Origin of the sequence: Streptomyces sp. NPDC005017 (assembly GCF_042873115.1) — a bacterium.
Lineage (GTDB): Bacteria > Actinomycetota > Actinomycetes > Streptomycetales > Streptomycetaceae > Streptomyces.
The window spans coordinates 1-56,934 of the sequence record NZ_JBIALD010000012.1 but is presented as its reverse complement, the minus strand read 5'-3'; the positions used below and the strand labels follow the sequence as shown (position 1 = coordinate 56,934).

Sequence of the window (56,934 nt, the reverse complement as noted above, 5' to 3'; positions counted from 1 at the left end):
TAGCTCGACGGGAGGAGAGAGCTGGACTCGTTTTCCCAGGATGTCGGACCGTGTGAGAGGGGTGGCCGAAGGATCGGGGCGCGGTTCTCGGGGCCCTGCTCCCGCCCGCCCTACCGTGGAGACATGTCCCGTGACCCCGAAGCCGCCGCTCCCTCCGACCCGGCCACGGCACCCTCCGGTCCGACCACGCCATCGGCTCTCCCGCTCCCCGGTCTCGGAGCCCTCCGGGATCTCGCTGCCCTGGACCGGCGCATCGCGGACTGCCGGGCCTGTCCGAGGCTCGTGGAGTGGCGGGAGGAGGTGGCACGGGAGAAGCGGGCGGCGTTCGCGGACCGGACCTACTGGGGGCGCCCGGTGCCGGGGTTCGGGCCGGATGACGCGGCGCTGCTGCTGGTGGGGCTGGCTCCGGCGGCGCACGGGGGCAACCGCACCGGGCGGATGTTCACGGGGGACCGGTCGGGGGACGTGCTGTACCGGGCGTTGTACGACGTGGGACTGGCGTCCCAGCCGACCTCGGTCGCGGTCGGGGACGGGCTGGAGCTCCACGGGGTACGGGTGACGGCGCCGGTGCACTGCGCGCCGCCCGCCAACCGGCCCACGCCGGGGGAGCGGGACATGTGCCGGGCGTGGCTGGTGCGGGAGCTCCGGCTGCTCCGGCCGACGCTGCGGGCCGTGGCCGTGCTGGGGGCGTTCGGCTGGCAGGCGGCGCTGCCGGCGCTGGCGGAGGCGGGCTGGACGGTGCCGAGGCCGCGGCCGGCGTTCGGGCACGGAGCGCGGGTGAGCCTCCGGGACGGCGAGGGCGGTGACGACCTCACGGTCTTCGGCTGCTTCCATGTCAGCCAGCGCAACACGTTCACCGGCCGGCTGACCCCGGCGATGCTGCGGCAGGTGCTGAGGGCGGCTGCCGGGGCGGCGGGCCTGACGACGGTCGGCGACGGGCCGGGTGAGCGGCCCTGAGCTGCACGGCGTGAGGAGGGCGGGACCCACCTTCGCGCGGGGCATCCCGGACTCGGTGCCTGCCCTGCTCTGCCCCGGGTCGGGTGCCTCAGGGCCGCCACTCGTACCGTACGTCCGGCTCCCGCTCCTCGTTGCCGCTGCCGTCGGTGTGCTCGACGGCGCGGAAGCCGTGGCGTTCGTAGAAGCGGTGGGCGGGCTGGTTGACCTGGAAGGTCCACAGGCCGAGGCCTCGCGGGCTGCGTTCCTTGGCGAGGGCGAGGAGCCGGTCACCGATGCCGCGGCCGCGCCAGTCGGGGTCTAGATAGAGCTGCGAGACCGTCTCGCCGTCGAGCACCATCATGCCGACGACCGTGCCCCGAGCCTCCGCGACCCAGGTCTCCCGCCGGGGCACCACGACATCGCGTATGTAGGCGCGGACCTCGTCGTCGGTGTGGGGGCGTACGACGGTCGGCAGGGCGGTGTCGAAGGACCGGAGGTAGACCTCGGCCACGGCCTCCGCGTCGGCGCCGCCCGCCCGCCGCAGGGTGACGGCCTCCGCCTCGGGGACGACGGCCGTGGCCGTGATCTCCACCAACTGCCCGGTGTAGCCGAGGCAGGCCACACCGATCAGCGTCGACGAGTGGGGCCCCGTGCTCAGCCCGGACGCCTCGACGACGTCCCAGACGGCGTGCAGCGCCGAGGGTTCACCGGCCACGACGTACACCTCGGTCGACACGACATGGGCGAAGTCGCTGCCCACGGAACGCAGTTGCTCACCGAGGTTGGCGAGCACCTGCTCCGCCTGCCGCACCGGGTCTCCCGGCCCGACCAGCTTGCCTTCGGCGTCCAGGGGCACCGAACCCGCGAGAAAGGCCAGCTTCGTGCCGGCCTCGACCACGGACGCGTGGGAGTAGACGGGCGGCGGAAAGAGGGTGGGGACGGTGACACGCCGGATCATACGGAGAGGCTCCTCGACGACGTTGGAAGGGGAGGGCCGGCCGCCCGTCGGGGGCGGCGCGGACCGGGGCGCCCCCAGATCATCCGGCTCGCGCCCGCTCCCCGCACCCGCTTTACGGCGCGACGGTCGAGCACCGCAGCCGACCGAGCCCCAGTCCGCTCCCGACCGGCACGGCATCCGCGCCGCCCTCGCCCGACGGACCGGGCCCTCTCCCGGCCGGCGCGGAATCCGTGTCGCCCCCGCCGGGCCGATCCGCATACGCTGCCGACGCCCCGCAGGACGCCCCGGACCCGCCCAGGAGCCGCCGTGCAACCCCACACCTCCGACCGCGGTTTCCTCGACACCACCGCCGACCGGCTGACCGCGCTCCCCACCGTCCAAGCCGTCGCCCTGGGCGGGTCCCGTGCTCAGGGCACCCACGGTCCCGACAGCGACTGGGACCTCGCCGTCTACTACCGCGGCGCCTTCGACCCGGCCGACCTGCGGGCCCTCGGCTGGCAGGGCGAGGTGTCCGAGGTCGGCGGCTGGGGCGGCGGGGTGTTCAACGGGGGAGCCTGGCTGACGATCGAGGACCGGCGGGTGGATGTGCACTACCGGGATCTCGACGTGGTCGAGCGTGAACTCGCGGAGGCGGAGCGGGGCCGGTTCCATGTGGAGCCGCTGATGTTCCACCTGGCGGGCATCCCGAGCTACCTGGTCGTGGCGGAACTCGCGATCAACCAGGTGCTCCGGGGCGACCTGCCGCGCCCGGTCGCGTACCCGGCGGAACTGCGCCGGACCGCGCCCGGCCGCTGGTACGGCGTGGCCACCGCCACCCTCGCGTACGCCAAGGCCGGCCATGCCCCCAAGGGCGCACTCACCCAGGTCGCCGGCACGATCGCCCTCGCCGCCACCCAGACCGCCCACGCCGTACTGGCGGCCCGAGGGGAGTGGGTCACCAACGACAAGCACCTCCTCACCCGCGCCGGCCTGCACGAGGTCGACCGGCTGCTGACCGGGCTCACCCCCGAACCGGCCGCCCTGGTCCGGGCGATCACCGACGCCGAGGCACTCTTCGCCCGGGCGGTCGAGGGGAGCCTTGGCGTGCCCCGCCGGTAGCAGCGCCCACCCCGCCGCAGGGGCTACGGAGTCGTGACCGGATACGCGGCAGGCGTACGTTGGCGTGACGATCGACGTACCGGCGGTGGCGGCGGAGTTGGCGGCCAGGCCCCCGCCCTCGTCGACCGCGGCCACGGCGCGTATGGGCTGGACGGTGCCCTGGTACCCGTCCTGCGACTCCGACTTCAACCAGGATTTCGACGTCACCCTGGAAGAGGACGGGGAGCTCGCCGAGCGCTCGGGGATCAGCTGGTTCCTGCGCGACCTCGACCGGGTGTCCACCTACTCGGTCTTCGGGCGCGGTCTGGACGGCCTCGGCTCGACCACCGGCCTCCTCGACCTCACCGCGCTGGGCCGACGGGAGGAGTGGGAGCAACCCGAGGGGCGCGCGGCGGCGTTCGGGGCGCCTGTGGGCGGCGGGGCGTTCCGCCATCACGAGGAGTGCGAGGGTTGACACACACGGTAGTCAATGCGGTGAACCGGTGGAGACGCGGCTCACACAGGGCGGTGGACGAGTGTCAACTACGTCTCAGTACCGTCACCGAGCGAGGTCTTTCCCCCTCGGCGGGCGTTAACTCGTACCAGGACGACGCTTTGTGGAGGTGCTGGATGGTGAACGGGCGAAGGGTGCTCGAACGCTTTCCCGCAGGCGGGCCGCGCGGATCGTGGCCCGCGGAGGAGTTCGCGCAGGCGCGTCGCATGGAAGGGCTGCCCGCCGAGGTGGTCATGGACCTCGCGACGGACACGTTCCTCGTGATCGTCCGCGGCGACAGCACGGAGTGAGACCGTCGGCCCGCCCTGGTGCGGGCCGTCGTACCGGGACGGTGTCGCGGGGGTGGGCCGATGAGGTCGACGCGGCCGTGAGCCCGACGACGGGGGCCCGGCGGGCCGGTGTCCGGAGGTCGCGTCCTACGCGCTGATCGGGCTCGACCAGGTCGGCGTGGCGCCCGTGAGGCGGCACAGGACGAGGTAGAGGGGGATCGGCGGGGTGTACGGGAGTCCGCCCTCGGGCCGGTGGATCAGACGCGGGGCACCCGGGGCCAGCGCGCCGCGGGCGTAGTGGGCGGGCCCGGGCCAGTCGAGGGCGTGGTCCGAGTCGGACGGGACCAGCCACCACCAGTGCGCGTCGTCGGAGTAGACACAGCCGACGCGCGGGAGGCGCGGTGTGAGCAGCGGCCCCAGCCGGGCGGGAATCGCCACCGCGTCGCAGCCCAGCGGGGCGATCATGCCGGCCGGGACGGGCAGGGGGCGGGGCGAATGCGAGAGACGTGTGCTGCGGCCCAGCCGGACCAGCGTGTCCATGCTGAGCACCCGGTCGAGGTCCCGGGAGGGGCTCACCCGTGCCTCCGGCGCGATCCGGGGTGGCGGACCTCGCCGAAGTCCTGGGGGGTGTGGTGATGTCCCTCGCCGAAGTGCGCGGGAGCGGGGCGGTGGCCTTCGCCGGGCTGTGGCGACCCGTGACGGGCCTCGCCGACGTGGTGGGCCTCGCCCGTGCGGTGCCCCTGGTGAGGGTGGGCGTCACCGGAGTGCGGGGCCGGGTGACGGTGGGCGTCGCCCGGATGGTGGCCCGGGTGGTGATGGGGCTCGCCGGTGCCGGGTCCGCCTCGCGCGGGGGAGTGGTGGCCCGTGCTCTCGTCGCCGCGGGAGCCGCCCTGGCCCGGACAGTGGCGGGACTCGGTCTCGCCGTCCTCCTCCGAGCCCTCCTGGGAGGACCCAGGCTTGGGGCGGGCGACCCAGCCCAGGTCGTCGCGCGGCTCGTCGGCCCCGCGGGTGAGCTCCGCCCAGACCAGCAGCCCGGTGCCGTTCTCCATGGCACCCCAGGAGCGGCACAGCGCCTGGACGAGAAGCAGCCCCCTCCCCTGCTCCTCCTCCGTCCGCTGCGAGCAGGGATGGGGCTCGGTGGGCGCGCAGCCCTCGTCGCGCACGGCTATGCGCACGGTGTCGTCGCCGTCCTGGAGCTCACAGGCGACGACCGTGCTCGCGGTGTGCACGATCGCGTTGGTGACCAGCTCGGATATGACCAGAGCCGCCGTGTCGACGGTGTCCTCGCACACCGCCCATCCGGTCAGCCGTGCCCGCGCCAGCCGTCTGGCCTGGGCGGGGGAACCCGGATGAGCGGCCAGTTCGAAACGGAACCGGCGCTCGAGCCCGGCCCCGTGGGGACCGGTGGCGGCGCCGAGGCCGAGAGGACCTGCGGCGGCGTCTGTTCCTAAGGGCGCGGACGGAATCACGCTTGCCACTATCTCCCCGCCGTGAACACTTGGCAAGTGTCACTCTGAAAAATGCAGAGTGCCGTGTGACGCGGTGGACGGCCGTGGCACACTGCTCGCAACAGCACGTCGAGCGGCGCCACTTGGGATCGCCGAGACCTCGCCGGACATGTCCGGCACGGCCTGATACGCACGGAAGCTGTCCGGATCAGGCTGTATGACGGACTTCTAGGACGTCACCAAGGTTTCGAACGGGTCTTCGGATGGCGCCGCAGGGCTGTCGGCATTCTTCTGGTTTCGGTCGGTGGAGGTGGAGCGTGAGCGAACCGCGGTCCGCGCCGACGGTGGGGCAGGTCGTCCTCGGTCGGCGCCTGCTGGACCTGCGGGAACGCGCGGGACTCAAGCGCGAGGAGGCGGCCCGCGTCCTGCGTGTCGCCCCGGCCACCGTCCGTCGCATGGAGATGGCCGAGGTCGCCCTCAAGATCCCGTACCTCCAGCTGCTGCTGAAGGCCTACGGGGTCCCCGACGACGAGGCGGAATCCTTCGTGCGGCTGGCCGAGGAGGCCAATCGGCCCGGCTGGTGGCAGCGGTTCCACGACATCCTGCCGGGCTGGTTCTCCATGCACGTCAGCCTGGAGGGGGCCGCCAGTCTCATCCGCAGCTACGAACCGCACTTCGTCCCCGGCCTGCTCCAGACCGAGGACTACGCGCGCGGGGTCCTGCTCTCCGGTGCCGTCGGCCAGACCCGGCCGGACGACATCGAGCGGTACGTCGCCCTGCGCGTGCAACGCCAGGACCTCCTCACCCGTGAGGGCGCGCCCCGGTTCTGGGCCGTGATGGACGAGACCGTGCTGCGCCGCCAGGTCGGCGGGCCGGAGGTGATGCGCGCCCAGATCGACAGGCTGCTCGAGGCCACGAAGCTGCCGAATGTGACGTTGCAGGTCGTCCCGTTCGCCACGGGGCCGCATCCCGGCACGTACGGGCCCTTCGTGCTGTTCCGATTCGCCGTGCCCGAACTGCCGGACATGGTCTACAGCGAGTACCTGACCGGCGCGGTCTACCTGGACGCGCGATCCGAGGTGGCGACCCACCTGGAGGTCATGGACCGCATGGCGGCGCAGGCCGCTACGGCACATCGCACGAAGGAGATCCTCCGGGACCTCCGCAAGGAGCTGTGAATGGATCGCATCGACGCCCAGCCCAAAGCACCCCGTGTCCGCGGCCCGCGGATCTACAACGGCATGCCTGCCCGCGAGCTGGGCAGCGAGGGCTGGCACAAGCCGTGGAGCGGCGGCAACGGCGGAAACTGCCTGGAGGCCATGAAACTCGCCGACGGCCGTATCGCCGTGCGGCAGTCCACCGATCCCGACGGGCCCGCGCTGATCTGCACCTCCGCCGAGATGACGGCGTTCATCGAGGGCGCCAAGGCGGGGGTGGCCGACTTCCTCCTGACCTGAACGACCTTGTGCCAGATGCTTTTACGCCAGTTCCACAGCCGGCCTCTCCAGCCGGACGATCTCGAACGTGCGCACCACGCGCTGAACACATTGCGCACCACATGCTGAACGCACATGACGAATCCGTTGCGCGGCCACCCGGTGAGGGCGACCGCGCAACGGTGTGCCGGGGCCAGGCCATCGCAGTTCAGGGACTCGTCAGGGAGTCCTGCGGGTCGGCCGGAGGTCCTACAGGTACGACATGATCCGGCGCGGGGCGTCGATCAGGCGGCTGACCGCCTCCACGGCGACGGGAGGCTGCTCGGCCTCGTCCTTGTTCAGGGTCAGCCCGTACCAGATCTGCTCGACCGACGGCGGTCCGACCGAGAGGTTGCGCTTCACGGCGGTCGCCGGGGAGGCCTCGCCGGTCTGCACCAGGTAGGCGGCCGCCATCGCGCCCGTACGGCCCACACCGGCGCCGCAGTGGACGTAGACCTTGCCGGACGTCGAGGACACGATGTCCAGGAACTCCTTCACCTCGGCCTGCGTCGGCGTCTGACCGTCACGGATCGGCATCCGCACGAGCTCCAGACCGGCCTTCTCGGGGGAGGCCAGCTGGGCCGCGCTCAGGTCCTCGGCGCGCAGGTCCACGACGGTGGTGACACCGATCTCGGCGAGATTGCGGTAGCCCTCGGGGGACGGCGCGGCGCCGCGCCACAGATGACCGTCGGAGTCGACCGGCCGGAAGTTGTTCACGCCCTGGACCACGGGGGTGCCCGCGGGGACCGGGATGTCCGACTGTGCCCACTTCGACGCGGCCAGGATGCCGAGCGAGGCGACCGCCCACAGGATGACGTAGCCGACGATCGTGAAGACCAGTGCCCGCAGGACGCGGCGCTTGACGCTGCGCTTCGGGCGGACGGGAGCGGGGGTGGCGGCGGGGGCGAAGGTGGGGGAGGGGGCGGTCTCAGCGGTGACAGTCATGGGAGCCCGGGGGCTAGGGGACGGGGACGCGGTTCCGGCATCGTATCCCGGTCCGACATGCCCGATAAGTCGGATATGAGGCATCTCTCATGGGGTGGACTTCGTCGGGTTTCATGCGTTATGGGACGCGTGCGGTCACCCACCACGAGTACCGCGCCACGGCCGTCCTACGCCCTGCGCGGCCCCGTCACTGTTCGTAGGCCTCGGCGTCGTCCATCCCCACCACCGTCAGATGCACTCGCTCCAGGCTCGCGTCCTCCAGGCAGCCGCGCAGCCGGAGCCGGTCGTTCTCGGTGAGCGCGGGTCGTACGACACCGGCGTAGAAGCCGTCGCCGAGGTTGCCGAAGGTCGCCTTGTGCAGGGCGATGTAGGTGGAGCCCCGGCAGCCCTCCCACATCTGCCGTGCGGCGAGCGACCGCCGCTCCGCCGTCATGTTCTGGTCCCGCACGTCCAGCCGCACCAGCACCGAGGTCGCCTCGGAGGGGTCGTGGGGCTCCGCGCGCGTCTGGGTCAGATCGGCGAGGCCGACGATCAGCGCGGCCAGCAGCGCGGAGCCGACCACCCCGGTGACCGTCAGCCGTGCGGTCCGCCCCTTCGACCGTGCGCCGCCCGGCGGCGGTACGTCGTCCAGGTCGCTCCCCGTCGCCGGGTCCGGCGCGGCGAGCACGGCCAGCCGCCCGGCCGCCCGCCGCTCGGCCGGGCGGGCCGCGCGCGTCGCGATCCGCTGCACCAGCCAGGCGATGCCGGACAGCAGCACCCCGGTGACCATCAGGACCGGCACGAAGACGTACGTCCGCTCGGCGGGCTCGTCCAGCCAGCGGAACCTGCCGCCCGTCGCCTCCTGCTCCCGCGTCCCCTGCCGCAGCCGCGCGAGCACGTCCTCCTGCCGGTCGACGGCCTCCCGCTGCCGCCGGTCTGTGTCCCGGACCCGCTCCTCGATCCGCGCCAGCCGTCCCATCAGCATCAGACCGAGCAGCAGCACCTCCACCACCAGCAGCAACACGCCGCACAGCACGGCCCGCTGCCACTGCCAGCGGTACAGGTACACGACGAAGTACACCGCCGCCCCTGCCGCGGCCAGCCCGGCGAAGGCGAACATCAGGCGCTTCACGGTAGGCCTCCGGGGGGTGCGTCGGAGGGCCGGGCAGGGGAGGGCGGCTCGGGGGGCGGGGTGGGGGAGAGTTTCCCGGGCCGGGCGGCCTGGGTGGGTGAGGGGTGCGCGGGTCGGGCGGCGGAGGGGTTGGAGGCCTGGGTGGGTGAGGGGTTCCCGGGCCGGGCGGCTGAAGGGTTCGCGGTCTGGGTGACTGCGGAGTGCGGGGCCCGGGCGGACGCCGGGTGTACCTCGCCGGTGCGGCCGTCGAGCGTGAGGCGGGTGCCGGGCGGGAAGCTGCGTACGGCGTCGGCCGCGCCGACCACCGCGGGCAGCCCGTACTCGCGGGCCAGGACGGCCAGGTGCGACAGCGGACTGCCGGTCTGGGCGACGAGCCCCGTCAGCCGGGGCAGCAGCGGGGCGAGCGCGGGGTCGAGGGTGCGGACGACGAGCACCGCGTCGGCCGGGCCGGCCCCGGTGCCGTCCCAGGCAGTGCCGAGGGCACGCCCGCCGGACACGCCCCGGCCCACGGACGTGCCGTCGGCCCCGCGCCGCCTGGTCCCGCGCCCCTGCTCGGCGACGACCGAGCCGTCCGGGGCGATCCGGAACGCGTCCGGCAGCGGGGCGGACAACGGCCTCGGCACCCGTTCGCGCACATCACCCGGCAGCGGGCCGCCCTCCAGGGCCGTGATCAGCTCGGCCCACCGCAGCAGGCCGGCCCGCGCGGGGTCGTCCAGCAGCCCGCGTGCCGCCAGCCGGTGCGCGCCCTCCCGCACGAGCCGCACCTGGAGCTCCTGCACCCAGCGGATCCGCAACCGCAGCGTCTCCCGAGGAGGCAGGGCCGGGGGCCGCGCGGAGGTCACCGGGTACGCCTCGGCGAGGCCTTGCCGGGGCCGCACCAGACCGACGCCCCTGGCGACCCCCGGCACCGGCGTGCCGTTCAGGGGCTGGTGCGCAGGGCGGTCCTGCCGCGGTGCGGCGGGCAGTCGCGGTCTGCCGCGCAGACTCGGCGGGGTCAGGGCCAGGACCAGCGGTTCGGCGCCGACCAGCTGGTCGTCGGGTATGTGCCGGGCACGGGCGTCGGCGAGCGCGGCCAGGGCGGCACCCGCGGCGGTGCTGCCGGGGGCGTCGTCCAGCAGCGCACCGGCGAGGCTCTCCTGCGCGTGCAGGGAGACCAGGGCGTTGCGCGTCCAGCGCAGCGTGGAGACCAGGGCGGGGCCGGGCAGCTCGGTGGGGCGGGGGACCTCCGCGAGCCGGCGGTCGATGTCGGCGACGAGGTCCGTGGTGAGGCCGGGCAGCGCCCCCGTCAGGCGCCCCACCCGCCAGGCGGCGGCCAGCCGGCGGGCGCCGGGAGCCGGGTTGAGCAGTGCGAGCCAGGGGTGCGCAGCACGGGCCGCGCCCAAAAGGCGCAGGTCGGCTGCCGCCCGCCCGCCGACGGAGGACACCACCGGCACCGTCCGCAGCAGCCGTCGCGGCGCGGTGCCCCCGATGTCGAGCGCGGCGGCGAGCCCGCGTGCCATCGGCGCCACCCACAGGTCCTCCTCCAGCGGCGCCAGCTGCTCCGGCAGCGTCTCCGCGACGGGGCCGGGGCCCAGCAGTCGTGCGCCGCGTTCCGGCCGGGGCGCCATGGCCGTGACCGGACGGCTCTGGAACAGCCACAGCCGTCCGTCCTCGTCGAAGCCGAACTCGATGTCCTGCGGCCCCCCGAACACCCGCCGGGCCCGCCGGGCGAGCCGGGCGAGGCGCCGGAGCCGGGTGTGGGTGAGGAGGGGGGTGTCTTCGGCCGGGGTGTCTGCGGCGGGGCTGCTCTTGGTGCTGGTGCTGGTGCTGATGTCGTCGGCGGGGGTGGTGCTGTCGGCCGGTCGGCCGGGGGTGGAGGCGGGGCCGGTGGGGTCCGTGCTCGTGCCCTGGTCCGTCGCCCGCCGGATGGTGGTCGACGCGTCCTCCCCGGTCGCGCCCCCCTCTCCAGCACCTTCGCCCTCTCCGGCACCTCCACCCTCCACGTGTATCAGCCGGCCCCACCGGCCGAGCCAGTGGTCCGTCCCCGCCCGTACCCCGCTGACCAGGGCGTCCGGTCCGCCCGGGACCGCGCTGACCAGGAGTCGGTCGGTGCGCCCGGCGACCGGGTCCACGCCGAACACCACTCCGCCCACCTGGGCCGTCAGCATCGGCTGCACCAGCACCGCCATCGGCGCGACGGTCCCGTCGGGCAGGTGTGCCGAGGCCCGCACGGCCCGCACCGCGGCGCGGAAGTCCCGCGAGCCGCGTACATCGAGCACCGAGTCGAAGCGGCCCGCCTGGGAGGACTCGGCGGTGTCCTCCAGCGAGGAGGAGGAACGGACGACGAGCGGCCGCGTGCCGCCCTCGGAGAGTTCCCGCCAGGCGTCACGCAACGCGGGGGCGTCGTCGCGGGTGGAGGCGGGGACGACGAATCCGGGCAGCACCGGAAGGCCTGCGTCGGCCGCCCGGGCGAGGCTGGCGGCCTTGGAGCCGGTCAGGACGGGGTCGGTCGCGGCCGGGTCGTCCAGCGCGACGGTCTGCGGGACGGCCTCGCGGCCGTGCCCCAGCGACGACGCGCCCGGTCCACACGGGTGCAGGGTCCCTTTCCCGTCGTGCCCACCGTCTTCGTGCCCACCGTCTTCGTGTACTTCGTCGAGAGTCGTCATCAGGCGCACCCTCCAGGACCGGCCGCCAACAGGGGGGACGCGCGGGGTTCGGGGCCTCGCGCCTGACGGCGGAACGAAGGATGGGGCGACCGCAGCCGGGCCGGTCTCACGACACCGGCGACGAAACACCTCCTGGGACCAAATGATCCCACTTCCTACCGTTCAACACTCCGACTTTATGCCGCATTCCGTACAATCCGGACCGGCGTGGAGTTCAGCCGTACTCAGGGGACAGCCCCTCGGTGGGCAGGGGCCGGAAGCCCGTTCTCGAGTCCGCGGCGACGGGTCCCGGCGCTCAGGGGGCGAGGCCCCGGCGGCGGCCCGGGTCTCCGACCGGCGGCTCGGCCCCCGGCAGCACCCCGCACAACACGTCCACCGCCGCCTCGTACGCGTGCTCGGGCGGCGTCGCGTACCCCACGACCAGGCCCTCCATCTCCTCCATGCCCGTCTCCGGATGCCGGAACTCCGACAGTCCGTCCAGCGCGAGCCCCTGCCACACGGCCCCCTTCAGCGTCGTCGGCTCGGTCCCCGGCGGCAGGCGCAGTACCGCGTGCAGCCCGGCCGCCACCCCCGTGACCTCGATGTGCGGCGCCTGCGCGGCCAGGGCCGCCACCAGCCGGTCCCGCCGACCGCGGTAGCGCTGCCGCATCCGCCGTACATGACGGTCGTACGACCCGCTGGTCAGGAAGTCCGCGAGCGCGAGCTGGTCCAGCACGCTCGCCCACGCCTCCCGCTCGCCCTTCACCGCGAGCACCTGCTCCACCAGGCGCCCCGGCAGCACCATCCACCCCAGCCGCAACGCCGGCGACAGACTCTTGCTCACCGAGCCGATGTACACGACCCGCTCCGGATCGAGCCCCTGCACGGCGCCGACGGGCTTGCGGTCGTAGCGGAACTCCCCGTCGTAGTCGTCCTCCAGCACCACCCCGCCCCGTGCCCGGGCCCAGTCGATCACCGCCGCACGGCGCGCGGCGTGCAGCGGACCGCCCGTCGGGAACTGGTGCGCCGGCGTGAGCAGCACCGCCCGCTCCCGCTCCAGCAGCTCCACCCGCGCCCCGTTCTCGTCCAGCGGCAGCGGAACCGTCCGCACCCCCGCCCCCGCCAGCAGCTCCCGGTGGAAACCCAGCCCGTACGCCTCCACTCCCAGCGGCCCGCGCAGGACCCCGCCCCCGAACAGCAGCCGCAGCGCGTGTGCGAACCCCGAGCAGATCACGATCCGCCCCGGCTCCGTCCGCACCCCGCGCGCCCGTGCCAGATACTCGGCCAGGGCCTCGCGCAGCTCGATCCGCCCGGCCGGGTCGCCCGGCCCGAACACCTCGTTCGGCGCCTGCTGGAGCGCCCGCCGGTAAGAGGCCTGCCAGGCTGTGCGAGGGAACGCGGACGCGTCCGGCGTCCCCTGCCGCAGGTCGTGCCGTGGCCCCTTCGTGCGGGCCCGTGCCCTCCGGGTCGCCCGCCCGGCATGCGGCACCGGCTCGGCCCGATCGGCCACCCGCGTTCCCGAACCCTGCCGGGCCGTCAGCCATCCCTCGGCGACCAGCTCTGCATACGCGTCGGCCACCGTGTTGCGAGCGACCCCGAGGTCGGCCGCCAGCGACCGGTACGGCGGCAACCGCGTCCCCGGCGCCAGCCGTCCCCCGCGCACGGCCTCCCGCAACGCCGTGATCAACGCCGCCCGCCGCCCGCCCGGCCCCGACAGTTCCAGATGCAGATCGGCACCGATGCGCTCCGCCGCATTGACCCACGAATCCGTCATGCCCATGGACGATACCGAGGGTCGATCACGATGATCGCCGAGTTCCTCGCACAGCCGGACGGCCCCCGCGCAGCCGGCTCGCCGAGTTCCTCACACCGCCCGACGGCACCCGCGCGGCCGGGTCTGCCTCACACCGACATCGGACGGTCGAACGGCGACACAGGCGACGGCAGCCGTGAACTCCCGGTCAGACGGCGGTCGACCGCCGCCGCCACCGCCCTGCCCTCCGCGATCGCCCAGACGATCAGCGACTGTCCCCGTGCCGCGTCCCCGGCCGCGAAGACGCCCGGCACGTTCGTCGCGAAGTCCGCGTCCCGGGTGATCGTCCCGCGCGGCTCCAGCGCGATGCCGAGCTGGTCGACGAGCCCGTCCTCACGGTCGGGCCCGGAGAAGCCGAGTGCCAGCAGCACCAGGTCGGCGGGCAGCTCGCGCGCGGTCCCCGGCAGCGGCCGGCGCCGCTCGTCGACCTCCACCAGGTGCAGAGCCCGCACCTGTCCCTCCACGTCCCCGGTGAAACGCAGGGTCGACGCCGCGAACAGCCGCGCGTCGGCGTCCGCCGCCGGAGCCGTCCGCAGATCCCGCGCCTCCTCGTGCGCGGCGGACAGCCGGTAGAGCTTCGGGTACACCGGCCACGGCTCGGCGTCCTCGTCGCGGGTCTCGCCCGGCTGCGCGTAGATGTCCAGCTGCGTCACCGACGCCGCTCCCTCGCGGATCGCCGTCCCCAGGCAGTCGGCCCCGGTGTCGCCGCCGCCCACGATCACCACGTGCCGGCCGTGCGCCGACATCGGCGATCGCTCCAGATCGCCCTCGCACACCCGGTTGGCCAGCGGCAGGTACTCCATCGCCTGATGGATGCCGGCCAACTCCCTGCCGGGAACGTGCAGTTCCCGCCAGGCGGTGGCGCCGGTCGCGAGGACGACCGCGTCATGGCGCGCCCGCAGGTCGGCGGCGCCGACGTCCCGCCCGACCGCCGTCGAGGCACGGAACCGCGTTCCCTCCTCCCTCATCTGCGCCAGCCGTCGCTCCAGATGGCGCTTCTCCATCTTGAACTCGGGGATGCCGTACCGCATCAGCCCCCCGATCCGGTCGTCCTTCTCGTACACCACGACCGTGTGCCCGGCCCGGGTCAGCTGCTGTGCCGCGGCGAGCCCCGTGGGCCCCGACCCGATCACCGCCACCGTCTTCCCGGACAGCCGGTCCGGCGGCCGAGGAGGCGCGTACCCCTCCTCCCAGGCCCGGTCGGCTATCGCGCACTCCACGTTCTTGATCGTGACCGCCGGCTGGTTGATCGCCAGCACACACCCCGCCTCGCACGGCGCGGGGCACAACCTCCCCGTGAACTCAGGGAAGTTGTTCGTCGCGTGCAGCCGGTCCGCGGCCGCCCGCCAGTCGTCGCGCGCGACCAGGTCGTTCCACTCGGGGATCAGATTCCCCAGCGGACACGCCTCGTGGCAGAAGGGGATCCCGCAGTCCATGCACCGGTCCGCCTGCCCGCTGACGATCGGCAGTAGCGCCCCGGGGACGTACACCTCGTCCCAGTCCCGGACGCGCTCCTCCACCGGCCGCCGGGGCCACTCCCGGCGAGGTGTCGTCATGAACCCCTTGGGATCTGCCATGGCCGTCATCCTTGCTTGCGCGTACGACCGGCCGTGCCCCGTTCGACGGCACTCCTTGGGCCACGATACGTCCCATTCGTCCGGTCCGCAGAGGGGTGGACGGAGCCTGCGGGAGCGTCTGTGACAGCGCTTTCCGGGCGGGCGGAGCGGTCAGGATATGCCGAGGACGAACAGCACCGCGGCCGCCGAGGAGGCGACCAGCCGCACGTGGTTCCACAGCGTCCACTCGCGCACGTACACCGGCCAGTACGCGTCCGCCTCAGGGGTGCCCGGTTCCAGTCGCAGCAAGGTGTCGTTGCGCGGCACGTTCGCCGCGACGGTCACCCCGAACGACCCGAACAGATACAGCGCGCACCCCGCCAGCAACTCGACCCTCCCCTCCCGCGGCCACTCCACGAACGTCGTCACCGCCACCACCGCACAGAGCACGGCCGACCCGACGAACACGCTCATGAACGCCGGTCTGGGCGCCGCCCTGTTGATCGCGTTCATCGCCGCCACCCCCTGCGCCGGCGGAAGCCCGGCCAGGCCCCGCATCACGAACGTCGAGAAGGCGCAGAACGCCCCCGCCACGAGCCCCGTCCCCAGGACACCCAGCACCGTCAGCCAGAAGTACACGCCCTCGATCATCACCGCACCCCGTTCCCGTCCGTGTCCCCGGTGAGCACCGGGCCGTCGTGCCTGCCGTCACCCTCAGTCAATGCCGTGAAGGCCCCGCGAGCCATGGGCGAGGGACGCGACGGCATACGCGAGCGTCCAGCGGCGCTCTTCGTCCGGGCTCGACACCCTCTCTCGCCCTCGTCCGCCCGGGCGAGCGACGACCGAGCCCGCCCGTATGGACCGGGCCTCTCCTTCTCACACCGCGTCGTCGATGCCCGCCTCCTGCCACCGGCGCAACACCGTCGCCACGGCCGGCGTGATCCGCCGGCGTGCCTCGTGCCGCGGCACGCCGTTCATCAGCAACTGGTCGTACGGTGTGTCCACATGCCGCACCGAGGCCACGACCGCCGAGGTCACCGCGCTCTCGGTCAACGCCCGCCCGGCGGCACTGCGTCCCACGCGCCCGCTGCCACGCACCGAGGCATGCCCGGCGATCTCGCGGGCGCGCTCCTCGGGGCAGCCCGGGAAGAGCCGCGATATCGCCCTGGCGAACGCCTCCGCGAAGCGCGCGTCCTCGGCCGCCCTCCGGCGCGCCTCCCTCGCCCTGCGCCGACGCCGTGCCTCCGCGTCCTCGAGGCACCTGGCCTCGGCCCGTGCGAGCGCCTCCTCCTCGACCATGACGCCCTGCCGCTCGTACCGGCTCCGGCGCCGGTTGAACCGCACCACCACCGCGGACAGCCCGCTCTCCTCCCGCGCCCTGCGCGTCAGCGCGGTGTCGCCCCGAGGCAGGAACACCAGGTGCCCGAGGTCGCAGCAGTCGAGACAGCGGGGCGCCCCCTGCTCCAGCACGAGCAGGGACAGCGGCCCACCACGGCACACCGAGCAGCGCTTCCTCTTCGGGGACTGGACGACGAGAAGTCCGGCCCCGCGCGCGTGAGTTGTGGGAACGCCCATACCCGCTTCATGCCCCTCGACCCCCTTCGATCCACTCCATGGTCAGGACCTTCCCCGTGAGGCGCCCCCACCCGTTCCCCGGCCGGTCCGGGCGCGCGGCATCATGGCCGTGTGCGACTCGAAGCGATCACCTGGGAGCGGCTAGCCGACGCCCTCGCCGACCGTCTGCTCGGCCTCGAACCGGCCGACGGCAGCCCCTGGCCGCGCGTCGCCTTCGACGGCGCCCCCGCCGCGCGGCCCGGAGACCTGGCCGAGCGCGTGTCGGACGCCCTGCGCCTGCGCGGTCGCCCCTCGCTCCTCGTGGGCGCTGAGGGCTTCCTGCGCCCCGCGTCTGTCCGGCTGGAGTACGGCCACCAGGACCTGGAGGCCTATTACGGCGGCTGGCTCGACACCAGTGCCCTCTGGCGCGAGGTGTTCGGCCCCCTCGAACCGGGCGGTGACGGGCGCGTCCTGCCCGACCTGTGGGACCCGGTCACCGACCGCGCGACCCGCACGCCCTACGTCCGACTCCCGCAGGGCGCGGCGCTGCTGCTCCACGGACCCCTCCTTCTGAAGAACTGGTTCCCCTTCGATCTGACCGTCCACGTCCTCCTCTCCTCCGGCGCCCTGGACCGCCGCACCCCCGACGTCGACCGCTGGACGCTCCCCGCCTTCGAGCGCTACACCCACGAGACCGACCCGGCCGGCGTCGCGGACGTCGTAGTGCGGGCCGACGACCCACGCCGTCCGGCGTGGAACGGCTGACGGCGCGCGACGGCGGCTCACGCCGACCGCGTCCGGTCGATCAAGGCTGCCTACACCCGCCGCCAGCGGCGCCGCTGTACTGCCGCCGCCGGAGCCATAGCCGGTGTCCAGGCCGGTTCCGGTGCTGGTCCCGGCCCTGGCGGGGCGGGGCGCCACAGGCTCCGGGTGCGGGCGTCCGACGGCGCGGAGAGAATGAAGGGCGCCGGGACTAGCGGCGCGTCCGGCGCCGCTCCGGCCGTCCGGCCCCGGGAGGTACGTTCATGACCACCGCCGGAGACATCATGCACCGCGGTGCACAGTGGATCCCCGCTCACGAGACCCTCGACCGCGCCGCGCAGCTGATGCGCGAGCTCAACGTCGGAGCCCTGCCCATCGGCGACCAGAACGACCGGCTCTGCGGCATCCTCACCGACCGCGACATCGTCGTCGGCTGTGTCGCCATGGGGCGTGACCCGGCGAAGGTGACCGCCGGTGAGATGGCCCACGGCACGCCCCGCTGGATCGACGCGGGTGCCGACCTCGGCGACGTGATCCGGGAGATGCAGGACCACCAGATCCGCAGGCTCCCCGTCATCGAGAACAAGCGTCTCGTCGGCATGATCAGCGAAGCCGACCTCGCCCGGCATCTGTCGGACGACCAGATCGCGACCTGGGTGGAACGGGTCTACGCCCAGGCCTGACCGGCCGCCCGCACCCGACTCGCACCACCCCGCCCCGTCCGGTCCTTCGTACCGGGCGGGGCGACCTTGCGCGTGGCTCCGCGCCGGAGCGCGGTCGCCGCGCTCAGAGCCAGCCGTTGCGCCGGAAGCCGCGGTAGAGCGCCGTACAGGCCACGGCTATGACGCCGAGGACCATGCCGTAGCCGTAGCGCCAGTGGAGCTCCGGCATGTGGTCGAAGTTCATGCCGTACACCCCGCAGACCATCGTCGGTACGGCGACGATGGCCGCCCACGCCGTGATCTTGCGCATGTCCTCGTTCTGCGCGACCGTCACCTGCGCGAGATGCGCCTGGAGGATCGAGTTGAGCAGTTCGTCGAACGCCGCGATCTGCTCCGTCGCCCGTATGAGGTGGTCGGAGACGTCCCGGAAGTAGGCCTGTATCTCCGGGTCGACCGCTCGCATCGGCCGGTCGGCGAGGTCCAGCAGCGGACGGCCCAGGGGGACCACGGCCCGCTTCAGCTCGAGCAGTTCCCGCTTGAGCTGGTAGATGCGGCCGGGGTCGGCACGCGCGCCGTTCTCCGCGAAGACGTCCGTCTCCACCTGGTCGATGTCCAGTTGCACCGCCTCGATGACGTTGAGGTATTCGTCGACCACATGGTCCGCCACCGCGTGCAGTACGGCGGACGGGCCCTTGGCCAGTTGGGAGGGGCTGGACTCCAGCTCCTCGCGCAGCGGTCCGAGCGAGCCGTGCCGGCCGTGCCGCACCGTGACGACGAAGTCGGAGCCGACGAAGACCATGATCTCGCCGGTGTCGACCACCTCGCTCGTGGCGGTCAACTCCTCGTGCTCCACGTAGCAGACCGTCTTGAACACGGCGAACAGTGTGTCGCCGTACCGCTCGACCTTCGGCCGCTGATGCGCCTCGATCGCGTCCTCGACGGCCAGCGGATGCAGGTCGAACAGCTCTGCCACGCCCGCGAACTCATGGTCCGTCGGCTCGTGCAGCCCCAGCCACACGAAGCCGTCGCTGCTCTTGCGCAGGCGTTTCACGATGTCGGCCAGGTCGCCTTCGAGGGTGACCCGGGTGCCGTTGTCGTAGGCGATGCAGTTGACCACGGAGGAGCCCAGGGGCGACCGTGCGGGATGGCTCAGGTCGACCCGGCGCCGCCGTCGGGCCAGACGCGCCACTCTGCGGAGACCGTCGACCGTGCCGAGGCTCGTGACCTTCCGCAGATTCCCTGCCATGGACATCGGGGCTCCTTGCGTGGTTCTTCCTGCGCCGCCTTCCCGCGCCTTGTCGCGCCAGTTTGCCAGGAAGCAACCGGGAGCGGGTGAGGCTGTGGGTAGCACGGATTCCGCTTGGTTCCCACCTGTGGACGACGGGTGAGGAGGGGAAGGGGCCGGTGGGGGAGGGGCAACGGGCGTGTACCCCGCATGGTCCTGTTCGTGCCGGACGCATCGCTGCCGGAGGCCGGCATGCGGACGCGGTGGTGGACATCCGGCCCTCCCCGAGCGTCGCCACAGTCCGACAACCCGGACAACTGGGATGATCGTGGCATGACGCAAACCGATGGACATCTGCTCGACGGCCTCGGTCATCGCGACCACCGCCCACAACCCGCCCCCCAGCCCGAGCAGCCGGCCGAACTTCTCGGTCACCTCGCCCCGCGCGACTCCCAGGAGCCGCGTGCGACCGACCCCGACCCCCGGCGGGACGAGCTCGCGCGCCGACGGGCCGAGGTGGCGGAGTGGCGCGCGGCCTTCGCCGCTCTGTTCGACCCCGTGACGTTCCGGCACTTCGAAGGGTTCGGCGTCGGTCCCGGCTGGCGCTGCTGGGAGAGCGGCGCGTCCGGCCCGAGCGTCGTCTCGTGGCTCGCCAAGAAGGTCGGCCCCACCGGCAAGGTCATGGCGACCGCCACCGACCTCTCCTGGTCCGACTCCCCGGCCCGGCCGCCGGTCGAGCTGCGGGTGCACGACGTGGCCGCGCAGGAGCCGCCGGGGGAGAGGTTCGACCTGATCCACGCCCGGCTCGTGCTCGGCCGGGTGCCCGATCGGGAACGTGCGTTGCGTTCCATGGTCGAAGCGCTGCGGCCCGGCGGACGCCTGCTGGTGGAGGACACCGACGCCACCCTGCAACCGCTGCTGTGCCCCGACGAGTCCGGCCCGGAGCAGCAGTTGGCGAACCGGCTGCGGCAGGGCGTGCGTTCCCTGCTGGCCCACCACGGGGTCGACCTCGCCCACGGCCGCACCCTGCCGCGTCTGCTGCGCGAGGCCGGCCTGCGCCAGGTGGAGGCCGACGCCAGTTTCCCCGTCACCTCGCCGGCCTGCGCGGCACTCGAATCGGCGACGATCCGTCAGGTCCGCGGCCGGCTCGTGGCCCTGAACCTCGCCACCGACGCCGACATCGACCGCCATCTGTCCCACATCTCCACCGGCGAGATGGATCTGGCCGCACCCACGCTCATCTCGGCCTGGGGCCGCAAGGCATAGCCGACCCGGCAGACCCGCTCCCCCACCCTCGGCGGGCGGACCGTGGCGGCGGCGCACACTACGGCGACCACGTACCCGCGCCCCATCCGCGCACGGCGGGCCCGCCCGCACCCCGACCGACGCCGACCACCACACCTCCGTGCCGGTCCGGTCTGCCTGACACACCGGACCCACGCCGGGCACCGCACGGCCCGGCCCCGGAGCCGGCCCGGCCTACTCCCGCCCCTCGGTCCCCGTACGCCCGGGCGGCCGGCCCCCTATCCGCTCTACCGCCGCAGCCCCCGCCCGTGCCCCCTCCGCCGCGGCCTCCTCGGGCTCGGCGCCCCTGAGCAGCGCGGCGAGGAACCCACCGGTGAAGGCGTCGCCCGCGCCGGTGGTGTCGCGAGGCGTCGCGGGTACGGCGGGAACGCGGGCGCGTACGACGCCCGACCGCGCCACCACCGCACCGGCCGCGCCCTGTTTGGCGACGACCAGCGGGACGCTGCGGCTCAGCTCGGCCGCAGCGTCCCGGGCGTCCGCCAGACCGGTCAGCAGGCACGCCTCGTCCCGGCTGGGCAGCAGGACGTCCACTCCCTCGACGAGGGCGAGGAAACGGTCCACGCCCAGGCCCTTCAGAAACCCCGACGAGGCCGGATCGAGGCTCACCGGCACCCCACGCGCGCGGGCCGCCCCGACCGCCCTGGTCACGAGGGCCCGGCTCGGCTCGGAGAACAGCAGGTACCCCGACAGATGCAGCCACGCGACACCGTCCAGCAGCGAGTCCCGCCAGTCCTCGGGACCGAGCCGCAGGGAGGCGCCGCTGTCGGTGAGGAACGTGCGCTCCGCGGACGCCTCGGCGTCCACCAGGCACACCACGGTCCCGGTCGGCTCCGTCGGATCGACGACGAGGAGCGGCCGTACGCCGTAGGCCTCCAGCTCCCCCTCGTGCCAGGCCGCGGAGTCCGCGCCGACCCGCCCCAGCATCCGCACGTCCGGGCACCCCCGGTGCGCGGCCCAGCAGGCCACGTTGGCGCCCGCGCCGCCCGGCACCAGGCTGATCGCCGCCGCCGTGTCGGTGCCCGCGTCGAGCGGGCCGCGATGCCGGGCGACGACGTCCGTGATCACGTCCCCCGCCACCAGCAGCGCCCCGCCCAGGGCCCCGGTCACTCCCCGGCCCAGGCCGCCGCGATCCGCGCGGCCAGACGCACATTGCCGCGCACCGCCGCGAGATTGGCGCTCAGCGAGGCGCCGTCGGTGTGCCGGACGAGATGGTCGAGCAGGAACGGGGTGACCGCCTGGCCGCTGATCCCCTCCGCCTCGCACGCACGCAAGGCGTCGGCGAGCACCCGCGCGTGCAGCTCCGGGTCGAGCTGCTCCGCCTCCGGCACCGGGTTGGCGACGATCAGCGCCGACTCGGCCGCGCCGAGCGCGTCCTGCGCCCGCATCACCCCCGCGACCTGCCCGGGACTGTCCAGCCGCCACTCCACCGGATGTCCCGAGTCGGACAGATAGAAGCCGGGGAAGCGGTCCGTGCCGTATCCGGCCACGGCGACGCCGAGCGTCTCCAGCCGCTGCAAGGTCGCCGGCACGTCCAGGATCGACTTCACCCCCGCGCACACCACCGTGATCCGGGTACGCGCCAGCAGGCCCAGGTCGGCCGACTCGTCCTGAGTCACCGTCCACTCCCGGTGCACACCGCCGAGCCCGCCCGTCGCGAACACCCGCACCCCGGCCAGGGCCGCCAGCGCCGAGGTCGCCGACACGGTCGTCGCGCCGCTCGCCCCGGACGCCACGGCCAGCGGCAGGTCGCGCTGGCCCAGCTTGCGGATGCCGTCCTCGTTCGCGACGCGTTCCAACTGCTGCTTGTCCAGGCCGACCAGGGGCCGGCCGTCCAGGACCGCGATCGTCGCCGGTACGGCTCCCTCGCGCCGGACGGCGGCCTCCAGCTCCAGCGCCACCTCGAGATTGCGCGGGCGCGGCAGCCCGTGCGCGATGATCGTGGATTCCAGAGCCACCACCGGGCGACGCGTCTCGACCGCTTCCCGCACCTCTTCGGACACCACCAGCACGCGCCTGCCTCCTGTCTGTCGGGTCTCCCCTCATCTCTGGCGGGCGGCGCTGCCGGTCAAACCCTCACGATCAAGAGGCTCGGGCCGTCCGCCTCAGAACAGCGGCTCGGGCAGCACACCCTCCAGGGCGAGCAGCTTGCGTTTCGTCTCCAGGCCCCCGCCGAACCCGCCGATGCCGCCGTCGCTCTCCACGACCCGGTGGCAGGGCACCACCACCGGCAGCGGGTTGGACCCCATCGCGACCCCCACGGCCTGCGCCGCGCCCGGCTGGCCGACGCGCCGGGCGAGGTCGCCGTAGCCGACGACCGCCCCGTACGGGACACCGGCGGCCAGCTCGCGCAGCACCTGCCGGTTGAAGCCGGAGATCAGCGACCAGTCCAACGGCAGCTCGAAACCGTGGCGCCGACCGGAGAAGTAGGCCTCGACCTGGGATATCGCCTCGGTCAGCAGCGGGGAACCGGCGTCCTCCACCGGGTCGGTGCCCAGGCGCGATCTCAGCCGCTCCAGCGCCCTGTCACGCACCGGATCGGTGGCGTGGAAGACGACGTTGACCAGGCCCTCGCGGGTCGCCGCGAGGAGCAGCGGACCGATGTCGGTGCCGACGACGGCCCACACGACCTGCTGCTCGCCCTGCCCATGGCTGTTCATGCGACCACCGTACGGCCCGCCACTGACAACGTCCGGTGATCAGGCGTTCTGGCGGCCGGCGGCACCGGACAGGAGGCCGGCGGCAGCGGGCAGGTCGGTGGCATCGGGCAGGCGGGCCGTATCGGGCACGCCGGCGGCCGGTCCGTGCTGCCGCCGGTGCCGCCCGCGCCGGGCGGCACTCCTCGCGGTCGCGGACGGGGCGCGTGTGACAGCGCAGGGCCACCGACGGGCGAGCGCGACGGGCGCTGATGGCAAAGGGGGCGTCTCCGGTCGCTCACCGGGGCCGCACAAGTGGGGCGAGCTCGTGTTTCTTTACCGGAAAATCGTTCGAGCGTTCCGGTGGAGGTCATACTCTCTGCACTCGACCCTGACCGCCCGAGCGGTTTCGGGAGGGGCGGTATCAGGGCGTTGCGGGACGCACAGGGCGGAAGGGCAACCGCGCATGCAGGGCACGGTCGACGGATTCAGCTACGGGCTGGTCACCCCGGTGGTGGCCTATCTGATGGCCTGCCTCGGCGGTGCCCTCGGTCTGCGCTGCACCACAAGATCGATGCTGGTCGAGTCCTGGCGCCCCGGATGGCTCGCCCTGGGCTCCGCCGCCATCGGCTCCGGCATATGGACGATGCACTTCATCGCCATGATGGGCTTCACCGTCGACGAGGTCCCGGTCCACTACGACCGGCCCACCACGTACGCCAGCCTCGGCGTCGCCATCGTCATGGTGGGGGTCGGGATCTTCATCGTCGGCTACAAGGGCGCCCGCGGCGCGGCCCTGTTCACCGGCGGCACGATCACAGGGCTCGGCGTCGCCTCCATGCACTACCTGGGGATGGCCGGACTGCGCCTCGACGGAAAGCTCCAGTACAACACCCTCACCGTCGCCGCGTCGGTCGTGATCGCCATGGCCGCCGCCACCGCCGCCCTGTGGGCCGCGGGACAGGTGCGCGGTTTCGCCTGGAGCGTCGGCGCGAGCCTCGTCATGGGCCTGGCCGTCAGCGGCATGCACTACACGGGCATGGCCTCGCTCAGCGTCCACCTGCACGGAACGGCCGACCCGTCCGCCGGCGACTCGCCCGCCGCCCTGCTCGCCCCGATGCTGATCGGCCCCCTGGCCTTCCTGGGCCTCGCCGGAGTCGTCGTGCTGTTCGACCCCCTGATCGTCACCGGCAGACCGGACCGGCCCCGCGCGGAACCGAAGCCCGGCGTGCCCGCCCACGCCCCCGCCGTACCCGCCTCCGCGCGCCGCCTCACCCGGGGCGCACGGGCCCCGCAGAACCGGTAGCCGGCCCCGTTGTCAGTGGCGGGTCGTACGGTGGATCCCATGCGGCCCGTTTCCCACATCGAACGCACGGTGGCGCCCATTGAGGTCGTCAGCCCCTACCAGCCCAACGGCGACCAGCCGACGGCCATCGCCGACCTGGCCAAGCGCATCGAGGCCGGTGAGAAGGACGTCGTCCTGCTGGGCGCGACCGGCACCGGCAAGTCCGCCACCACCGCGTGGATGATCGAGAAGCTCCAGCGCCCCACCCTGGTGATGGCGCCGAACAAGACGCTGGCCGCCCAGCTGGCGAACGAGTTCCGCGAGCTGCTCCCGAACAACGCGGTCGAATACTTCGTCTCGTACTACGACTACTACCAGCCCGAGGCCTACGTCCCGCAGTCGGACACCTACATCGAGAAGGACTCCTCGATCAACGAGGAGGTCGAGCGCCTGCGGCACTCCGCGACCAACTCGCTGCTCACCCGCCGCGACGTCGTGGTGGTCGCCTCGGTGTCCTGCATCTACGGCCTCGGTACGCCCCAGGAGTACGTCGACCGCATGGTCCCGCTCCGCGTGGGCGACGAGCTCGACCGCGACGAGCTGCTGCGCCGCTTCGTGGACATCCAGTACACGCGCAACGACATGGCGTTCACCCGGGGCACCTTCCGGGTGCGCGGCGACACCATCGAGATCTTCCCGGTCTACGAGGAGCTCGCCGTGCGCATCGAGATGTTCGGCGACGAGATCGAGGCCCTGTCCACCCTGCACCCGCTCACCGGCGAGATCATCAGCGACGACCAGCAGCTGTACGTCTTCCCGGCCTCGCACTACGTCGCCGGCCCCGAGCGCATGGAGCGGGCCGTCAACGACATCGAGAAGGAGCTCGGCGAGCGCCTCTCCGAGCTGGAGAAACAGGGCAAGCTCCTGGAGGCCCAGCGCCTGCGGATGCGCACCAGCTACGACATCGAGATGCTCCGCCAGATCGGCACCTGCTCCGGCGTGGAGAACTACTCGATGCACTTCGACGGCCGCGAGCCGGGTTCTCCGCCGAACACCCTGCTGGACTACTTCCCGGACGACTTCCTGCTCGTCATCGACGAGTCCCATGTGACGGTGCCGCAGATCGGCGCCATGTACGAGGGCGACGCCTCACGCAAGCGGACCCTCGTCGAGCACGGCTTCCGGCTGCCCTCGGCCCTGGACAACCGCCCCCTGAAGTGGGAGGAGTTCCAGGAGCGCATCGACCAGACCGTGTACCTGTCGGCGACGCCCGGCACCTACGAGATGTCCCGCTCGGACGGTGTCGTCGAGCAGATCATCCGCCCGACCGGTCTGGTCGACCCCGAGGTCGTCGTCAAGCCCACCGAGGGGCAGATCGACGACCTGGTGCACGAGATCCGCGGCCGGGTCGAGAAGGACGAGCGCGTCCTCGTCACCACGCTCACCAAGAAGATGGCCGAGGACCTCACCGCCTACTTCCTGGAACTGGGCATCCAGGTGCGCTACCTGCACAGCGACGTCGACACCCTGCGCCGCGTCGAGCTGCTGCGCGAGCTGCGCAGCGGCGAGTACGACGTGCTGGTCGGCATCAACCTGCTGCGCGAGGGCCTCGACCTGCCCGAGGTGTCCCTGGTGGCGATCCTCGACGCCGACAAGGAGGGCTTCCTGCGCTCGGGCACCTCGCTGATCCAGACCATCGGCCGCGCGGCGCGCAATGTCTCCGGCCAGGTCCACATGTACGCCGACAAGATCACCCCGGCGATGGAGAAGGCCATCGACGAGACCAACCGCCGCCGGGAGAAGCAGATCGCCTACAACAAGGCGAACGGCATCGACCCGCAGCCGCTGCGCAAGAAGATCAACGACATCGTCGCGCAGATCGCCCGCGAGGACGTCGACACCGAGCAGCTGCTCGGCACGGGCTACCGGGCCAAGAAGGACGGCCGGGGCACCAAGGCGCCGGTGCCCTCCCTCGGCGACAAGGCGGCCAAGGGCACCAAGCCGGCCAAGTCCGCCAAGGGCAAGGCGAAGGAGACCGTGCCGACGGACCGGCCCGCCGCGGAACTCACCGAGCAGATCGAGGAACTGACCGCGCGGATGCGTGCCGCCGCGGCCGACCTCCAGTTCGAGATCGCGGCACGCCTGCGGGACGAGGTGTCCGAGATGAAGAAGGAACTGCGCCAGATGAAGGAGGCGGGCCTCGCCTGACGGGCCCCTCGGGGCGCCGCCCGTCACTCGGGTCGGCGACCGAGCAGCCTTGGCGTCCGTGCTGTGTTGCAAGACCGACACAAAGTACGGTCCCGGGTTCGGCAGCGCAGGTGCGCGTGCGTAGGGTTTCGGTCAGCCGCGTACTTCGCGGCAACAGGGGAAGTTCGAGAGGGGAATCAGCGCGTGACCGTCAACATGACCAAGGGTCAGGCCATCAGTCTGCAGAAGAACGACGGCGGCAGCCTGAGCGCGGTGCGCATGGGTCTCGGCTGGCAGGCGGCGCCCCGCCGTGGCCTGTTCGGCTCGCGTACCCGCGAGATCGACCTCGACGCCTCCGCGGTCCTGTTCGCCGACAAGCAGCCGGTCGACGTCGTCTTCTTCCGCCACCTGGTGAGCGACGACGGCTCCGTACGCCACACCGGTGACAACCTCGTCGGTGGCGTCGGCCAGGGCGGCGACGACGAGGCCATCCTCGTCGACCTCCAGCGCGTCCCGGTCCACATCGACCAGATCGTCTTCACCGTGAACTCCTTCACGGGCCAGACGTTCCAGGAGGTGCAGAACGCGTTCTGCCGTCTCGTCGACGAGAGCAACGGCCAGGAGCTGGCCCGCTACACCCTCGCCGGCGGCGGCGCCTACACCGCCCAGATCATGGCCAAGGTGCACCGCACCGGCGGCGGCTGGACGATGACGGCCCTGGGCTCGGCGGCCAACGGCCGCACCTTCCAGGACCTGATGCCGGCCATCCTGCCGGTTCTGTAAGACCCGCGCGGCGAGCGGAACACGACACCATCACGAGCGACACAGGGGGACGAAGGCGATGACGGCCGAGCTGGTGCGGGGGCAGAACCACCCGCTCTCCCAGACCCGACTAGAGATCCGGGTCTCGGCCGGCAAGCCGATCGTGGCCGGGGCCACCCTCAGCGACGAGCACGGCACCGTGCACGGCGTCGAGTGGGTGGCCCACCCCGGCGCGCCCACGCTGCCGGGCCTGGAGGTCTCCCGGCAGGCGGCCGCCGACCACCGTCTGGCGGTCGACCTGGACGCCATGCCGGACAGCGTGCACCGGATCAGTGTTCTGCTCGCCCTGCCGACGGGTGTCGGAGGCCCGGCCAGCTTCGGCGCCGTGGCCGCCCCCTTCGTCGCCGTCACCGGCCTCGACGGCACCGAGGTCGCCAGCTACACCATCACCGGCCTCGAGGCCGAGTCCTCCGTCGTCGCCCTGGAGCTGTACCGCCGACAGGGCGCGTGGAAGGTGCGCGCCATCGGCCAGGGGTACGCGGGCGGCCTCGCCGAACTCCTCGCCGACCAGGGTCTGGCCGAGGCGCAGCAGCTCGCGAGCGGGATCAACGAGGCCGTGACGCAGGGCATGGCCCGGTCCGTCGCCGCGCCCCCGCCGCGCACCGCGGACGCCGACCGCTCCCGGCAGACCGCCTCCCCCGCGGTGGGCCCCGACCAGAGCGGCTCCTCGTACGGCGGGACGAGCCCGCAGACCGGGGCGTCGTACGGCGGCGCGAGCCCGCAGACGGGCCAGGCGCCCCTGCCCAGCACGCCGCAGACGGGGCAGACGCCGCTGCCGGACACCCCGCAGCCGACCAGTTTCACCGGCGGGCCGGACTCCGCCGACTCCTCCTCCGTCACCCAGTCCGCCGCGCCCGGCTCCGGCGGCCCCGTCGACTACAGCCATCCCCGCAGGCGGAACGCGGCTCCGCCGCCGCCCCCGCCGGCCGCGCCCCCGGCCCGGCCGGGGCAGCCCGCGACGCCGGTGGCGGGCGACGCGAGCGGCTGGTCGATGGACGAGCGGCTGTACAACCAGGTGTGGGGCATGTTCGAGGACCTCGCCCGCACCGCGGCGTCCTACCGCAGCGCCGTCGACTTCGCCGACTCCCGTATGGAGAAGGAACTCGACCAGGTGCTGTCCGACCCGCGCGCCCGGATCGGCGGGCAGGGCGACGCCGCGCGGGAGGCCGCACAGACCAAGCGCGCCCAGCTGATCGACCAGGCACGGCAGTCCCTGGAGCGGGACGTCGCACAGCTGACCGCCGAGGCGGACGTCGTCGAGCCCGCGCTGCCGGCCCCCTACGCCCGCTGGGACAACCCGGTCTGGCACGCCTATCGGGTCCCGATGGAGATGCCGATGGCGGTGCGCCTGGGCGAGCTCCATCTGCCCGAGTGCGCCGAGCTGCGCATCCCGATGCTGGTCCGGCTGCCGCTGGAGCGCGGCCTGTGGATCGACAGCGGGCGCACGGGATCGACGGACGGTACCTTCACGGACTCCCACGACCGGCGGCGGCTCGGCATGGAGACGGCCGTGGCGCATGCCGCGCGGCTGCTCGCGGTCCATCCGGCGGGCGAGTTCACCGTCCATGTCATCGACCCCGCGGGCTCGGGCGCCCAGGCGCTCGCTCCGCTCGTGCAGACCGGTGTGCTGGCGACCCCGCCCGCGCACGGCGCCGCCGGGGTCACCGAGGTGCTGGCCCGGCTGACCCAGCGGGTGGACCTGGTGCAGATGGCCGTGCGCGGCGGTGCGTCCGACGCGCTTCCGCCCGGGTTCGACACCTCGCAGCAACTGCTGATGGTCAACGACTTCCCGCACGGCTTCGACGACCGGGCCGTCAACCAGCTGCGCTATCTCGCGGACGAGGGCCCGGCCGTGGGCGTCCATCTGATGATGGTCGCCGACCGTGAGGACGCCTCGGCCTACGGCCCGTTGCTGGACCCGCTGTGGCGTTCGCTGCTGCGATTGACCCCGGTCGCCGACGACCACCTCGCCGACCCCTGGGTGGGGCACTGCTGGACCTACGAGCCCCCGCTCGTGCCGCCGGGCAGTCAGGTCCTCCCTCAGGTGCTCACCCAGGTCGCCGCGGCCCGGCGCGACCTGAACCGCTGATTGACCAAGCACGAGTAAAGGCGCGCTGAGCAGCGCATTTACCCTTCCCTTTACCTCTCTCTTTACCTTTCCTTGGTGATTGGGGTACTCTCTTCCGCACGGAGGGGAGTACTCCCTGCCAACTGCGGCGACCCCGTCAATACGGATCAGGCCAGATCCCGGGGCGTCGGCCCGAGCCCGCACGGTGCTCCCGGGTGGAAGAGACCTCCGGCAGCGACGACGCTGACTGACTTGTTTGCCGTTACGTACTGCCGGAGGCGCAGTGGATGTTTCCGTGACCCTGTGGGTCCTGACAATCGTGGGTCTCGCGGCCCTTATCGCGGTCGATTTCTTCATCGGCCGCAAACCCCATGACGTGTCCGTCAAGGAAGCCGGATTCTGGACGGTCGTCTGGATCGTCCTGGCCGGCCTCTTCGGTGTCGGTCTTCTGGTCTTCGGCGGCGGCCAGCCGGCCGGCGAGTTCTTCGCGGGCTACATCACCGAGAAGTCGCTCAGCGTCGACAACCTCTTCGTCTTCGTCCTGATCATGGCGAAGTTCGCGGTGCCCTCGCAGTACCAGCAGCGGGTGCTGCTGGTCGGTGTCCTCATAGCCCTGGTCCTGCGCGCGATCTTCATCGCCGCCGGAGCCGCGATCATCGCCAGCTTCGCGTGGGTGTTCTACCTCTTCGGAGCCTTCCTCATCTGGACGGCCTGGAAGCTCATCCAGGAGGCCCGTGCCGAGGAGAACGACGAGGAGTACGAGGAGAGCAAGCTGCTGAAGGCGGCCGAGCGCAAGTTCGGTGTCGCCGACCGCTACCACGGCACCAAGCTGTGGATCCGGCAGAACGGCAAGCGCGTCATGACCCCGATGCTGGTCGTGATGCTCGCCATCGGCACCACCGACGTCCTGTTCGCGCTCGACTCGATCCCCGCGATCTTCGGTCTCACGCAGGACCCGTACATCGTCTTCACCGCCAACGCGTTCGCCCTGATGGGTCTACGGCAGCTGTACTTCCTCATCGGCGGCCTGCTGAAGAAGCTGGTCCACCTGTCGTACGGCCTGTCGATCATCCTGGGCTTCATCGGCGTCAAACTCGTGCTGCACGCCCTGCACGAGTCCGGCGTCCACGTCCCGGAGATCAGCATCCCCGTCTCGCTCGGGGTGATCTGCTCCGTCCTGATCGTCACCACCGTCACCAGCCTGATGGCGACGAGGAAGCAGGCGGCGGCCGAGGCGGCGCACGCCGAGGACGAAGGCGCTGCGAAGGACAGCGTCGAGGCCTGACCGCGTCAGGCGTACGAAGAACCAGCACCGGGAGGGAGCCGTGTCGCGTTGCCGAGCGCCCTTCCCGGTGTTTGTTTGGGTGCCGTGCGTGTTCCCGGACCCGGGGACGCCGTGACCGTCTGGAGGCACCCATGAAGTTCGTACAGATCATCGACTTCGAGACCGAGCGCCTGGACGAGATGGAACAGCTGCTCGAAGAGGCCGCGCGGCACAGGGGTGACAAGAAGGGCGGCCCGACCCGTCGGATGCTCCTGAAGGACCGCGATAACGCGCACCGCCACTACCTCCTAGTCGAGTTCGACTCGTACGAGGAGGCCATGCGCAACAGCGACGACCCCGAGACCACCGAACTCGCCGAACAAATGGGTGCGCTCGCCTCCAACCGCCGCTTCGTCAACTGCGACCTGCTGGACGCGCGCGACCTCGGGTGAAGACGCCCACAGCGGGCCGCGCACACCGCCGCGTCCCGCGGACGGCCACCCCATCCGGCCGGAAATGCGGGGCCCGTCCACCTCTGGGAGGATCACCGCATGATCGCCAGGCTCCGGTCGCTCGTCACTCTCTGGACGTCGCTCGTGCCGGTGCTCGCGGTGGTCCTCCTGGTCTTCACCTGGGGCCGTGATCTGCCCGGCGCGGTCGTGGCGGTGGTGACCGTGGTCCTGGCCGGTGCCGTACTGGCGGCCGTCCACCACGCCGAAGTGGTGGCCCACCGCGTCGGCGAACCCTTCGGCTCGCTGGTGCTGGCCGTCGCCGTGACGATCATCGAGGTGGCCCTCATCGTCACCCTGATGGCCGACGGCGGCGACAAGAGCGCCACTCTGGCCAGAGACACCGTCTTCGCCGCCGTGATGATCACCTGCAACGGCATCGTCGGCGTCTGTCTGCTGGTGTCCTCGCTGCGCCACGGCACCGCCGTGTTCAACTCCGAGGGCACGGGCGCCGCCCTGGCGACCGTCGCGACGCTGGCCACGCTCAGCCTGGTGCTGCCGACCTTCACCACGAGCAAACCCGGCCCCGAGTTCTCCACCGTCCAACTGACCTTCGCCGCGCTGTCGTCGCTGATCCTCTACGGACTGTTCGTGGCGACCCAGACCGTACGCCATCGTGACTACTTCCTGCCGATCACCCGCCAGGGCGAGGTGATCACTGCCGAGGACCACGCCTCCGCGCCCTCCTCCCGCACCGCGCTGATCAGCCTCGGGCTGCTCGGCCTGGCCCTGGTCGGAGTGGTCGGGCTCGCCAAGGGTGTGTCACCGACCATCGAGGACGGGGTGGAGGCCGCCGGGCTGCACCAGGCAGTCGTGGGCGTGATCATCGCGATGCTGGTGCTGCTGCCCGAGACCATCGCCGCACTGCGCTCCGCCCGACGGGACCGCGTCCAGACCAGCCTCAACCTCGCCCTCGGCTCCGCCATGGCCAGCATCGGCCTGACCATCCCTGCGGTCGCGCTGGCCACGCTCTGGCTGTCCGGCCCGCTCGTCCTCGGCCTCAGCGCCATCCACATGGTGCTGCTGACCCTGACCATCGTGGTGGGCTCGCTGACGGTCGTACCGGGCCGGGCGACACCGCTGCAGGGCGGCGTGCACCTGGTGATCTTCGCGGCGTACCTGGAGCTGGCGGTCAACCCGTAGGCCGGTGATCAACCCCTACGTCGACGATCAGCCTGTAGGCCGAGGACCACCCGTAGAAACGCGCGACGGCTCCGGCCCACGGCGTCTCAGCCCGCCGCTGCCTCCGCGCGCACCGCCTTCACCCGCGCCGGCCGCGTCTCGGGCAGCAGCGCGAAGCAGCCCAGGCTGAGCAGCGCGACGGCCGTCAGATACGCGGCCACGCCCCACGGCACCCGCCCGCCCTGCTCGGCCAGGGCCGTGGCCACGATCGGGGTGAGGGCACCGCCGAGCACCCCGCCGAGGTTGTAACCGACCGCCGCGCCCGTGCACCGCACCCGGGGTTCGTACAGCTCCGGCAGATACGCCGCGACGATCGCGAACATCGTGACGAACGCCAGCAACGCGCCCAGGATCCCGGCGAACATCAGCAACGGCTCCCCGGTCGACAGCAGCGCGACCATCGGGAACATCCACACGGTGGCCGCCGAGCAGCCGGCCAGGCACATCGGCCGCCGCCCGTACCGGTCGCCCAGCAGGGCCGCCACCGGCGTCAGCGCCCCCTTCACCACCACCGCGGCCATGATGCAGGCCAGCATGACGGTACGGCTCACACCGAGCCGCTCGGTGGCGTATGCGAGGGACCAGGTCGTCACGGCGTAGAAGATCGCGTACCCCACGGCCAGACCGCCCGCCGTCAGCAGGACGAGCCTCCAGTGGCCGCGCACCACCTCGGCGAATGGCACGCGCGCGTGGTCGTCGAGCTCGAGGAAGCCGGGGCTCTCGGCGAGCGAGGAGCGCAGCCACAGACCCACCACGGCCAGCACCCCGGCGGCCCAGAAGGGCACCCGCCAGCCCCACTGCGCGAACTGCGCCTCGGACAGCGAGGCCGCAAGCACCAGCGTCACACCGTTGGCCAGCACGAAACCCACCGCAGGGCCCACCTGCGGGAAGCTCGACCACAGCCCACGCCGCTCGGCCGGGGCGTGCTCGGCCGTCAGCAGCACCGCGCCGCCCCACTCCCCGCCGAGCCCCAGACCCTGGAGAAAGCGCAGCACCAGCAGCAGGACGGGGGCGGCCACACCGATGCTGTCGTACGTCGGCACGCAGCCGACCGCGACGGTCGACGCGCCGGTCAGCAGCAGCGAGGCGACGAGGACCGGCCGTCTGCCGCGCCGGTCCCCGATGTGCCCGAACAGCACCGACCCGAGAGGCCGTGCCACGAAGCCCACGCCGAACGTCCCGAACGCGGCCAGCGTCCCCGCGACCGGGGAGAAGGTCGGGAAGAACAGCGGGCCGAGGACGAGCGCCGCGGCCGTGCCGTAGACGAAGAAGTCGTAGAACTCGATGGCCGTCCCGGCGAGCGAGGCGGTGGCGAGCCGCAGCATGCTGGGCGCCCTCACAGTGCGTACGTCGTGCATGCCGCGTCAACTACCCACGGTGACGACGGGTTACGGGGGCGCACGGAAGTGCGGTGTGAGCCTCAGTAGGTGACGGTGATGCGCCGGGCGGGCCCGTCGACACGGATCAGACCGCCGTAGGGAAGCACGAGTTGCGGATCGGTGTGCCCGAAGTCCACGTCGAAGACGATGGGAGTGTTGGGCGCATACACCCGCATGACACTCTGGACGGCCTCGCGCTGCTCGTCGGCGTAACGCGCGCCCTCCTCGGGAGTGTTGGGGCGCTCGAAGGACCAGGTCTTGGCGCGGCCCATCAGAAGGGCGGAGAAGCGCCGCAACAGACCGCGCTCGCCCATGTTGCGCATGATGCGGAAGACTTCTGTGGCGCTCGGCAGTTCCTCCGTGGTCTCCAGGAGGAGGACACCGCCGTCGTACTGGCCGAGGTCGGGCGCGATCTCCCGGTCCGCCATCAGCAGCCAGGCCAGGATCTCCAGACAGCCGCCCCAGCTGCGGCCCTCCACCACCCGGTCGGCGTTCACCCAGGTCCAGCCGGAACCGGGACGCAGCTCCGGCTCGGACTCGAAGGTCTCCGGGTCCGCCCAGTCTCCGTTGACGTCGCCCCAGCGCTCGGCCGGCCTCAACTCGTAGGCGCCCGAGGTGAACAGCGCCGCGCGCAGCGAGTCCGCGGTCAGCGGATGCATGGCGCCCGGGCGGCCGAGGGCGGTCATCACGGTCGCGCCGTGGTACCCGACGATGCCGGTGTTGTACAGGTAGGCCAGCAGGTTGGTGTTGTCGCTCATCCCGAAGAACGGCTTCGGGTTCGCCCGGATCAACTCCCGGTCCAGCAGCGGCAGCACGGTGATCTGGTCGTCACCGCCGATCGACGCCATGACAGCCTTGACGTCCGGGTCGGCGAACGCGGCGTGGATGTCGTCGGCCCGCTCCCGGGGCGTGGAACCCATCCTCCGGGTCGAGGGGTACTCGACCGGCTCGAGCCCGAACTCCTTCCGCAGCCGCTCCAGGCCGAGTTCGTGCGGCCGGGGGAACAGTCCCGGAAGCCCCGAGGCCGGGGAGATGACGGCTATACGGTCGCCCGGAACGGGCTTCGGCGGATACGAGGGCCTGATCATGGCGAGATGCTACGGGCGGCCTCGGGCCCTGCGCACCGTGATAAACCGGGTCCGACGAGCGGTCCCCGGCGGGCCGCGCCACCCGAACGGACCGGAGGAAGCCGTGCCCCGCACCCTGGCCAACGCCCCGATCATGATCCTCAACGGGCCCAACCTCAACCTGCTCGGCCAGCGCCAGCCGGAGATCTACGGCTCCGACACGCTCGCCGACGTCGAAGCGCTGTGCGCCAAGGCGGCGGGCGCGCACGGCGGCACGGTGGACCTCCGTCAGTCCAACCACGAGGGTGAACTGGTCGACTGGATCCACGAGGCCCGCCTCAACCACTGCGGCATCGTCATCAACCCCGGCGCCTACTCGCACACCTCGGTCGCGATCCTGGACGCCCTCAACACCTGCGACGGCATGCCGGTGCTGGAGGTGCACATCTCCAACATCCATCAGCGCGAGACGTTCCGGCACCACTCCTACGTCTCGCTGCGCGCCGACGGCGTCATCGCGGGCTGCGGTGTACAGGGGTATGTGTTCGGCGTGGAGCGGGTCGTGGCGCTGGTGGGGGCGGCACAGGCCCAGGCGTGAGGCTTCCGCGGCCCGCGCGGGGCGCCCGCCCGGGCCGCCGGCCGAGGGCGGGGATCGACGGGCCGGCGGCCCCTTCCCGGCGGGAGCCGTCGTTCCCGCGCGGGGCTGCTCCCAGTTGACCGCCGGATCGCGGGTGCCGGGAGCGCGCGCACGGCGCCGGAGTGTGCGCGTGGTTCACACGGGGCGCGCAACGCACGCCACGCGCTGCCCCCGTCGCAAACACCGCACGCCACGTGCCGTATCCACGCGTTGCCCTCGTCGCCCACCGCACGCCACGTGCCGTCCCCCGCGCTGCCCGCGGCGCTCACCAGCCGCGCGCGTGCCATTGCGGCAGCTGCGGGCGCTCGGCGCCGAGCGTGGTGTCGTTGCCGTGTCCCGGGTAGACCCAGGTCTCGTCGGGGAGCGCGGCGAAGATCTTCGTCTCCACGTCGTGGATGAGGCTCGCGAACGCCTCGGGATTCTGGTGGGTGTTCCCCACACCACCGGGGAACAGACAGTCCCCCGTGAACACATGGGGATGCCCGTGCGGGTCGTCGTAGACGAGGGCGATCGAACCGGGGGTGTGCCCGACGAGGTGGCGCGCGGTCAGTTCCACGCGTCCCACGCGGATGATGTCGCCGTCGTCGACCAGCACGTCGGTCGGCACGGGGATGCCCTCGGCGTCGTCCCGGCCGGCGTAGGTGCGCGCGCCGGTCGCCTCGACGACGTCGGCGAGCGCCTGCCAGTGGTCCCCGTGCTGATGGGTGGTGACGACGGACGTGATGCCGTCGTCACCGATCATGCCGAGCAGCGTGCCCGCCTCGCTGGCCGCGTCGATCAGCAGCTGCTCGTCCGTGGCCCGGCAGCGCAGCAGATAGGAGTTGTTGTCCATCGGGCCGACCGCGATCTTGGTGATCATCAGGTCCTTGAGCTCGTGCACATCCGCCGGGCCGCCGACCGTCACCTGTCCGCTGTACGTCATGGCGGCAGCCTATCGCCGGGAGCCCGGCCGGGCCGCCGGAGACGGGGCCGGTCCGGAACCGCTGGAGAACGGCTCGGGCCGACCCGCCGGTGCGGCCTCGCGGGCGACAGGACTGCCGAAGAACGCCCTGGAGGAACGCCCTAGAGGGGCGGCAGCTTCGGCAGCGTGCCGCCTTCCACCGACAGGGACCCGCCGTCGCGGCGTCCGGCGAGCCAGCCGACGAGGTCGGCGCCGCTGCCCGTGACGGTGACCTCGGGGTCGCCCGCGCGGCCGGTGCTCCACGCGCGCGTGCCGTCGCTCAGCCGGGTCGGCGACACGTCGGGGTGCCCGGAGAAGCGCTCGGCGAGGAAGCCGATCTCCCGCTCCGTGAACTCGGCGGGCAGATCCTCCAGCTCGTAGCCGATCCCGAGGTCGACGTGGTGCAGCTCGATCTCGACCCACCGCCGGAAGACCACACGGGCCGCCGAGTCGGTCACTCCGTTGCGCAGCTCCACCGTGCGCGACCAGTCGCCCGGCGCCTCGGTCGCGGCCCGGAACCGTGCGGCGCTCTCGCGCACGTCCTCGGTCTGCTCGTCCAGCGGGCGCGGGGCGTCGCGCTCGATGTCGGAGTCGCGGGCCTCGGCCGAGGCGTACATGGGGCGGCCCTCGAAGACGTTCACCAGGGCGTCCGCGTTGCGGGCGACGTGGGCGAGCACATGGCCGCGGCTCCAGCCGGGCAGGCGTGACGGTTCCCTCACCGCGGCGTTGTCCATCTTGGCGACCGCGATGAGCAGCCGTTCCGTCGCGTTCTGTAGACAGGCCAGGTCATGAACGTGATCAATCATGGTGCTGACCCTAGCCCCCGCCACTCCTTCGGGTGAAGGAGTCGGATCCCGCCCGTAAATCGAATGCGCGTGCTATATGGTCGGGCGTGGCGTCGGGCATGCTGGAAGGCCGGGGATTGTTGACAACCGGTGAATCCGTCCGTCGTTGTCAGTGGCTCGCCCTAGTCTGAAGAAGACGGGGGCCCCGCCCCTGTCTCTTCTCTCAAGAAAGGTGCGGACCGGCGTGGCCGACCGTCTCATCGTCCGTGGCGCGCGCGAGCACAACCTGAAGAATGTCTCGCTCGACCTGCCACGCGACTCGCTCATCGTCTTCACGGGCCTGTCGGGATCGGGCAAGTCCTCGCTGGCGTTCGACACGATCTTCGCCGAGGGCCAGCGGCGCTACGTGGAGTCGCTCTCCTCGTACGCCCGCCAGTTCCTCGGTCAGATGGACAAGCCGGACGTCGACTTCATCGAGGGCCTCTCCCCGGCCGTCTCGATCGACCAGAAGTCGACCTCGCGCAACCCGCGCTCCACGGTCGGCACCATCACCGAGGTCTACGACTATCTGCGTCTGCTCTTCGCGCGCATCGGCAAGCCGCACTGTCCCGAGTGCGGCCGCCCCATCTCGCGCCAGTCGCCGCAGGCCATCGTCGACAAGGTCCTCGAGCTGCCGGAGGGCAGCCGCTTCCAGGTGCTCTCGCCGCTGGTGCGCGAGCGCAAGGGCGAGTTCGTCGACCTCTTCGCGGACCTCCAGACCAAGGGCTACTCCCGCGCGCGGGTGGACGGCGAGACCGTCCAGCTCTCCGACCCCCCGACGCTGAAGAAGCAGGAGAAGCACACCATCGAGGTGGTCGTCGACCGTCTCACCGTCAAGGACTCCGCCAAGCGCCGGCTGACCGACTCCGTCGAGACCGCCCTCGGTCTCTCCGGCGGCATGGTCGTGCTCGACTTCGTCGACCTCCCCGAGGACGACCCCGACCGCGAGCGCATGTACTCGGAGCACCTGTACTGCCCGTACGACGACCTGTCCTTCGAGGAGCTGGAGCCGCGCTCCTTCTCCTTCAACTCGCCCTTCGGCGCCTGCCCCGAGTGCACCGGCATCGGCACGCGCATGGAGGTCGACCCGGAGCTGATCGTCCCGGACGAGGACAAGTCCCTCGACGAGGGCGCCATCCACCCCTGGTCGCACGGGCACACCAAGGACTACTTCGGCCGGTTGATCAGCGCCCTCGCCGACGCTCTGGGCTTCCGCACCGACATCCCCTTCGCGGGCCTGCCGCAGCGGGCCAAGAAAGCGCTCCTCCACGGCCACAAGACGCAGATCGAGGTCCGCTACCGCAACCGGTACGGCCGTGAGCGTGTGTACACGACCCCGTTCGAAGGCGCCGTCCCGTTCGTCAAGCGCCGGCACAGCGAGGCCGAGTCCGACGCCAGCCGGGAGCGCTTCGAGGGCTATATGCGCGAGGTGCCCTGCCCCACCTGCGCGGGCACCCGTCTGAAGCCGATCGTCCTCGCGGTCACGATCATGGAGAAGTCGATCGCCGAGGTCTCGGGCATGTCCATCAGCGACTGCGCGGACTTCCTGGGCAAGCTGAGGCTCAACGCCCGCGACAAGAAGATCGCCGAGCGGGTGCTGAAGGAGGTCAACGAGCGGCTGCGGTTCCTGGTCGACGTCGGCCTCGACTACCTCTCGCTCAACCGCGCGGCGGGCACCCTCTCCGGTGGCGAGGCCCAGCGCATCCGGCTGGCCACCCAGATCGGCTCCGGCCTCGTCGGCGTCCTCTACGTCCTCGACGAGCCGTCCATCGGCCTGCACCAGCGCGACAACCACCGGCTGATCGAGACCCTGGTCCGGCTGCGCGACATGGGCAACACGCTCATCGTCGTCGAGCACGACGAGGACACCATCAAGGTCGCCGACTGGATCGTCGACATCGGCCCCGGCGCCGGCGAGCACGGCGGCAAGGTCGTGCACAGCGGCTCCCTCAAGGAGCTGCTCGCCAACGCCGAGTCGCAGACCGGTCAGTATCTGTCGGGCCGGAAGTCGATCCCGCTGCCGGACATCCGCCGCCCGCGCGACCCGGGCCGGCAGCTCACCGTGCACGGCGCCCGCGAGAACAACCTGCAGGACATCGACGTCTCCTTCCCGATCGGCCTGTTCACCGCCGTCACCGGCGTCTCCGGCTCCGGCAAGTCGACGCTGGTCAACGACATCCTCTACACACACCTCGCCCGCGAGCTGAACGGCGCCCGCAGCGTGCCGGGCCGCCACACGCGCGTGGACGGCGACGACCTCGTCGACAAGGTCGTGCATGTCGACCAGTCGCCCATCGGCCGCACCCCGCGGTCCAACCCGGCGACGTACACCGGCGTCTTCGACCACGTCCGCAAGCTGTTCGCCGAGACGACCGAGGCGAAGGTCCGCGGATACCAGCCCGGCCGCTTCTCCTTCAACGTCAAGGGCGGACGCTGCGAGAACTGCGCCGGTGACGGCACCATCAAGATCGAGATGAACTTCCTCCCGGACGTCTACGTCCCGTGCGAGGTCTGCCACGGCGCCCGGTACAACCGGGAGACCCTGGAGGTCCACTACAAGGGCAAGTCCATCGCCGAGGTGCTGAACATGCCGATCGAGGAGGCCACGGAGTTCTTCGAGGCCGTCCCCTCGATCGCCCGGCATCTGAACACGCTCAAGGACGTCGGTCTCGGCTATGTCCGGCTCGGCCAGTCGGCGACCACCCTGTCCGGCGGCGAGGCCCAGCGCGTCAAGCTCGCCAGCGAGCTCCAGAAGCGCTCCACCGGCCGCACGGTCTACGTCCTCGACGAGCCGACCACCGGTCTGCACTTCGAGGACATCAGCAAGCTGCTGAAGGTCCTGGCCGGTCTGGTCGACAAGGGCAACACGGTGATCGTCATCGAGCACAACCTCGACGTGATCAAGACCGCGGACTGGGTCGTCGACATGGGCCCCGAGGGCGGTGCGGGCGGCGGTCTCGTTGTCGCCGAGGGCACGCCGGAGGAGGTCGCCGGGGTGCCGACCAGTCACACCGGCAAGTTCCTGCGCGAGATCCTCGACGCCGACCGGATCAGCGACGCCGCCTCGGTCAAGGTTCCGCGCAAGACCGCGGCCAAGACCGTCGCGGCCAAGTCTGCGGCGAAGAAGACGGCCACGGCGAGGACGACCGGGACCGCCAACAGCACGGCGACGAAGAAGGCCGCCGCGGCCACCAAGAAGACGGCGGCCAAGAAGACGACCAGGGCCCGCAAGGCCTGAGCCGGGCCGACCGGACCGGCCTTGACCACCCCCGTGCGGTCAGGGCCGAGCCGTGTGGTCCGGGTCGAGCCTTGCGGGCCGGGCCGACCCGTGTGGTCCGGGCCGACCTGGGCGGTCAACGTCGGCCTCTACGGACAAGGCCGGCCTGAGCGGTCAAGGCCGCCCCGAGCCCGGCAGAAAGTTCCGGCGCGACGGGACAGAAGAGCGGCGCCCCGCGGGAACTCCCCGCGGGGCGCCGCTCGTTCCACCATCAGCCACCCTGGCCCTGCGGTTCGACGAACTGCATGTCCAGCTGAATCTTGACAACATCACTGAGGAAGCCACCCCCGAAGTCCAGGCCGTAGTCACTGCGCCTGATCTCACCCGTCGCCTCGAAACCGGCGTGCCTGCTCTGATCCGCGGGGGAGTCCACGACCCCGCCGAACTCGACGTCGAGCACCACGGGACGCGTCACGTCCCCGATGGTCAAGTCCCCTTCCATCGTCCAGTCCTCGTCCTCGCCGGACACGCGCGTCGAGCGGAACGTCATCGTCGGACGCTTCTCCACGTCGAGCAGATCGGCGGACCGGGTGTGCGCGTCCCGGTCGGCGTTCCCGGTGTCCAGAGACGCCAGGGCGATCACGGCGCTCACCCGTACGTCGTCGAGCGTCGCGCCGATGTGCAGACCGGCCTGCACATCGGCGAAGCGGCCGCGCACCTTGGCGATCCCGAGGTGCCGGATCGTGAAGTTCACGGCGGAGTGCAGCGGGTCGAGGGTCCAGTCGCCCGGCGCGAGGGGGAGAGAGCCGGGGGCGAGTGTGTCAGCGGTGTCGTTCTGAGTCATGCCCCCACCCTCGGCGTTCTTCCGGCGCGCAGGGAGACCGCGCTGAGAGTGGTAGTGGCAGGGTGGTAGTCGCAGGGCCACCCTCATGGATCCTGGGCGAGGTACGTTCGAGGGGTGAGCGACAACGAGTTGGGCCTGTTCCTGCGCACCCGACGCGAGTCCGTCACCCCCGCCGAGGTGGGGCTGCCGACCGGGTTCCGCCGACGCACGCCCGGCCTGCGCCGCTCCGAGCTGGCCACGCTCGCGGGCATCAGCGTGGAGTACCTCACCCGCCTGGAACAGGGCCGTGACCGCAACCCCTCGCCCCAGGTGCTCGGGGCCGTCGCCGACGCGCTCAGCCTGTCCCTGAAGGACCGCCTCCTGCTGCGCCGTCTGACCAAGGAGGCGGACGGCGGCGACCCGCTGGTCTGCGCGGCCGCCCCGCCGCTCAGCCGCACCGTGCGGCCCACCGTGCAGGCCGTCCTGGACCGGCTGGAGCCCACCCCGGCCGTGGTGATCAACTGGATCGGCGACATCGTCGCCCACACCGACGGCTACGCCCGGCTCGTCGGCCCGATCGGGATGCTCGACGGCGAGCACCCGAATCTCCTCCGGTACCTGTTCACCGACCCACGCGCCCGTGAGGCCCACCAGGACTGGGACCGGGTCGCCGACGACCTGGTCGCCCGGCTGCGACACGGCGTACCGCTGCGCGACCCGTATCTCACCGAGCTGGCCGAGGAGCTCACGGTGACCGCGGGAGCGGAGTTCGCCGACCGCTTCGCGGATCTGTCGGTGACGCCGCGCACCGTCGGCTCGCAGCACCTCGAGCACCCCGAGGCCGGGGCGATGCATCTGCTGCACGAGTCGCTGGCCCTGCCGGAGGAGGGCCAGCAGGTCGTGGTCTACCTGCCGGCGGACGACGCCACGTCCGCGGCTCTGGACCGCCTCAGCGGCCGCCGTCCGGGCGCGCTGCGGGCCGTCGGCCGGGCAGTGAGCTGACCCCCGGGCTGCCCCATGGGCCGGCACACCGGCCGTGCCGGGGCCGTCACGGCCGTACGCCGTCCAGTTCCCACGCATAGGGCGGCTCCGCCCCGGCCCGGGAGCAGGTGACCGCCGCCGCGCGGGCCGCGAAGCGCAGCAGCTCGGTCCAGCCGGAGGCGCCGAGGCCGGCCAGCGCCTCGGGGGACAGGGCGTCCTGTGCGGTCAGTCCGTGCAGCAGGGCCGCGTTCACGGTGTCCCCGGCGCCGATGGTGTCCACGACGTCGACCCGCTCACCCGGCACGGAGTGCACGGCACCGTCGCGGGTGTGGGCGGACAGGCCGTCGCCCCCATGGGTGATGACGACGGCCGAGGGCCCGGCCGCGAGCCACTCCTTTGGGGTGCCGCCCAGCCAGTGGGCGTCCTCCTCGGAGAGCTTGAGCAGCGACACCGACGGCAGCCAGCCGCGGAACCGCGCGCGATAGGCGTCGGCGTCCGGGATCAGGACCGGCCTGATGTTGGGGTCGAGGGCCGTGAACAGGCCCTGGGCCGCCGCCGTCCGCATCAGCCCCTCGTACGCGCTCGCCCCGGGCTCCAGTACCAGTGAGCAGGTGCCGAAGGACACCGCGCGGGTGCCGGCGGGCAGCGCGGCCGGAGCAGTGAACAGCCGGTCGGCGGTGCCGTCGACGTAGAAGGTGTAGGCGGCCGATCCGCCGTCGCCGATCGTGGCGACCGCGAGGGTGGTGGGCTCAGGGCCGCGCTGCACGTCCGACACGTCCACGCCCGCCGCCCGCAGCCCGTCGAGCAGGGACTCGCCGAAGGCGTCCCGCGAGGCGCGCGAGCAGAAGGAGGTGGGGGAGCCGAGCCGTCCCAGGGCCACGGCCGTGTTGTACGGGCCGCCGCCGAGTGCCGGCTTCAGGGCGGCGAGGGCACCCGTGCCCTGCGGTACCAGGTCGATGAGGGCCTCACCGGCTACGACGATCACGAGGGGGTTCCTTTCGGGGGCTGCGCCGGGGCGGGCTGTCGCTTCGGGCGGGGCAGTGGCGGGGGCGGTCGCTGTGGAGAGGGCTGGGGGTGCCGGAGCTGTCCGGGGTCACCGCGGCTCGGGCCGGTGAGGGCTGTCGGCGGGTGTCGCCGGGCGTGCCGTGCCTCCAGCATTCTCCTCCGGGCACCCGCAGGAGGTCCGGTGGACGAGGGCGCACGGGAGCCGCAGCGTCCGGGCGGGGCGTTCCGGGGAGGTGAGACGGTCCAGGAGCACCTGGACGGCCTGGCGGAACCCTCTCCCCGGACCGGCCCGAGTGGGCCGGGGCATGGGCCCGCGGCGGGCCCTCACGGCGGGAACGTATCTCATCCGGGCCCAGACGTAAACGCTTGCGCAAGCGCTTACGGGCTCACGTGCGCACCGCCGACGACCCCACCATCCGGGCTCCGTCCCTCGCCCCGCCCCACGGCTTTCCGCGCTCGTGGCCCCGGGTATCGTCGGCACGGCTGCCCCCCTGACCTGTGGAGACCTTCATGCCCGGCCGACCCTTCGCGAGCCGTCGAACCGTTCTGCGCGGGGCGGCGGCCGCGCCCGTCGCGGGGCTGGGCCTCGCCGCGTGCTCGCCGGGGGGAGGAGCGGAGGCGACTTCGACCACGCCGACCGCTCCGGTGGACCTCGGTGCCGAGGGCGAGGTGTCCGAGAGCGGTGCCCATCTGCACCTTGACCACAACGTGGTGGTCAGCCGTTCCGCGGACGGCACGCTGAAGGCGTTCAGCACCATCTGCACGCACGGGGGCTGTCCCATCAGCGAGCTTGAGGGGACGACCCTGAGCTGCGCTTGCCACGGCAGCCGGTTCGACGCGCGGACCGGTGAGGTGCTGCGCTCCCCGGCGACCGTGGCACTGACCGAGCTGCCGGTCCGCACCGAGAACGGCAGGGTGATCGCGGGGCCGCGAGCCTGAAACCGGCCGCGGTCGACGCAGCTGTTCCCCAGGCCCGACACCGGCCGCCGCCCGGACGTGTCCCCGCCTCGTCGGCGGCACAACCTCCGACCGCGACTCAGAGGTCCGTCCCTACTCCCAGTCCCATCCGATCCCGACGATCCCGGAGCGCACGCGGGGTTCGACGAGGTGGACGGAGTGGTGGCGGGTGGTGAGGGGGAGTTCCTGGCGACCGCTGCGGGGAGCCGCCGCCGAGTGCTGGGTGAAGCGGTGGCAGCGCGCCGGGAGGGCGTGCTCGTCGAACCGCACCTGGAGGACGTACTGCCCGCCGGGTGGTCCGAAGCCGCGGACGCACTCGTAGGAGACCCCGGCGGTGCCGTCCTCGACGGCGTAGCGGAAGAGGAACGTGTCCCCGGCGCGCAGCCGGGCGTCGAACAGGAGCTCCGCCACCAGGATGCCGGTCTCCTGGTGCCGGAGGACGCGTCCGGTGCGGCAGTTCTCCAGGGCCCGCACCGACATGTGCTCGGGCGAGCAGCCCGGGTCGCCGTGGTGGACGGCGAGGAACCGGTCGACCCCGTCCCGGTGGGCGCGCACGACATGGTGCGACTCGCGGTCGAGGAGCTCGCGGCGTGCGCCGATGCGTACCTGCTCGTGATGGCCGAGCAGATGGAGCCCGCCGTCGCGGGGGGACTCCAGTTCGAGGAGGAGGCGCTCCAGGGCGCCCGAGGCCTCGACGAGGGAACGGTAGGAGCGGGCGGCCGGGTGCTGTCCGGGGACACCGTCCTCCGCCTGCGCGAGCAGCCGTATCAGCGACTCGTCGGGCAGGTGGAGTATCTCCTCCAGGGCACGGACGGCGCGCAGCGACTCGGGGCGCTGCGGGCGGCGGGCACCCTGCTGCCAGTAGCTGAGGCTGGTGACACCGACCTTCACGCCGTGGCGCGACAGGTGGTGCTGGACGCGTTGCAGGGGCAGGCCTCGGGCGGCGATGGCGGCGCGCAGGGCGACGTGGAAGGGGCCGCCGCGCAGAGCCGTGTCCAGTTCCGCGGTGGCGATGTCCGCGTGCTGTGTGGCGTGCGGCATGCAGGGGCCTTTCTGTGTGGTTCACAACGGCTGGTCAGACCGTTCACGCGGGTGCTGCTGGGGCCACCCCGTCGGCGCCGGGGGCTGGGCCCTCCCGCGCGCCGTCGTTCACGGCCCCGAGTTCCAACGCATTGAAGCGTGTTGACCAAGTCCCGACAACACCTCCGGCCCAACAGTGGTCCAGTCCTCGCCGCCGGGCGCGGCAAGGGCGTCAAATCGGGGCAAACTGCTTCCGGTTGGCGGGTGCCGGTACTGCGCGCGGCCGGTTCGCCCGGCTTCCGCGGGTACCGGGCCCGCGCGGGTGCGCGCGGCGGCCTGTTCCGGTGGCTGTCCGGCGTACGCCGGGTGCCGGGCGGCCGGTCCGGGCGCGACCCCGGACGTTGTCCACAGGCCCGCCGGAGTGTCACCGCTCGCCAGTAGGGTGTGAGACATGGCCGACCCCTCCAGCTACCGCCCCAGGCCGGGCGAGATCCCGGACTCCCCCGGGGTGTACAGGTTCCGCGACGAGCACCGCCGGGTGATCTACGTCGGAAAGGCGAAGAGCCTGCGCCAGCGCCTGGCGAACTACTTCCAGGACCTGACGAACCTGCACCCGCGCACCCGGACGATGGTGACCACCGCCGCGTCCGTGGAGTGGACCGTGGTGTCCACCGAGGTCGAGGCCCTCCAGCTGGAGTACTCCTGGATCAAGGAGTACGACCCCCGGTTCAACGTCAAGTACCGCGACGACAAGAGCTACCCGTACCTCGCGGTGACGATGAACGAGGAGTTCCCGCGTGTGCAGGTCATGCGCGGCCACAAGAAGAAGGGCGTCCGGTACTTCGGCCCCTACGCGCACGCGTGGGCGATCCGGGACACCGTAGACCTGCTGCTGCGCGTCTTCCCGGTGCGCACCTGCTCGGCGGGCGTGTTCAAGAACGCCTCCCGCACCGGCCGCCCCTGTCTGCTCGGCTACATCGGCAAGTGCTCCGCCCCCTGCGTCGGCCGGATCGAGCCTGAGGAGCACCGCGAACTCGCCGAGGAGTTCTGCGACTTCATGACCGGCCGCACGGGCACCTACCTCCGCCGCCTGGAGAAGCAGATGACGGAGGCGGCCGAGGACATGGAGTACGAGCGGGCCGCCCGCCTGCGCGACGACATAGAGGCCCTGCGCAAGGCCATGGAGAGGAACGCGGTCGTGCTCGCCGACGCGACCGACGCCGACCTGATCGCCGTCGCCGAGGACGAGCTGGAAGCGGCCGTGCAGATCTTCCATGTGCGCGGCGGGCGGGTGCGCGGCCAGCGCGGCTGGGTCACCGACAAGGTCGAGGAGGTCACCACCGGCGCCCTCGTCGAGCACGCCCTCCAGCAGCTCTACGGCGAGGAGACCGGCGACAGCGTCCCCAAGGAGGTCCTCGTCCCGGCCCTGCCCGAGCCGGTGGAGCCGGTCCAGCAGTGGCTGACCGAGCGGCGCGGGTCGGCCGTTTCGCTGCGCATCCCGCAGCGCGGCGACAAGAAGGCCCTGATGGAGACCGTCGAGCGCAACGCCCAGCAGGCACTCGCCCTGCACAAGACCAAGCGCGCCTCCGACCTCACGACGCGCTCGCGAGCCCTGGAGGAGATCGCCGGGGCCCTCGACCTCGACAGCGCCCCGCTGCGCATCGAGTGCTACGACATCTCCCACCTCCAGGGCGACGACGTCGTGGCCTCCATGGTCGTCTTCGAGGACGGGCTCCAGCGCAAGGGCGAGTACCGCCGCTTCCAGATCAAGGGATTCGCCGGCCAGGACGACGTCCGCTCCATGCACGAGGTCATCACGCGCCGCTTCAGGCGCTACCTGGCCGAGAAGGAGCGCACGGGGGAGTGGACCGACACGGAGGACGCCACCGGTCCGCAGCCCGAGTCGACCCTGGTCGCGGCCGACGGCAACCGCGCCGAGGACGCCGCCCCCGCACAGCCCCTAGTCCCCGGCGAGGACGCCGCCCTCGCACAGCCCCTCGCCTCCGCCGAGGACGCCGCCCCCACGCAGCCCCCCGTCCCCGGCGAGGCGCCCGCCGTCCTCACCACCCTCACCGACGACGACGGCCGCCCCAGGAAGTTCGCCTACCCGCCCCAGCTGGTCGTCGTCGACGGCGGACAGCCGCAGGTCGCCGCCGCCCGGCGGGCGCTGGACGAGCTCGGCATCGACGACATCGCCGTGTGCGGGCTGGCCAAGCGGCTGGAAGAGGTCTGGCTGCCCGGCGACGACGACCCGGTCGTCCTGCCCCGCACCAGCGAGGGCCTCTACCTGCTCCAGCGGGTCCGCGACGAGGCCCACCGGTTCGCGATCACCTACCAGCGCACCAAGCGTGCCAAGCGCTTCCGGGCCGGCCCCCTGGACGAGGTGCCGGGACTGGGCGAGACCCGCAAACAGGCGCTGATCAAGCACTTCGGTTCGGTGAAGAAGCTGAGATCCGCGACAATCGACCAGATCTGCGAGGTTCCGGGCATCGGCCGGAAGACGGCGGAGACCATCGCCGTGGCCCTCGCCCAGGCGGCCCCGGCCGCCCCCGCCGTGAACACGGCGACTGGAGAGATCATGGATGACATGGACGACGGGGCACCCGAGACGACGGCGGGCGCCCCGGGGGAGCCCGTACCCGCGGGCGCCCCGGACGAGCGACGGGGGCAGGAGAAATGACCGATCACGAGACGCAGCCGACAGGCGATCGAGAGCAGGAACCGCGGACCGCAGCGGGCCGCGAGCACCAGGAGCCCGCCGAGCACCGGCAGGCGCTCCCCGACGACGGAGCACAGGTGAGCCAGGACATCGCGGGCCCAGGGATCCCCGACGCCGCCATCCCCGAGCTGGTGATCATCTCCGGCATGTCCGGAGCCGGCCGGTCCACGGCCGCGAAGTGCCTGGAGGACCTCGGCTGGTTCGTCGTCGACAACCTCCCGCCCGCCCTGATCCCCACCATGGTGGAACTGGGTGCCCGCTCCCAGGGCAACGTGGCGCGGATCGCGGTCGTCGTCGACGTGCGCGGCCGTCGCTTCTTCGACAATCTGCGCGAATCCCTCGCCGACCTCGACGGCCGGGGCGTCACCCGGCGCATCGTCTTCCTGGAGTCCTCCGACGAGGCCCTGGTGCGCCGCTTCGAGGGAGTGCGCCGCCCGCACCCCCTCCAGGGCGACGGCCGCATCGTCGACGGCATCGCCGCCGAGCGTGAGCTGCTGCGCGAGCTGCGCGGCGACGCCGACCTGGTCATCGACACCTCCAGCCTCAACGTGCACGAGCTGCGCGCCAAGATGGACGCCCAGTTCGCCGGCGAGGAGGAGCCCGAGCTGCGGGCCACGGTGATGTCGTTCGGCTTCAAGTACGGCCTCCCCGTCGACGCCGACCTCGTCGCCGACATGCGCTTCCTGCCCAATCCGCACTGGGTCCCGGAGCTGCGCCCCTACACCGGGGTGAACGAGGAGGTCGCGGCCTTCGTCTTCAACCAGCCCGGCGCCAAGGAGTTCCTGGACCGCTACGCCGAGCTGCTGCGCCTGATCGCCGCCGGCTACCGGCGTGAGGGCAAGCGGTACGTGACCATCGCCATCGGCTGTACGGGCGGCAAGCACCGCTCGGTGGCGATGTCGGAGAAGCTCGCCGCGCGCCTCGCGGCAGAGGGCGTGGAGACGGTGGTCGTGCACCGGGACATGGGACGCGAATGACAGGACGTACTCCCCGGCTGGGCCGACTGCGCAGGGCGATGCCCGACGCCCGGACCGGCCGGCCCGTCGAGGCCCGGGGCGCCCGTGCGCGCCGCCGCGGCACCCAGCCCAAGGTCGTCGCGCTCGGCGGCGGCATGGGGCTGTCGGCCTCGCTCGCCGCGCTGCGCCGGATCACCGGTGACCTCACCGCCGTCGTCACCGTGGCCGACGACGGCGGCTCCAGCGGGCGCCTGCGCGACGAGCTGGGCGTCCTGCCGCCCGGCGACCTGCGCAAGGCGCTGGCCGCGCTGTGCGGCGACGACGACTGGGGCCAGACCTGGGCCAGGGTCATCCAGCACCGCTTCCACTCCAAGGGCGACCTGCACGACCACGCCGTCGGCAACCTGCTGATCGTCGCCCTGTGGGAGCAGCTCGGCGACCATGTGCAGGCCCTGGACCTGGTCGGCAAGCTGCTCGGCGCGCACGGGCGCGTGCTGCCCATGTCCGCCGTGCCGCTGGAGCTCGAGGCGCTGGTCAAGGGGCACGACCCGGACCGCCCGGACGAGGTGGACACCGTGTGCGGCCAGGCGACGGTGGCCCTCACCCCGGGCGAGGTCCAGTCGGTGCACCTGGTCCCGCACGACCCGCCCGCCGTCCCGGAGGCCGTCGCGGCCGTGCTGGACGCCGACTGGGTGGTGCTCGGCCCCGGCTCCTGGTTCTCCTCGGTCATCCCGCACCTGCTCGTGCCCGAACTGCTGGACGCGCTGCTGGAGACGAAGGCCCGCCGGGTACTCTCGCTGAACCTCGCCCCGCAGCCCGGGGAAACCGACGGCTTCTCACCGCAGCGTCATTTGGAGGTTTTGGGACGACACGCCCCTAAACTCGCCCTGGACGTGGTGCTGGCCGACGAGGCCGCCGTGCCCGACCGCGACTCGCTGACCGATGCCGCCAAGCGCTTCGGGGCCGCGGTCGAGCTGGCGCCGGTGGCGCGGCCCGACGGGACACCGCGGCACGACGCGGAGCTCCTGGCCGCCGCGTACGACCGTATTTTTCGGATGCATGGAAGGATCGGCCCATGGCGATGACGGCAGCGGTGAAGGACGAGATCTCCCGGCTCCCCGTCACCCGGACCTGCTGTCGGAAGGCTGAGGTCTCCGCCATTCTGCGGTTCGCCGGCGGCCTTCATCTGGTCAGCGGGCGCATCGTGATCGAGGCGGAGCTGGACACCGCGATGGCGGCCCGCCGCCTCAAGCGGGACATCCTCGAGATCTTCGGCCACAGCTCCGAGCTGATCGTGATGGCGCCGGGCGGACTGCGGCGCGGCTCGCGGTACGTGGTGCGCGTGGTGGCGGGCGGCGACCAGCTGGCCCGGCAGACGGGCCTGGTGGACGGGCGGGGCCGGCCGATCCGCGGACTGCCCCCGCAGGTGGTGTCCGGCGCGACCTGTGACGCCGAGGCCGCCTGGCGCGGTGCCTTCCTGGCGCACGGCTCGCTCACCGAGCCCGGCCGCTCCTCCTCCCTGGAGGTGACCTGCCCCGGCCCCGAGGCCGCGCTCGCGCTGGTCGGCGCCGCCCGCCGGCTGTCGATCGCGGCGAAGGCCCGTGAGGTGCGCGGTGTGGACCGGGTCGTGGTCCGCGACGGCGACGCGATCGGCGCGCTGCTCACCCGCCTCGGCGCCCATGAGTCGGTGCTGGCCTGGGAGGAGCGCCGGATGCGCCGCGAGGTGCGGGCCACGGCGAACCGCCTGGCCAACTTCGACGACGCCAACCTGCGCCGTTCGGCGCGGGCCGCGGTCGCCGCCGGGGCGCGGGTGCAGCGTGCCCTGGAGATCCTCGGTGAAGAGGTACCCGAGCACCTCGCCGCCGCCGGCCGGCTGCGCATGGAGCACAAGCAGGCCTCCCTGGAGGAGTTGGGCGCGCTCGCCGACCCGCCGCTCACCAAGGACGCCGTGGCCGGCCGCATCCGCCGCCTGCTGGCGATGGCCGACAAGCGCGCGTCCGACCTGGGCGTCCCGGGCACGGAGGCCAACCTCTCCGAGGAACTGGCCGACAACCTGGCGGGCTGACGTACACCCAGCCGGTGACGCGGGCTGACGCACGCCCCACCGATGACGTCGGCCGACGTACGCCCAACCGGTGATACGGACGGACCACCGCACGGACGGACCGACCACCGCACCGGATCGAACCGCCCCGCCCCAGAGCGCCGGTGCCGACGCCCACCCGGGCGGCCGGCACCGGCGTCCGCCCGTCCGGGACCGGTGTCCGCCCGTCCGGGACCGAGGACGAACGACCGCCGACGACCGGCCCCCGCCCCCGGCACGCACCCCCGGCCCACCCCCCCGCCCCGTGACTCGCCCCGCCCGCACCCGCCCCCGCCCCGTGACTCGCCCCGCCCGCACCCGCCCCCGCCCCGTGACTCGCCCCGCCCGTAGCCCCGGCCCGCACCCCGTCCCACACCCGTGACATCGCCCCGCCCGCACCCCGCCCCACACCTTGTGACTCGCCACGCCCGCACCCCGTGACACGCCACGCCCCGCCCCGGAACCCCAACCCCTGGCCGACGACGCCGTCTTGACGCACCCTCCGGCGGACGTGAGCCTGACACCCGCACGCCGCCGCACGCAGTCGGGAGAGAACGGTCCGCGCCAGGCGTCGGAGGGGGTCGGAAAAGGGGCGACCCCCCAGGGCCCTTTCGAGTGGCGAGGGCCGTCCGGCGGGCCGGTCCGTACCCCTACTGGTGGGTAAGGACGGCAGTGCCGTGTATGGGCCGTCTGGATGTCACCTCCGGCGCTTCTGGGAGGTAGGGTCGTAGGCGGTCGGGGACATCCCAAATACAGCTCGCCGGCACCTCATGGCCGGCGTACCAACGAGGAGATCGGTTCGTGACGATCCGCGTAGGCATCAACGGCTTCGGCCGCATCGGTCGTAACTACTTCCGCGCGCTCCTGGAGCAGGGTGCTGACATCGAGATCGTGGCTGTCAACGACCTGGGTGACACCGCGACCACCGCTCACCTGCTGAAGTACGACACGATCCTGGGCCGCCTCAAGGCAGAGGTCACCCACACCGCCGACACGATCACGGTCGACGGTCACACCATCAAGGTGCTCTCCGAGCGCAACCCGGCCGACATCCCCTGGGGTGAGCTGGGCGTCGACATCGTCATCGAGTCGACCGGCATCTTCACGAAGAAGGCCGACGCCGCCAAGCACCTCGAGGGCGGCGCCAAGAAGGTCCTCATCTCGGCTCCGGCCACCGACGAGGACATCACCATCGTGATGGGCGTCAACCAGGACCAGTACGACGCGGCCAACCACCACGTCATCTCCAACGCCTCCTGCACCACCAACTGTGTGGCGCCGATGGCGAAGGTGCTCGACGAGAACTTCGGCATCGTCAAGGGCCTGATGACGACGGTGCACGCGTACACCAACGACCAGCGCATCCTCGACTTCCCGCACAAGGACCTGCGTCGCGCGCGTGCCGCCGCCGAGAACATCATCCCGACGACCACCGGTGCCGCCAAGGCCACCGCGCTGGTCCTGCCGCAGCTCAAGGGCAAGCTGGACGGCATCGCCATGCGCGTCCCGGTTCCCACCGGCTCGGCCACCGACCTGGTCGTCACCCTCCAGCGCGAGGTCACCAAGGACGAGGTCAACGCCGCGTTCAAGAAGGCCTCCGAGGACGGCGACCTCGCCGGCTACCTGGCCTACACCGAGGACCAGATCGTCTCCTCGGACATCGTGAGCGACCCGGCCTCCTGCACCTTCGACGCCTCCCTGACCATGGTCCAGGAGGGCAACACGGTGAAGATCCTCGGCTGGTACGACAACGAGTGGGGCTACTCCAACCGTCTCGTCGACCTCACCAAGTTCGTCGGCGACCAGCTCTGATCCCTGATCGGCTGAAGCAGACACCTTGAAGCGCGAGCAGGGCTCGGACCAGGCGCAGGGACGCGCCCGGTCCGGGCCCTGACGCGCGTCGCGACCGTCCCACCTCTCTAGGATCGGGCCTGGTCAACCGGTCACGAGCAGAACGAGCCCTCCGTAGGAGCCCCCCGAAAATGAAGACGATCGACGAACTCCTCGCCGAAGGAGTCGCGGGCAAGCGGGTATTCGTCCGCGCCGACCTGAACGTGCCGCTGGACGGCACCACCATCACCGACGACGGCCGCATCCGCGCCGTGCTGCCCACGGTCAAGGCGCTCGCCGAGGCCGGCGCGCGCGTCGTCGTCGCCTCGCACCTGGGCCGCCCCAAGGGCGCCCCGGACCCGGCCTTCTCGCTCGCCCCCGCCGCCGCGCGCCTGGGCGAACTCCTCGGCGCCGACGTCGCGTTCGCCACCGACACCGTCGGTGAGTCGGCGCGGGCCACGGTCGCCGGCCTCGCCGACGGCCGGGTCGCCGTCGTCGAGAACCTGCGCTTCAACGCCGGTGAGACCAGCAAGGACGACGCCGAGCGGGCCGCTTTCGCCGAGGAGCTGGCCGCCCTCGCCGACGTCTACGTCGGCGACGGCTTCGGCGCGGTGCACCGCAAGCACGCCTCGGTGTACGACCTCCCCGGCAAGCTGCCGCACTACGCCGGCTACCTCATCGCCACCGAGGTCGGCGTGCTGAGGAAGCTCACCGACGAGGTACAGCGGCCCTACGCCGTGGCCCTCGGCGGCTCCAAGGTCTCCGACAAGCTGGCCGTCATCGACCAGCTGCTCGGCAAGGCCGACCGCATCCTCATCGGCGGCGGCATGGCCTTCACCTTCCTCAAGGCCAAGGGCTACGAGGTCGGCACCTCGCTGCTCCAGGAGGACCAGATCCCGGCCGTCACCGAGTACCTGGAGCGCGCCGAGAAGCTGGGCGTCGAGCTGGTGCTCCCGGTCGACGTCGTGGTCTCCCCGGGCTTCCCGGACCTGAAGGCCAAGGCGCCCACCGAGCACACGGCCGTCGACGCGGACAAGATGCCCGAGGGGCAGCTCGGCCTGGACATCGGCCCCAAGACCGGCGAGCTGTACGCCGGCAAGCTCACCGACGCCGCGACCGTCTTCTGGAACGGTCCCATGGGCGTCTTCGAGCACCCCGACTACGCCGAGGGCACCAAGGCGGTCGCCCAGGCCCTCGTCGACTCGGACGGGTTCACCGTCGTCGGCGGCGGAGACTCCGCCGCGGCCGTGCGTACGCTCGGCTTCGACGAGAACGCGTTCGGACACATCTCGACCGGTGGCGGCGCCTCCCTCGAATACCTCGAGGGCAAGACGCTCCCCGGCCTCGCCGCACTGGAGGACTGACCCCGCATGACCACCCGTACGCCGCTCATGGCGGGCAACTGGAAGATGAACCTCAACCACCTCGAGGCCATCGCGCACGTCCAGAAGCTCGCCTTCGCGCTCGCCGACAAGGACTACGACGCCGTCGAGGTCGCCGTCCTGCCGCCCTTCACCGACCTGCGCTCCGTGCAGACCCTGGTGGACGGCGACAAGCTGAAGATCAAGTACGGCGCCCAGGACATCTCGGCGCACGACTCCGGCGCCTACACCGGCGAGATCTCCGGCCCGATGCTGGCCAAGCTGAAGTGCACCTACGTGGCCGTCGGCCACTCCGAGCGCCGCCAGTACCACGCCGAGACCGACGAGATCGTCAACGCCAAGGTCAAGGCCGCCTACAAGCACGGCCTGACCCCGATCCTGTGCGTCGGCGAGGAGCTGGAGGTCCGCGAGGCGGGCAACCACGTCTCCCACACCCTCGCCCAGGTCGAGGGCGGTCTGAAGGACCTCCCGGCCGAGCAGGCCGAGTCCGTCGTGATCGCCTACGAGCCCGTGTGGGCCATCGGCACCGGCAAGGTCTGCGGCGCCGAGGACGCGCAGGAGGTCTGCGCCGCGATCCGCGCCAAGCTCGCCGAGCTGTACTCCCAGGAGCTGGCCGACAAGGTCCGCATCCAGTACGGCGGCTCCGTGAAGGGCGGCAACGTCGCCGAGATCATGGCCCAGGCCGACATCGACGGCGCTCTGGTCGGCGGTGCCTCGCTGGACGCCGACGAGTTCGTCAAGATCGTCCGCTTCCGCGACCAGTGACCTGACCTGCTCGGAGCCCCCCGGGAGGAACCGGGCGGTCCTGAGTATGCGGTAGCGGCGATCCGTCGTACCCTTGCGGGGTCCAGCGCTGTGCTGGGCCCCGCGTCGTCCATCCGAGTCCGAGGAAGTTGGTCCAGCTGTGGTTATGGGGTTCTCCATCGCCCTGATCGTCTTCAGCCTGCTGCTGATGCTGCTGGTGCTGATGCACAAGGGGAAGGGCGGCGGCCTCTCCGACATGTTCGGTGGCGGTATGCAGTCCTCCGTCGGCGGCTCCTCGGTCGCCGAGCGCAACCTCGACCGCATCACCCTGGTGGTCGGTCTGCTGTGGTTCGCGTGCATTGTCGTGCTCGGCATCCTGATGAAGGTCAACAACTGACCCACGGCTCGCCGGTCGGCACAATCCGGTACGTAAGGCCCCATGTTCGGTGCGCGCTCGTGAGCGCGGCCTATCATGGGGCTTGCGTCTAGGTGCGGGGCCCCTTGTTACGCCAATCACTGGACGCGCGTTGGGCCTTACGTAGACTGAGGCGCTCGCAACGAGGCGACACGCCGACTCGCTTCGCGGCACCATCACGCAGGGAGTTACACCGTGGCAAGTGGCAACGCGATCCGGGGAAGCCGGGTCGGGGCGGGGCCGATGGGCGAGGCCGAGCGCGGCGAGTCCGCCCCGCGTCTGCGCATCTCCTTCTGGTGCTCCAACGGACATGAGACCCAGCCCAGCTTCGCCAGCGACGCGCAGGTTCCCGACACCTGGGACTGCCCGCGCTGCGGGTTCCCGGCGGGCCAGGACCGGGACAACCCCCCGGCTCCGCCGCGTACTGAGCCGTACAAGACGCATCTCGCGTATGTGAGGGAGCGTCGCAGCGATGCCGACGGCGAGGCGATCCTGGCCGAGGCTCTCGCCAAACTCCGGGGCGAGATCTAGAGGTTGCTCCCCGGCCTCCAGGGCTGCCCCCTGGCGTGACCGCTCGGCCCGGCCACCTGTTGTTGCCTTCTGCGACGTCCCCGTGTCAGTTCGTGTCCCCCGCTGATCAACTAGGTTGGGGCCGGCAGCGGGGCAAGTACGCAGCAGGGACAGGTAGGAAAGAAGGCTGATGCCCGAGATGAACGCCGAAGGCCGTACCAGGCTCGACCGGACGCCCGAATGGAACGCCCTCCTCAAGCACCGCGAGCAGCTCGGTGAGGTGCGGCTGCGTGAACTGTTCGCCGCCGATCCGGGGCGCGCCTCCTCGTACACGCTCCAGGTCGGCGATCTGCACGTCGACTTCTCCAAGCACCTGATCACCGACGAGACCCTCGCCCTGCTCCAGGAACTCGCCGTGGCCACGGACGTGTTCGGGCTGCGGGACGCGATGTTCCGTGGTGAGCGGATCAACAACACCGAGGACCGGGCGGTTCTGCACACCGCGTTGCGGGCGCCCGCGGACGCGGTGGTCGAGGTGGACGGCGAGAACGTGGTGCCCGCCGTGCACGCGGTGCTGGAGAAGATGGCCGCCTTCGCCGGGCGGGTGCGTTCCGGTGAGTGGACCGGTCACACCGGCCGGCGGATCCGCAATGTCGTCAACATCGGTATCGGCGGCTCCGACCTGGGCCCCGCGATGGCCTACGAGGCGCTGCGCGCGTTCACCGACCGGGCGCTGACCCTGCGGTTCGTCTCCAACGTCGACGGGGCGGACCTGCACGAGGCCGTGCGTGACCTGGACCCCGCCGAGACGCTGTTCGTGGTCGCGTCCAAGACGTTCACCACGATCGAGACGGTCACCAACGCCACCTCCGCCCGCACCTGGCTGCTGGAGGGGCTGGGCGGTGAGGAGAAGGCCGTCGCCCGTCACTTCGTGGCGCTGTCGACGAACGCGGAGAAGGTCGCGGGGTTCGGGATCGACCCGGCGAACATGTTCGAGTTCTGGGACTGGGTCGGCGGCCGCTACTCCTTCGACTCCGCGATCGGCCTGTCCCTGATGATCGCGGTGGGCCCGGACCGTTTCCGGGAGATGCTCGACGGTTTCCGCACCGTCGACGAGCACTTCCGCAGCGCCCCGGCGCAGGCCAACGCGCCGCTGCTGCTGGGGTTGCTGGGCATCTGGTACGGCAACTTCCACGACGCGCAGTCGCACGCGGTGCTGCCCTACAGCCACTACCTGTCGAAGTTCACCGCCTACCTGCAG

The 56,934-nt window shown here is 72.1% G+C and carries 49 protein-coding genes and 3 pseudogenes; 30 read left to right on the top strand and 22 right to left on the bottom strand.

Features of this window, described 5'->3' with window-relative positions; all coding sequences use genetic code 11:
• Positions 1-123: 123 nt before the first annotated feature.
• Entirely contained in the window at positions 124-957 is an 834-nt protein-coding gene (locus tag ACFYR0_RS19700; RefSeq protein ID WP_389329283.1) for a uracil-DNA glycosylase, read from the top strand.
• An 88-nt stretch (positions 958-1,045) separates the two neighbouring features.
• Here the strand turns inward: ACFYR0_RS19700 and ACFYR0_RS19695 are convergent, their stop codons facing one another.
• The gene (locus ACFYR0_RS19695; RefSeq protein WP_389329800.1) at positions 1,046-1,522 is read right to left on the bottom strand and encodes a GNAT family N-acetyltransferase; all 477 of its coding nucleotides are present in this window, start codon (positions 1,520-1,522) and stop codon (positions 1,046-1,048) included.
• A gap of 39 nt (positions 1,523-1,561) precedes the next feature.
• Positions 1,562-1,894, bottom strand: a pseudogene (locus ACFYR0_RS19690) (RidA family protein); the annotation flags it as partial.
• Positions 1,895-2,200: 306 nt separating this feature from the next.
• Here ACFYR0_RS19690 and ACFYR0_RS19685 point away from each other — a divergent pair.
• The 3 genes and pseudogenes from ACFYR0_RS19685 to ACFYR0_RS19675 all read left to right on the top strand — a co-directional run bounded on the left by ACFYR0_RS19685 (position 2,201) and on the right by ACFYR0_RS19675 (position 3,775).
• On the top strand, positions 2,201-2,992 hold the full coding sequence (locus ACFYR0_RS19685; RefSeq protein ID WP_389329280.1) for a nucleotidyltransferase domain-containing protein: 792 nt from the start codon (positions 2,201-2,203) through the stop codon (positions 2,990-2,992).
• A gap of 91 nt (positions 2,993-3,083) precedes the next feature.
• Positions 3,084-3,446, top strand: a pseudogene (locus ACFYR0_RS19680) (DUF899 family protein); the annotation flags it as partial.
• Positions 3,447-3,601: 155 nt separating this feature from the next.
• Entirely contained in the window at positions 3,602-3,775 is a 174-nt protein-coding gene (locus tag ACFYR0_RS19675; RefSeq protein WP_389329277.1) for a hypothetical protein, read from the top strand.
• A 126-nt stretch (positions 3,776-3,901) separates the two neighbouring features.
• On the opposite strand, the gene ACFYR0_RS19670 is transcribed toward ACFYR0_RS19675, so the two are convergent.
• Complete coding sequence (locus tag ACFYR0_RS19670; RefSeq protein WP_389329797.1) at positions 3,902-4,294, bottom strand: hypothetical protein; 393 nt, start codon at positions 4,292-4,294, stop codon at positions 3,902-3,904.
• A 365-nt stretch (positions 4,295-4,659) separates the two neighbouring features.
• Positions 4,660-5,232 (bottom strand): annotated as a pseudogene (locus ACFYR0_RS19665) (ATP-binding protein); the annotation flags it as partial.
• 287 nt (positions 5,233-5,519) lie between these two features.
• Here ACFYR0_RS19665 and ACFYR0_RS19660 point away from each other — a divergent pair.
• Positions 5,520-6,380: a helix-turn-helix transcriptional regulator gene (locus ACFYR0_RS19660; protein ID WP_389329274.1), complete on the top strand. Its 861-nt coding sequence runs from the start codon at positions 5,520-5,522 to the stop codon at positions 6,378-6,380.
• Positions 6,381-6,659: a DUF397 domain-containing protein gene (locus ACFYR0_RS19655; RefSeq protein WP_389329271.1), complete on the top strand. Its 279-nt coding sequence runs from the start codon at positions 6,381-6,383 to the stop codon at positions 6,657-6,659.
• A 228-nt stretch (positions 6,660-6,887) separates the two neighbouring features.
• Here the strand turns inward: ACFYR0_RS19655 and ACFYR0_RS19650 are convergent, their stop codons facing one another.
• The 7 genes from ACFYR0_RS19650 to ACFYR0_RS19620 form a co-directional block, all read right to left on the bottom strand.
• Positions 6,888-7,622: a dual specificity protein phosphatase family protein gene (locus ACFYR0_RS19650; RefSeq protein ID WP_389329268.1), complete on the bottom strand. Its 735-nt coding sequence runs from the start codon at positions 7,620-7,622 to the stop codon at positions 6,888-6,890.
• A gap of 187 nt (positions 7,623-7,809) precedes the next feature.
• On the bottom strand, positions 7,810-8,733 hold the full coding sequence (locus tag ACFYR0_RS19645; RefSeq protein ID WP_389329265.1) for a hypothetical protein: 924 nt from the start codon (positions 8,731-8,733) through the stop codon (positions 7,810-7,812).
• On the bottom strand, positions 8,730-11,378 hold the full coding sequence (locus ACFYR0_RS19640) for a PEP/pyruvate-binding domain-containing protein (RefSeq protein WP_389329262.1): 2,649 nt from the start codon (positions 11,376-11,378) through the stop codon (positions 8,730-8,732). The genes ACFYR0_RS19645 and ACFYR0_RS19640 overlap by 4 nt, the downstream gene beginning before the upstream one ends.
• 295 nt (positions 11,379-11,673) lie before the next feature.
• On the bottom strand, positions 11,674-13,131 hold the full coding sequence (locus tag ACFYR0_RS19635) for a PLP-dependent aminotransferase family protein (RefSeq protein WP_389329259.1): 1,458 nt from the start codon (positions 13,129-13,131) through the stop codon (positions 11,674-11,676).
• A 128-nt stretch (positions 13,132-13,259) separates the two neighbouring features.
• Positions 13,260-14,747: a glutamate synthase subunit beta gene (locus ACFYR0_RS19630; protein WP_389329256.1), complete on the bottom strand. Its 1,488-nt coding sequence runs from the start codon at positions 14,745-14,747 to the stop codon at positions 13,260-13,262.
• Between the two features lie 150 nt (positions 14,748-14,897).
• Positions 14,898-15,377 carry a DUF1772 domain-containing protein gene (locus tag ACFYR0_RS19625; protein ID WP_389329253.1) on the bottom strand — a complete coding sequence of 160 codons (480 nt, stop codon included), beginning with the start codon at positions 15,375-15,377 and terminating at the stop codon, positions 14,898-14,900.
• Between the two features lie 225 nt (positions 15,378-15,602).
• Positions 15,603-16,301 carry a DUF2293 domain-containing protein gene (locus ACFYR0_RS19620; protein WP_389329251.1) on the bottom strand — a complete coding sequence of 233 codons (699 nt, stop codon included), beginning with the start codon at positions 16,299-16,301 and terminating at the stop codon, positions 15,603-15,605.
• Positions 16,302-16,412: 111 nt separating this feature from the next.
• Between ACFYR0_RS19620 and ACFYR0_RS19615 the strand changes: the two genes are divergently transcribed.
• Together ACFYR0_RS19615 and ACFYR0_RS19610 are read left to right on the top strand one after the other, a co-directional pair.
• Complete coding sequence (locus tag ACFYR0_RS19615; protein WP_389329248.1) at positions 16,413-17,045, top strand: uridine kinase; 633 nt, start codon at positions 16,413-16,415, stop codon at positions 17,043-17,045.
• Positions 17,046-17,305: 260 nt separating this feature from the next.
• Positions 17,306-17,725, top strand: coding sequence for a CBS domain-containing protein (locus ACFYR0_RS19610; protein WP_386386324.1), 420 nt, complete (start codon positions 17,306-17,308; stop codon positions 17,723-17,725).
• Between the two features lie 103 nt (positions 17,726-17,828).
• On the opposite strand, the gene corA is transcribed toward ACFYR0_RS19610, so the two are convergent.
• Positions 17,829-18,956 carry a magnesium/cobalt transporter CorA gene (corA, locus tag ACFYR0_RS19605; RefSeq protein ID WP_389329245.1) on the bottom strand — a complete coding sequence of 376 codons (1,128 nt, stop codon included), beginning with the start codon at positions 18,954-18,956 and terminating at the stop codon, positions 17,829-17,831.
• A gap of 306 nt (positions 18,957-19,262) precedes the next feature.
• Here corA and ACFYR0_RS19600 point away from each other — a divergent pair, with 306 nt between their 5' ends.
• The gene (locus ACFYR0_RS19600) at positions 19,263-20,195 is read left to right on the top strand and encodes a methyltransferase domain-containing protein (RefSeq protein ID WP_389329242.1); all 933 of its coding nucleotides are present in this window, start codon (positions 19,263-19,265) and stop codon (positions 20,193-20,195) included.
• Between the two features lie 213 nt (positions 20,196-20,408).
• On the opposite strand, the gene ACFYR0_RS19595 is transcribed toward ACFYR0_RS19600, so the two are convergent.
• The 3 genes from ACFYR0_RS19595 to ACFYR0_RS19585 form a co-directional block, all read right to left on the bottom strand.
• Positions 20,409-21,341, bottom strand: coding sequence for a carbohydrate kinase family protein (locus ACFYR0_RS19595; RefSeq protein ID WP_389329239.1), 933 nt, complete (start codon positions 21,339-21,341; stop codon positions 20,409-20,411).
• On the bottom strand, positions 21,338-22,243 hold the full coding sequence (locus tag ACFYR0_RS19590) for a pseudouridine-5'-phosphate glycosidase (RefSeq protein ID WP_389329236.1): 906 nt from the start codon (positions 22,241-22,243) through the stop codon (positions 21,338-21,340). The genes ACFYR0_RS19595 and ACFYR0_RS19590 overlap by 4 nt, the downstream gene beginning before the upstream one ends.
• A gap of 93 nt (positions 22,244-22,336) precedes the next feature.
• Positions 22,337-22,891, bottom strand: a complete 555-nt coding sequence (locus ACFYR0_RS19585; protein ID WP_389329233.1) for a methylated-DNA--[protein]-cysteine S-methyltransferase — start codon at positions 22,889-22,891, stop codon at positions 22,337-22,339.
• Positions 22,892-23,333: 442 nt separating this feature from the next.
• On the opposite strand from ACFYR0_RS19585, the gene ACFYR0_RS19580 reads away from it, so the two are divergent.
• From ACFYR0_RS19580 to ACFYR0_RS19550, 7 genes are all read left to right on the top strand, one after another.
• Positions 23,334-24,173 (top strand): MHYT domain-containing protein, encoded by an 840-nt coding sequence (locus tag ACFYR0_RS19580; RefSeq protein ID WP_389329230.1) that lies wholly within the window; start codon positions 23,334-23,336, stop codon positions 24,171-24,173.
• Between the two features lie 39 nt (positions 24,174-24,212).
• Positions 24,213-26,360, top strand: a complete 2,148-nt coding sequence (gene uvrB, locus ACFYR0_RS19575; protein WP_389329226.1) for an excinuclease ABC subunit UvrB — start codon at positions 24,213-24,215, stop codon at positions 26,358-26,360.
• Positions 26,361-26,543: 183 nt separating this feature from the next.
• Positions 26,544-27,122 carry a TerD family protein gene (locus tag ACFYR0_RS19570; RefSeq protein ID WP_386386309.1) on the top strand — a complete coding sequence of 193 codons (579 nt, stop codon included), beginning with the start codon at positions 26,544-26,546 and terminating at the stop codon, positions 27,120-27,122.
• A 58-nt stretch (positions 27,123-27,180) separates the two neighbouring features.
• Positions 27,181-29,250: a TerD family protein gene (locus tag ACFYR0_RS19565; RefSeq protein WP_389329222.1), complete on the top strand. Its 2,070-nt coding sequence runs from the start codon at positions 27,181-27,183 to the stop codon at positions 29,248-29,250.
• Positions 29,251-29,512: 262 nt separating this feature from the next.
• Positions 29,513-30,514: a TerC/Alx family metal homeostasis membrane protein gene (locus ACFYR0_RS19560; protein WP_389329219.1), complete on the top strand. Its 1,002-nt coding sequence runs from the start codon at positions 29,513-29,515 to the stop codon at positions 30,512-30,514.
• A 131-nt stretch (positions 30,515-30,645) separates the two neighbouring features.
• Positions 30,646-30,945 (top strand): hypothetical protein, encoded by a 300-nt coding sequence (locus ACFYR0_RS19555; protein WP_389329216.1) that lies wholly within the window; start codon positions 30,646-30,648, stop codon positions 30,943-30,945.
• Positions 30,946-31,044: 99 nt separating this feature from the next.
• Positions 31,045-32,145: a calcium:proton antiporter gene (locus ACFYR0_RS19550; protein ID WP_389329213.1), complete on the top strand. Its 1,101-nt coding sequence runs from the start codon at positions 31,045-31,047 to the stop codon at positions 32,143-32,145.
• 86 nt (positions 32,146-32,231) lie between these two features.
• On the opposite strand, the gene ACFYR0_RS19545 is transcribed toward ACFYR0_RS19550, so the two are convergent.
• Both ACFYR0_RS19545 and ACFYR0_RS19540 read right to left on the bottom strand, forming a co-directional pair.
• Complete coding sequence (locus tag ACFYR0_RS19545; protein WP_389329210.1) at positions 32,232-33,542, bottom strand: MFS transporter; 1,311 nt, start codon at positions 33,540-33,542, stop codon at positions 32,232-32,234.
• A gap of 62 nt (positions 33,543-33,604) precedes the next feature.
• Positions 33,605-34,651, bottom strand: a complete 1,047-nt coding sequence (locus ACFYR0_RS19540; protein WP_389329207.1) for a S66 peptidase family protein — start codon at positions 34,649-34,651, stop codon at positions 33,605-33,607.
• 103 nt (positions 34,652-34,754) lie between these two features.
• Here ACFYR0_RS19540 and aroQ point away from each other — a divergent pair, with 103 nt between their 5' ends.
• Entirely contained in the window at positions 34,755-35,228 is a 474-nt protein-coding gene (gene aroQ / locus ACFYR0_RS19535; protein WP_389329204.1) for a type II 3-dehydroquinate dehydratase, read from the top strand.
• Between the two features lie 304 nt (positions 35,229-35,532).
• Here the strand turns inward: aroQ and ACFYR0_RS19530 are convergent, their stop codons facing one another.
• The gene (locus tag ACFYR0_RS19530; protein WP_389329201.1) at positions 35,533-36,189 is read right to left on the bottom strand and encodes an MBL fold metallo-hydrolase; all 657 of its coding nucleotides are present in this window, start codon (positions 36,187-36,189) and stop codon (positions 35,533-35,535) included.
• 140 nt (positions 36,190-36,329) lie between these two features.
• Entirely contained in the window at positions 36,330-37,013 is a 684-nt protein-coding gene (locus tag ACFYR0_RS19525) for a maleylpyruvate isomerase family mycothiol-dependent enzyme (protein ID WP_389329198.1), read from the bottom strand.
• A gap of 223 nt (positions 37,014-37,236) precedes the next feature.
• Here ACFYR0_RS19525 and uvrA point away from each other — a divergent pair, with 223 nt between their 5' ends.
• A complete protein-coding gene (gene uvrA, locus ACFYR0_RS19520) occupies positions 37,237-40,269 on the top strand; it encodes an excinuclease ABC subunit UvrA (RefSeq protein WP_389329195.1) in 3,033 nt (1,010 codons plus the stop codon).
• Positions 40,270-40,519: 250 nt separating this feature from the next.
• Here uvrA and ACFYR0_RS19515 read toward each other — a convergent pair whose 3' ends face one another.
• The gene (locus ACFYR0_RS19515; protein ID WP_389329191.1) at positions 40,520-41,092 is read right to left on the bottom strand and encodes a YceI family protein; all 573 of its coding nucleotides are present in this window, start codon (positions 41,090-41,092) and stop codon (positions 40,520-40,522) included.
• A 114-nt stretch (positions 41,093-41,206) separates the two neighbouring features.
• Between ACFYR0_RS19515 and ACFYR0_RS19510 the strand changes: the two genes are divergently transcribed.
• Positions 41,207-42,073, top strand: coding sequence for a helix-turn-helix domain-containing protein (locus ACFYR0_RS19510; RefSeq protein ID WP_389329188.1), 867 nt, complete (start codon positions 41,207-41,209; stop codon positions 42,071-42,073).
• 46 nt (positions 42,074-42,119) lie between these two features.
• On the opposite strand, the gene ACFYR0_RS19505 is transcribed toward ACFYR0_RS19510, so the two are convergent.
• Positions 42,120-43,037: a carbohydrate kinase gene (locus ACFYR0_RS19505; protein WP_389329185.1), complete on the bottom strand. Its 918-nt coding sequence runs from the start codon at positions 43,035-43,037 to the stop codon at positions 42,120-42,122.
• 530 nt (positions 43,038-43,567) lie between these two features.
• Here ACFYR0_RS19505 and ACFYR0_RS19500 point away from each other — a divergent pair.
• A complete protein-coding gene (locus ACFYR0_RS19500; RefSeq protein WP_389329182.1) occupies positions 43,568-43,996 on the top strand; it encodes a Rieske 2Fe-2S domain-containing protein in 429 nt (142 codons plus the stop codon).
• Between the two features lie 111 nt (positions 43,997-44,107).
• Here ACFYR0_RS19500 and ACFYR0_RS19495 read toward each other — a convergent pair whose 3' ends face one another.
• Positions 44,108-45,055, bottom strand: coding sequence for a hypothetical protein (locus ACFYR0_RS19495; RefSeq protein WP_389329179.1), 948 nt, complete (start codon positions 45,053-45,055; stop codon positions 44,108-44,110).
• A 430-nt stretch (positions 45,056-45,485) separates the two neighbouring features.
• Here ACFYR0_RS19495 and uvrC point away from each other — a divergent pair, with 430 nt between their 5' ends.
• The 10 genes from uvrC to pgi form a co-directional block, all read left to right on the top strand.
• A complete protein-coding gene (uvrC, locus tag ACFYR0_RS19490) occupies positions 45,486-47,714 on the top strand; it encodes an excinuclease ABC subunit UvrC (RefSeq protein WP_389329176.1) in 2,229 nt (742 codons plus the stop codon).
• Positions 47,711-48,730 carry an RNase adapter RapZ gene (rapZ, locus tag ACFYR0_RS19485; protein WP_389329173.1) on the top strand — a complete coding sequence of 340 codons (1,020 nt, stop codon included), beginning with the start codon at positions 47,711-47,713 and terminating at the stop codon, positions 48,728-48,730. The genes uvrC and rapZ overlap by 4 nt, the downstream gene beginning before the upstream one ends.
• On the top strand, positions 48,727-49,794 hold the full coding sequence (yvcK, locus tag ACFYR0_RS19480) for a uridine diphosphate-N-acetylglucosamine-binding protein YvcK (protein WP_386385409.1): 1,068 nt from the start codon (positions 48,727-48,729) through the stop codon (positions 49,792-49,794). Before rapZ ends, yvcK begins: the two co-directional genes overlap by 4 nt.
• Entirely contained in the window at positions 49,785-50,774 is a 990-nt protein-coding gene (gene whiA, locus ACFYR0_RS19475; protein ID WP_356692047.1) for a DNA-binding protein WhiA, read from the top strand. Before yvcK ends, whiA begins: the two co-directional genes overlap by 10 nt.
• 819 nt (positions 50,775-51,593) lie before the next feature.
• Entirely contained in the window at positions 51,594-52,604 is a 1,011-nt protein-coding gene (gene gap / locus ACFYR0_RS19470) for a type I glyceraldehyde-3-phosphate dehydrogenase (RefSeq protein ID WP_389329168.1), read from the top strand.
• A 170-nt stretch (positions 52,605-52,774) separates the two neighbouring features.
• Positions 52,775-53,986 (top strand): phosphoglycerate kinase, encoded by a 1,212-nt coding sequence (locus tag ACFYR0_RS19465; protein ID WP_389329165.1) that lies wholly within the window; start codon positions 52,775-52,777, stop codon positions 53,984-53,986.
• Between the two features lie 6 nt (positions 53,987-53,992).
• Complete coding sequence (tpiA, locus tag ACFYR0_RS19460; protein WP_386385414.1) at positions 53,993-54,769, top strand: triose-phosphate isomerase; 777 nt, start codon at positions 53,993-53,995, stop codon at positions 54,767-54,769.
• A gap of 145 nt (positions 54,770-54,914) precedes the next feature.
• Positions 54,915-55,145 carry a preprotein translocase subunit SecG gene (gene secG / locus ACFYR0_RS19455; RefSeq protein ID WP_189770205.1) on the top strand — a complete coding sequence of 77 codons (231 nt, stop codon included), beginning with the start codon at positions 54,915-54,917 and terminating at the stop codon, positions 55,143-55,145.
• Between the two features lie 261 nt (positions 55,146-55,406).
• Positions 55,407-55,694 (top strand): RNA polymerase-binding protein RbpA, encoded by a 288-nt coding sequence (locus tag ACFYR0_RS19450; protein ID WP_019885342.1) that lies wholly within the window; start codon positions 55,407-55,409, stop codon positions 55,692-55,694.
• A 178-nt stretch (positions 55,695-55,872) separates the two neighbouring features.
• A partial coding sequence (gene pgi, locus ACFYR0_RS19445) for a glucose-6-phosphate isomerase (protein WP_389329793.1) occupies positions 55,873-56,934 on the top strand: 1,062 nt, incomplete at its 3' end.

Coding starts and splice junctions, on each gene's coding strand:
- ACFYR0_RS19700 (WP_389329283.1), top strand. CDS start 124: ATGTCCCGTGACCCCGAAGCCGCCGCTCCCTCCGACCCGGCCACGGCA.
- ACFYR0_RS19675 (WP_389329277.1), top strand. CDS start 3,602: ATGGTGAACGGGCGAAGGGTGCTCGAACGCTTTCCCGCAGGCGGGCCG.
- ACFYR0_RS19670 (WP_389329797.1), bottom strand. CDS start 4,294: ATGGACACGCTGGTCCGGCTGGGCCGCAGCACACGTCTCTCGCATTCG.
- ACFYR0_RS19655 (WP_389329271.1), top strand. CDS start 6,381: ATGGATCGCATCGACGCCCAGCCCAAAGCACCCCGTGTCCGCGGCCCG.
- ACFYR0_RS19650 (WP_389329268.1), bottom strand. CDS start 7,622: ATGACTGTCACCGCTGAGACCGCCCCCTCCCCCACCTTCGCCCCCGCC.
- ACFYR0_RS19640 (WP_389329262.1), bottom strand. CDS start 11,378: ATGACGACTCTCGACGAAGTACACGAAGACGGTGGGCACGAAGACGGT.
- ACFYR0_RS19635 (WP_389329259.1), bottom strand. CDS start 13,131: ATGACGGATTCGTGGGTCAATGCGGCGGAGCGCATCGGTGCCGATCTG.
- ACFYR0_RS19630 (WP_389329256.1), bottom strand. CDS start 14,747: ATGGCAGATCCCAAGGGGTTCATGACGACACCTCGCCGGGAGTGGCCC.
- ACFYR0_RS19625 (WP_389329253.1), bottom strand. CDS start 15,377: ATGATCGAGGGCGTGTACTTCTGGCTGACGGTGCTGGGTGTCCTGGGG.
- ACFYR0_RS19620 (WP_389329251.1), bottom strand. CDS start 16,301: ATGGGCGTTCCCACAACTCACGCGCGCGGGGCCGGACTTCTCGTCGTC.
- ACFYR0_RS19610 (WP_386386324.1), top strand. CDS start 17,306: ATGACCACCGCCGGAGACATCATGCACCGCGGTGCACAGTGGATCCCC.
- corA (WP_389329245.1), bottom strand. CDS start 18,956: ATGTCCATGGCAGGGAATCTGCGGAAGGTCACGAGCCTCGGCACGGTC.
- ACFYR0_RS19600 (WP_389329242.1), top strand. CDS start 19,263: ATGACGCAAACCGATGGACATCTGCTCGACGGCCTCGGTCATCGCGAC.
- ACFYR0_RS19585 (WP_389329233.1), bottom strand. CDS start 22,891: ATGAACAGCCATGGGCAGGGCGAGCAGCAGGTCGTGTGGGCCGTCGTC.
- ACFYR0_RS19580 (WP_389329230.1), top strand. CDS start 23,334: ATGCAGGGCACGGTCGACGGATTCAGCTACGGGCTGGTCACCCCGGTG.
- uvrB (WP_389329226.1), top strand. CDS start 24,213: ATGCGGCCCGTTTCCCACATCGAACGCACGGTGGCGCCCATTGAGGTC.
- ACFYR0_RS19565 (WP_389329222.1), top strand. CDS start 27,181: ATGACGGCCGAGCTGGTGCGGGGGCAGAACCACCCGCTCTCCCAGACC.
- ACFYR0_RS19555 (WP_389329216.1), top strand. CDS start 30,646: ATGAAGTTCGTACAGATCATCGACTTCGAGACCGAGCGCCTGGACGAG.
- ACFYR0_RS19550 (WP_389329213.1), top strand. CDS start 31,045: ATGATCGCCAGGCTCCGGTCGCTCGTCACTCTCTGGACGTCGCTCGTG.
- ACFYR0_RS19545 (WP_389329210.1), bottom strand. CDS start 33,542: ATGCACGACGTACGCACTGTGAGGGCGCCCAGCATGCTGCGGCTCGCC.
- ACFYR0_RS19540 (WP_389329207.1), bottom strand. CDS start 34,651: ATGATCAGGCCCTCGTATCCGCCGAAGCCCGTTCCGGGCGACCGTATA.
- ACFYR0_RS19530 (WP_389329201.1), bottom strand. CDS start 36,189: ATGACGTACAGCGGACAGGTGACGGTCGGCGGCCCGGCGGATGTGCAC.
- ACFYR0_RS19525 (WP_389329198.1), bottom strand. CDS start 37,013: ATGATTGATCACGTTCATGACCTGGCCTGTCTACAGAACGCGACGGAA.
- ACFYR0_RS19515 (WP_389329191.1), bottom strand. CDS start 41,092: ATGACTCAGAACGACACCGCTGACACACTCGCCCCCGGCTCTCTCCCC.
- ACFYR0_RS19500 (WP_389329182.1), top strand. CDS start 43,568: ATGCCCGGCCGACCCTTCGCGAGCCGTCGAACCGTTCTGCGCGGGGCG.
- ACFYR0_RS19495 (WP_389329179.1), bottom strand. CDS start 45,055: ATGCCGCACGCCACACAGCACGCGGACATCGCCACCGCGGAACTGGAC.
- uvrC (WP_389329176.1), top strand. CDS start 45,486: ATGGCCGACCCCTCCAGCTACCGCCCCAGGCCGGGCGAGATCCCGGAC.
- rapZ (WP_389329173.1), top strand. CDS start 47,711: ATGACCGATCACGAGACGCAGCCGACAGGCGATCGAGAGCAGGAACCG.
- yvcK (WP_386385409.1), top strand. CDS start 48,727: ATGACAGGACGTACTCCCCGGCTGGGCCGACTGCGCAGGGCGATGCCC.
- whiA (WP_356692047.1), top strand. CDS start 49,785: ATGGCGATGACGGCAGCGGTGAAGGACGAGATCTCCCGGCTCCCCGTC.
- ACFYR0_RS19465 (WP_389329165.1), top strand. CDS start 52,775: ATGAAGACGATCGACGAACTCCTCGCCGAAGGAGTCGCGGGCAAGCGG.
- tpiA (WP_386385414.1), top strand. CDS start 53,993: ATGACCACCCGTACGCCGCTCATGGCGGGCAACTGGAAGATGAACCTC.
- secG (WP_189770205.1), top strand. CDS start 54,915: ATGGGGTTCTCCATCGCCCTGATCGTCTTCAGCCTGCTGCTGATGCTG.
- ACFYR0_RS19450 (WP_019885342.1), top strand. CDS start 55,407: ATGGGCGAGGCCGAGCGCGGCGAGTCCGCCCCGCGTCTGCGCATCTCC.